Origin of the sequence: Nocardia sp. NPDC004568 (assembly GCF_040609955.1) — a bacterium.
Lineage (GTDB): Bacteria > Actinomycetota > Actinomycetes > Mycobacteriales > Mycobacteriaceae > Nocardia.
In genome coordinates this window covers 55862-112100 of sequence record NZ_JBEXLL010000005.1, presented here as the reverse complement: position 1 = coordinate 112100, position 56239 = coordinate 55862, and the positions used below count along the sequence as shown (strand labels likewise).

Here is a 56239-nt window from a genome sequence, read left to right as displayed (position 1 = left end):
GCCGCCTCCAGCGCCGCCCGGATACCGGATACCGTCTGCGCGAGTACCCGTTTCGACGGTGCGGCGACGAAGATCGCCTCGGCGTTCTCGGCGGCGAAGCGCACCCCGCGCGGCGAGGCACCCGCCTGGAAGATCACCGGTGTCCGCTGCGGCGACGGCTCGGACAGATGCACGCCGGGGACCGTGTAGTGCCGGCCGGAGTGACCGATATGGTGCACCTTCGCCGGGTCGACGTAGATATTGCGCACGGGGTCGCGGACGACCGCGTCGTCCTCCCAGGACCCCTCCCACAGCTTGTAGAGCACCTCCAGGTATTCATCGGCCTGGTCGTAGCGGTCGTCGTGGTCGAGCTGATCGTCGGCCCCGAAATTCCGCGCGGCCGAGGGCAGATACCCGGTGACGACATTCCACCCGATCCGGCCGCGAGTCAGATGGTCCAGCGTGGACAACCGGCGGGCGAACGGATACGGGTGCTCGAATCCGGTGCCGGTGGTGATCCCGAAGCCGAGATGTTCGGTCACCGCCGCCATCGCCGAGACCAGCAGCAGCGGGTCGGCCACCGGGATCTGCGCGCCGTTGCGCAGCGCCGCGCGATCGTCGCCGCCGTAGACGTCGTAGGTGCCGAGCACATCGGCGATGAACAGGCCGTCGAACCGCCCACGCTCCAGCAGCGCGGCCAGCTCGGTCCAGTAGCTCAGCTCCTTGTACCGGTGCGACTGGTCGTCGGGATGCCGCCACAGTCCGGGAGACTGGTGGGCGACACAGTTCATATCGAAGGCGTTGAAGCGGATCCGCCGGGCCATCACACCGCTCCTTCCGGCTTGCGCTCCCCCGCGCTCCACGCGAACGGCAGCGCAGTGCCGTTCAGCAGGTGGTCACCGATGGCCCGGGCCTTCTGGATGGCCGGGTTGTGCACCGAGATGGTGCGCGCGTTACGCCAGTGGCGGTCCAGCCGCAGCCCCTCCGAGGTGATGGACGCGCCACCCACTTCGAACAGCTGGGTCGTGGCGGCCAGCACGGTATCGATCACCCCGAGCTGCGCCTGGGCCGCCGCCAGTTCGGCATCGATCAGACCCTGCTCCTCGGTGGCGCCGGCGGCGATCACCTCGTCGAGTACATCGGCGACGGCCAGCACGCTGGCGCGGGCCCCGAAGGCCGCCGCCGACAACCGGCCGATCACCTGCTGCACCAGCGGGTCGTGGCGGGGCAGATCGGCCGCGGAATGGGTGTAACCGCGACGGCGCGCGGCCACCCATTCGCGGGTGTCGCGTTCGGCCCGCTGCGCGATACCGGCCAGTACGGCGAGCTGGAACAACTGCAAATAGGAGGTCGAATAGGTGGGGCCCGCGTCCCCGTAACCCGGGCCCAGCACACGATCCGGCGCGATCGCGACATCGGTGAACTCGGTGGTACCGCTGGCGGTCAGGCGCTGCCCGAAACCGTCCCAGTCGTCGTGCTGACGCACCCCCTCGGCCTCGGCGTCCACCAACACACCGACCCGTTCACCGTCCCGGTCGGCCGCGACCAGGATGTGGTCGGCGTACAGCGATCCGGTGCTGTAGTACTTCGTGCCGTTGAGGAGCCAGCCGTCCCCGGACGGCGTCAGCCGGGTCCGGTAGCGGTCCACCGCGCCCACGCCGGGTTCGGTGATCGCGTTCCCGACCAGCGTCCCCCGCGAGATCTTGCGCAACCACTCCGCACGCGCTGGACCCGCCTCGGCGAGCAGCTGGTCCTCGGCGAACACGAAATGCACGCGCAGCGCCTGCGGCAGATTCGATTCGGCCGCGGCCAGTTCGATCAGCTGCCGGAACAGTTGCCGCACGCTCGCGCCGTACCCGCCGTATTCGACCGGCACCCGCAGCGCGCCGAACCGCGCCGCGCGCAACCGGCGCACTTCGTCGTGAGCGAGCCGGCGGTCGATCTCGCGCTCGACCGCGCCCGCCGCGATATCGGCGAAGATCGGCGCGAACACCGCGTCCAGATCGGTATCGGAGACAGGTTGTGCCGTGGAAGTCATCAATCCACGATCACCGACCCCGCGCTGTCCCTCACCGGTTACACGCAGGCAGATCGAAACACTCGCGGCAAAAAATCCCGCCGATTCCAACGGGTGACACCGCGCCCGTGGTCGGCCAGGATCACAGATCGGCCCGGCGAGGAGCTCGGCCACCGCACTGTCCGCTCCAGAGCCCCTCGAGGAGATTTCCGGTGAGTCTGTCGTTCCACTGGTTCCTACCCACCTACGGCGATTCCCGCGGCCTGATGGCCGGTGGTCACGGCACGTCCATGTCCGGCGACCGCCCCGCCTCGCTGCGCTACCTGAACCAGATCGCCGGCGCCGCCGAGGAGAACGGCTTCGAGGCGGTACTCACCCCGACCGGCGCCTGGTGCGAGGACGCCTGGCTGGCCACCGCCATGCTGGTGGAGACCACCGAGACCCTGAAGTTCCTGGTGGCGTTCCGCCCCGGCCTGGTGAGCCCGACCCTCGCCGCGCAGATGGCCGGCACCTACCAGCGGCACTCCCGGGGCCGACTGCTGCTGAACGTGGTCACCGGCGGGGAACCGCACGAACAGCAGGCGTTCGGCGATTTCCTGGACAAGGAGCAGCGCTACGAGCGCACCGGCGAATTCCTGCACATCGTGCGCGAATTATGGGAGTCGCGGGAACCGATCAGCTTCGAGGGAAAACATCTGCAGGTCCGCAACGCCCTGCTCAACAACCACCCCGACCCGGTCCCCCCGATCTTCTTCGGCGGCTCCTCCGCCGCCGCGGGCCCCGTCGCCGCGCAATACGCCGACACCTACCTCACCTGGGGTGAACCGCTGGTCGCGGTCGGCAAGAAACTGGAATGGATTCGCGGCCTGGCCACCGAACGCCACCGCACCCTCGACTACGGCATCCGCCTGCACGTCATCACCCGCGACACCTCCGAGGCCGCCTGGGCCGAAGCCGACCGCCTGCTCCAGGGCATCGACCCGGCCGATATCGAACGCGTGCAGGCCAATCTGGCCAAGAGCGAATCCGAGGGCCAGCGCCGCATGCTCGAACTACACGGCGGCCGTACCGACCGCCTGGAGATCGCCCCCAACCTGTGGGCGGGCGTCGGCCTGGTCCGCGGCGGGGCGGGCACCGCGCTGGTCGGCTCGCACGAAGAGGTCGCCGAACGACTCGTCGAGTACTCGCGGCTGGGTCTCACCCACTTCATCCTGTCCGGCTACCCGCACGTCGAGGAGGCGTACTGGTTCGGTGAGGGGGTGCTGCCGATCCTGGAGAAGAAGGGCCTGTGGCACCGGCCGGTCGACCGGCCGGTCGCGGCCACCGGCACCCCGTTCGCGACCGCCTCCACCAGCTGAGTCACCCTGCACCAAAACGTATTCCTCCCCGTGGGCGCGGGAAGCACTCGTCAGTGCGCCAGTACCGGATGTGCGCGGTGGGCTCATCTCCGCATGTGCGAGGAGCACATCCCGCCACCGTTCGGTGCGCCGGGTAGCGCGGGTTCATCCCGGTGCTGGATGTCCCCTTTCGGAATCACAGCAATCATGGTTGCCTTCACCGGGTGACCCCGCCCGAGCCCAAAGCGCCGGGACGCGCCTGCGCTGAGCACGTGTTTCCAACTGGTGGAGTCACGGCATGCGGGGCGATCGGACATTTCATCGAACTGTCCGGGGTCCATGCCGGGCGGCGGGGTGCGTCGGAACCTGGTCCGGAGCTGATTTCCTTCTGCGCAGGGAACACATCCTGCTCGGGTCACGACCATGAAACTGCCCCCGGAGATCACGCACCGGGCCACCAGTAGGTCTCGCGCCCCAAGAGGTGGGTGAGTTGCAGTGAAACCCTGCTCGTCGGTGTGCCGTCGTCGCCGATGATGCTGACGGCGGGGCAACGTCCCGCTGGTTTCCGTCCACGGGGCTGAAGGGGACCTGTCAAGTCCTCGTCCAGTCCCAACGCCTTGAGTGCAGTAATACGCAGCACATCCTCGTCCGGGTCGGGCTTGAAGAATTCTGTGACGAATTCACCTTGCGCATGCTGGATGCCCGCTCTGGTGAGCATCGCCCGCTCGTCCAGCGCCGGGATCGAACCTTGGAAAAGTTCCGCTTGCATCCTCGGCGGCTGGGGAAGCGAAGCGAAATGAAACAGACCTATATCGGTGGACGAGGAGATCACCTGCGAATCAACGTATTTTTGTAGAGCATCTCGCCCGGCCGAGGTTAAGTAGTCTGCGAAATTTTCAGGTGTTAATGTTGTGCCCAATCCTTTGGACATCGACCGCTTGAAGTCCTCATACCACCTTGTCAGCACATCGTCGTCCAGTTGACGAACATGCAGGTACTCGGCATAGAATGCTTCGTATTTCCCGCCGCGTCGGCATTCACGCCAGAATTCGTCGATCGGCTTGCGCAGCATCTTCGACATTGCTTCACAGAACTCGACACTCGGCCCGTACGGTGAGGAACCGCGGTAGACAGAACCGGATTCGGCCGCTATCACAGAGCGCAGCATACCCTCACGTTGTGCATGCATCCGCACTCTTTCGAGTGCTTGACGCATGGCTTTATCGGTGGGGATTCCGGTGATGGCGGTGTGCCATGCTCTGGCGGCTTCGTAGCGGGCGTCCTTCGGATCTTTGCGTTTTTTGGATGGGATCGCAAGATATCCCCGGTACATGGCTTCTTTGAAACGGATTCCGATCTCGTGTGCGGCGTCGGGGTTCACGCGGAGACGCCGGTGGGCCTCGACCTCGAGGCCGAACCGGAGCTCGGCCAGCGACCCGCTGCGTGCACCGGCCTCGAACCGCTGGTGAGAGTGATCGAGGGTGCGCTGGTGTCGGAGTGCGGAATGGGGCCTGTCGAAGTTCGCGAGTTTCGCGCCGGCGCCCTCGATCGTGCGTTTGCCTGCCGAATCGGCACCGGTGAGGGTGAGGGACGCATGGTGGGCACCGCCCCTCGCGGCAGACCTGTAGCTTTCGGCGACCAGCTCCGCCGCTCGTGTCAGTTTGTCGCGCAGGATGTCGCAGGGTTCCAACAGAGCCAACGCCAGATCGGATCGAAGCACCAGGCTTCCACACCTCCATCGAAGGACGTGACCGGGCCCCGAGGCCCGCGATATGCGTCATGCCATGGCAACCCGCCGTGACGACCGATCATCACATACCTGGATCGCACCGACCATGCGGCCGCGCTGACCGGTGACTTGCCGACCTCGGCATGACAAGCGACACCAAGCCAAGCCCTCCAGCCACTACACCTGTGGCGGCCGCCCACTCGACTTATCACGAGTGTACGTTGCAGCGTTAATCCTTGCCTTTCTTGGCATGTCGCCCGTACGCAACCAGACGAGCACAAGGCGGGAGGCGGTGCGATCCGGGAAGCGCCGTCCAGACTACAGAGGGCGGGTTCGTCATGCCGGTCACCACCGGGGCACGATGACCACGACGCCGGATTTCTCGAATTCCCCACAACGGTGTCGTCCCGATCTGTACCGACCGGTCGCCGTGACCTGCACTCCCCGACCTCGATCTCGCTTATCGTCGAACCGCAGGAAATAGCGATGTAGTGCGTCAGGCCAGGACTCCCCTTCGCGTCCTACAGCACGCCGACCCGAGCCCTCCGATTACCCTCACCACCGTGACCGCCTCCCAGCCCACCCCTCGGACCGCCCCCGGTACCGCCGTCGCGGACGCCGTCCGCGAGGACATCCTCGGCGGCCGGCTCTCCCCCGGCGACCGGTTGCGCGAAGTGGACCTGGCCGAGCGTTTCGGGGTTTCCCGGGTCCCCGTCCGCGAGGCGCTGTCGCAGTTGCAGAGCGAGGGGTTCGTCACGCTGGTGCGGTATCGCGGGGCGACCGTATCGGCGCCGTCGGGGTCGGCGGCACGGGAGTTGGTGCAGATCAGACGGGGCCTCGAGGTACTGGCCGCCCAATTGGCCGCGCGCGCGAAGGGCGGGCCGGTAGCCGAGGAACTGGCGCGGGTGGTGGAGCTGGGCCGGTCGGCGGATCCGATCCAGGCGCACGAGGAATTGCCGCCGCTGATCCTGCGGTTCCACACCCTCGTTGCCGAGGCGTCGGGTAATCAGCAGTTGCGGGCCATGCTGGAGCAGATTCTCGAGCGGGTGTCCTGGATCTTCGGGCAGCGCTTGGAGAGCCGCACACATATCTCGTGGAGGGACCACGTGGCCATCGCGCAGGCGATTCTCAACGGGTCGCCGGTGCAGGCGGGGTATCTGATGGACGAGCACATCGCGCGGGACGAGGAGCTGCTCGCCGATATGGACGCCGCGGCGACACCGGGCTGAGGCCCGAACCGTTCCGCGCATCTCGCGTACGTTCGGCCCACCGCGGACGGCCCGTCCGACCCCGCTCACCGGGTCGCCGCCGACGACGATCGAGGTCGCCCTTCGGCCCGTGCACTATCGGAAACCGGGGGCGCACGGCGGTGCAGAGAACGCCGGATGATCCGGCACCGTTCGCGCTTGTCGACGAGGCGCAAGCCGTGGCGATGATCGTGCATACGGTCGGCAGGTGGCCCGATCCGGCGAGTAGGCCGACCCCGCGTTGCCGAGCGCTCGGTCCGGACCACCGCGCCCGCGCGGGTGGCGCTTCCGTCCCGGAGGCCGCCGGCTCGGGTCTCACGCCCGAGCAGGCCGAAACACAAGACCGATCGGTACGAATAAGCAATATTTGTATACAAGAAAACGATCCCACCGCCCGATCTTGCATAACTCACAACTCTGGAACGCCGAGCAACCTCACCGAAACAGTATTTGTATACAAATTCTGTGTTGCTCATTTCTTCTGCCCGAGGCCAGGTCCCATGTCCACAGACGCTGCCCCGACCCAGTCGCCGCGGCTGGCTCCCCCCCCGCTCGCCTTCCCTTCTGGCGCACAACACTGTTCGGCATCCAGCACGTGCTGGTCATGTACACCGGCTGCGTCGCGGTCCCGCTGGTCTTCGGCGCCGCCCTGGGGCTGGACACCTCCACCATCGCCACCCTGGTGAACGCCGACCTGCTGGTCGCCGGGGTCATCACGCTCGTCCAGGCGCTCGGTATCGGGAAGCTGCTCGGGGCCCGGATGCCGGTGGTGGCGGGGGCCTCGTTCACCGCGGTGACGCCGATGATCCTGATCGGCGAGGAGTACGGGCTGTCCGCCGTGTACGGCGCCATGATCGCGGCGGGCATCTTCGGCATGCTGGTCGCGATCCCGTTCTCCAAGCTGGTCCGTTTCTTCCCGCCGATGGTGCGGGGCGCGGCGGTCACCATGATCGGGCTGTCGCTGATCGGCAAGGCCGTATCCATGACCTTCGGTGACGAACCGGCGGGTGGCGCGCCGCTGGCGCTGGCGCTCGGGGTGGTCGTGCTGATCGTCGTGCTGATGCGGTACGGCCGGGGTCTCGTCGCGCAATCCGCGGTCCTTATCGCCCTGGTGCTGGGCACGATCGCAGCCGCCGCGCTCTCGCTCACCGATTTCAGCGCGGTCGGCGGCGCCGCCTGGTTCGGGCTGCCCGATCCGTTCCTGTTCGGCACCCCCACCTTCCCGATCGCCGGAATCATCTCGATGTGCCTGGTGATGCTGGTGATCTTCACCGAATCCACCGCCTACCTCATGGCCACCGCCGACCATCTCGGCCGCCCGCTGGAACCGGACCGGCTCGCCCGCGCCCTGGGCGCCGACGGCGCTTCGGCGGTGCTGGGCGGCTTCCTGACCTCGTTCCCGGACACGATCTTCGCGCAGAACGTGAGCCTGGTGCGGATGACCGGGGTGTCGAGCCGCCGAGCGGTCGCCGTGGCGGGCGGTCTGCTGGTGGCGCTCGGGCTGGTGCCGAAGATGGGCGAGGTCGTCGCCAATCTGCCGGGCGCGGTGATCGGTTCGGTGAGCCTGGTCATGTTCGCGACCGTCGCCGGGGTCGGCATCGCCACGCTGGCGCGGGTCGACTATTCGCGCAACGACAACCTGCTCGTGGTGTCGCTGGCCATGGGTATCGGCATGATCCCGGTGGTCGCGCCGGAGGTCTACGAGGGGCTCCCCTCCTCGGTCCGGATCATCGCCGGCGGCGCGATCACCAGCACGGTCATCGTGGCGTTCGTCCTGAACCTCGTCTTCGACCACCTCACCCCCGCCCGCACCCCGAAGGAGACCGCCGCATGACCGGCATCGCCCTGCTGACCGTGCCCACTACAGATCCCGGCGACACCCGGCCCTTCGAGGTACTGACCGAGAGCGGCTTCCACACCCGCGATCTCGTCTCGGTGATCGGCAAAACCGAGGGCAACGGCTGCGTCAACGATTTCAGCCGCACCCTGGCCACCGCCGTCTGGGAGCCACGGCTACCGGAGGCCGCGGTCACCGTGTTCTCCGGCGGTACCGAGGGGGTGCTCAGCCCGCACGTGAACATGTTCGTCCGCGACGAGCGCCGCCACGCCGGGTTCGATCGCGGCCTGGTCGCGGCGGCCCGCCGCAGCCGGGTGCTGGATCCCGGGGAGATCGGCCGGGCCGAGCAGGTCGATACGGTCACAGATACCGTGGGCAAACTGCTCGCCGAACTCGGTGTCACCCCCGCCGATGTGCATCTCGTGCTGGTGAAATGCCCGCTGCTCACCTCCGACAAGATCACCGCGCTGCACGCCGCGGGGCGGACTCCGGTCGCCACCGACACCTACGCGTCGATGGGCTGGTCGCGGGCGGCGAGTTCGCTGGGTATCGCGGTGGCGCTGGGGGAATGCGATCGGGAGACCGCGCTGCGGGCGCTGGCCGGCGCGGCCGATGTCTGGTCGGCCCGGGCCTCGGCCAGCGCGGGCGCCGAACTCGACGACTGCCATGTGCTGGTGGTCGCCGAGAGCCCCACCGCGGCCAACCCGTTGCGCGCGCTGCACGGTCATATGGCCGACGCGATCGATCTGGACTCGGTGCAGCGGCTGCTCGCGCAGGTCACGGCGGCCGGGGGCACGGTGCGGCAGATCTTCGCCAAGGCCGAGGCCGATCCGAGCGGTGCGATCCGCGGGCTGCGCCACACCATGCTCACCGATTCCGATATCAACGCCACCCGGCATGCCCGCGGTGCCGTCGGCGGCCTGCTGTCGGCACTCAAAGGCGACGGCGCGGTGTATGTCTCGGGTGGCGCCGAGCACCAGGGTCCGCCGGGCGGCGGCAGCGTCACCGTGATCTACGAACTCCCCACCCCCGAAGGGACCGAGGCGCCATGACCACCGCGACGCTGACCGAACCCGAGAAGACCTGGGAGATCGAGGAGTTCGAGAACGTCCCGGTGCCGGCCGACCGGCGGCGCGGCCTGGGCTCGGTCTCGGCGGTCTGGTTCGGCTTCCCGATGGTGCTGACCTGTGCCGTCTTCGGCGGACTGATCGTCTACTCACTGGGCTTCTGGCTCGGGTTGCTCGCCATCGCGGTGGGCAATATCTGCATGATGCTCTACGTCGGCGCGCTGAGCGTGCTCGCCGGGCGCACCGGTAAGAACTTCGCCCTGTCCGCCGCCGAAACCTTCGGCAAAGCGGGTGCTTTCCTTCCCTCGGCCTTCCTGGCGACCGTGGTGATCGGCTGGTTCGCCTTCCAGACCGGTATGGCCGGTGCGATTCTGCACGACACCCTGGGCTGGCACGAACAGTTCACCGCGCTCGCCGCCGGGCTCGGTTTCATCGCGGTGACCCTGCTCGGTATCCGGGCGCTGTCGGCGATCGGCATGATCGCGGCGCCGGTGTACATCGTGCTGGGGTTGGTCGCGATCGGGCTCGCGGTCGCCGACGGCGGCTCCTCGCCCACCTCCTATCAGGGGCAGGCCGGCGCGGCGGCGATGAGTTTCGGGGCGGCGGTCACCCTCGTCATCGCCTCCTTCATCGATTCCGGCACCATGACCGCCGATTTCACCCGCTGGTCCCGTAACGGCCGCGAGGCCTTCCTCGCCGCGGCCTCGGCCTTCCCGGTGGGTAATTCGATCGCCCTGGTGATCGGCGGACTCGTGGTCGCCCTCGGCGGCGGCGCCGATCCCGCCGCCGACGGCGGGAACTTCCTCGGCCTCCTCGTCGACCACGGCGGGTTGCTGGTTCCGCTGGCCGTGGCGTTCGTGTTCATCAACCTGGGTTCGGTCTGCGCGCACTGTCTCTACAACGGCGCGGTCGGCTGGAGCCAGCTCTCCGGCGGCCGGATGCGGCGGCTGACCCTCATCTCGGGCGCGGTCGGCGTGCTGCTGGCGGTCGCGGGTATCTGGTCGTATTTCGAACAGTGGCTGAACCTGCTGGGTGTGATCGTGCCGCCGATCGGTGCCGTGGTCATCCTCGACCAGCTGGTCCTGCCCCGGTTCGGGCTCGGCCCGCGCGACCGCCGCGCCCGCTGGCACCTGCCGGCGTTCACCGCCTGGGCCGGCGGCGCGGTCGCCGCCCTGCTCACCCATCGATTCGCCCCGTGGCTGTCGGATGCCGTCATCGGTTTCGCCGCCGCCGCCCTGATTCTCACCCTCGGCGCGGCCCTCACCGCGCGACGCGACAAGGAGCTGATCGCATGACCCCGACCACCGTGGACGCCACCCCCTACACCTGGCCGTTCGACGGCCCGATCGACCCGGCGCGCACCGCGCTGCTGCTGATCGACTGGCAGACCGATTTCTGCGGCCCCGGCGGCTACGTCGACCAGATGGGCTACGACCTGTCCCTCACCCGGGCCGGCCTGGAACCCACCGCCCGGGTCCTGGCCGTCGCCCGCGAACTCGGTCTCACCGTGATCCATACCCGCGAAGGCCACCGCCCCGACCTCTCCGACCTGCCCGCCAACAAACGCTGGCGTTCCGCGCGGGTCGGCGCGGAAATCGGCAGTGTGGGCCCGTGCGGACGGATCCTGGTGCGCGGTGAGCCGGGGTGGGAGATCGTGCCCGAGGTCGCGCCGATCCCCGGCGAACCGATCGTCGACAAGCCCGGCAAAGGTGCCTTCTACGCCACCGATCTCGACCTGCTGCTGCGCGGCGCCGGAATCACCCACATCGTCCTCACCGGTATCACCACCGATGTCTGCGTGCACACCACCATGCGCGAGGCCAACGATCGCGGCTATGAATGCCTGATCCTCTCCGACTGCACCGGGGCCACCGAACGCGCACACCACGAGGCGGCGTTGAGCATGGTGACCATGCAGGGCGGTATCTTCGGCGCGGTCGCCACCTCCGACCAGTTGCTGGCCGCGCTCGGGAAGCACTCCGTCACCGCATGAGAGTCGTCCTGATCCACGGCGTGGCCACCGACAGCCGGGTGTGGGCGGGCACCGTCGCCGCCCTCGGCCCGGCCGTCGAGATCCACGCCCCCGACCGGCCGCAATCGGGTGATATGGACACCGAGATCGCCGCCCTCGCGCCGTTGTGCGAGGGGGCGCTCGTGGTCGGAGTGAGCGGTGGCGCGACACTCGGCCTGGAGCTGGCCGCCCGCGGTGTCGAATTCGCCGCAGCGCTGCTGCACGAACCGGCGGCGGGGTCGCTGGCACCGGGTCTGCTCGACGAGGTGGCCCGGGCATTTCGGCAGCAGGGGGTGGCCGGATTCGGCGGCGCTCTCTACGGGCCGAGCTGGCACCCCGGACTCACCACGGCCTCGCGCGAGACGGTCGCCGCGGAACTCGCGATGTTCCGCGCGTTCGAACCCGGACCGCCGGTCCGGTCGGCGGAGCGGATCACGCTGACCGTGGGTCGGTATTCGTCGCCGGCCCGGCACCGATCCGTCCAGGCCCTGGGCGCGGCCTTCGGTGTCGAGTGGCGGGTCCTGGCCGGCACCGGGCACGCCGCGCACCTGGAAACCCCCACGCAGTTGGCGCACTGGGTCCGGCGGCGCTGCGGCGCCGACCTCGGCGCGTACTGCCTACCCCCTTTTCCGTGAACGGCGCCCGATGAAACGAATGCTCATACACTGTTTTCACGCCACAGGACCGCCGGATCCGGCGCAACCGGGAAGGGGGGCCCTGCCGTTTTGTGCGCACAGCACGAGAGGGCGCCGATGTTTCATGACGCCGGCCCATAGGCGACGCCGCCGGGCCACCTTACGATGACAAAGCCAGGTCCGATCGGGCACACCACGCACTTCCTCGTTCGTGCGATGCCACCGGATTCCGGCACCGATCGGAGTTCGAGAAGTTGTGCGGCGGAGAAACGCGATGCCGGTGCGAGCCCAATGGGTCGGCCGCTGATTCTCCCTCGGGCCCCCGCCGGTTCATTGCACACCGAATCCATCGCGAAAGTACGACTCACGCATGCACCTTCAGCTGTATCGCGCGCCCGGAAATGGATGCTCGTCGGTCCACGGCCGCGCAGAAGGTTCCCGGACCGCGGTGCAGTGCTCGCCGAGCATCGTCCCGAGGGCGGTGTGACCGTGCGGCTGCCACAGCCCGGTTCGGGCACATCCTGCCTGCCCACGGCCACCGAGTTGCTGTACGCGGTCGGCGGCCGCCGCGCCGAGGGTACGGTGTGCGGCCTCGCGTCGGCGCTGTCGGAGTCCTATCGGCTCGAAGCGGGCCTCGCCGGTATCCGGCTGCAATCGCGTCGGCGGACACTCATCGCCGAGATCGACGCCTGGAGCGCGCGGCATCTACCCGCCCCCTCCCCCGGTAGCCGCGTCTACGAGTGCACCCTCGGCGAGCTCATCGATGTGATCGCCGCCGGCGCCGCCCGCGCGTTCCATCTGCTGCGCCACGGGGACCCGTCCGGTGAGCTCATGCACTTCGAATGGACGCGCCTCGCGGAGTTGCAGCTCATCTACCGCGATCTGGTGCACGATGTCGAGAGCGGCCGCTGCTGCCTCCCGAGCGGACAGCATCTCCGGATGGTCGGCGAGCGGATGCCGTACCAGCTGCCGACGGCGACGGGAGAATCGAATTGAGCGGGGTGGACCGGGATGTCCCCACCGGGTTGGGCACACTCCGGGTCCGGGTCACCGGCACGGGCCCGGCAATGCTGCTGTGGCCGAGCCTCCTGATGGACCACGCGCTCTGGGCCGGTCAGATCACGCACTTCTCCGGGCGGTTCACCACCGTCGCCGTCGACCCGCCGGGCCACGGCGCGAGCACCCCGTTGGACCGGCCGTTCACCTTCGGTGAATGCGCGCAGGCAATGCTCCGCATCCTCGACACGCTCGAGATCGACCGCGCGCACATCGTGGGAAATTCCTGGGGCGCCATGATCGGCACCACCTTCGGCGCGCTCTATCCCGAGCGGGTCCTGACCGCCGTGCTGATGAACGGCACCGCCTCGCCGGCCGGAACGCGGCAGCGCCTCGAATACGGCGCCCTACTCGCACTGGCGCACGTCCTGGGGGGATTCCGGGGGCCGCTCGTGCCCGCCGCGCTCTCCGCGTTCCTGGGTCCGGAGACGATGCGGACCCGGCCGGAGGTGGTCGAGCAGGTGCGGCGCACCGTGCGCGCCAACGATATCGGGTCGGCGGCGCATGCGGTGCGCAGCGTGGTCGTCCGCCGTCCGGACCAGCGCGAACTCGCCGCCTCCATCCGCAGGCCCACACTGGTCGTCGGGGGCCGGCAGGATGCGACCTTCCCGCCCGCCGAGGTCGAAGGGATGGCGCGCGCCATCCCCGGTGCCGAGCTGGCGTTCCTGGAGGACGCCGCCCATCTGGTCGCTCTCGAAGTACCGGACGCGGTGAACGCCCTGATCGACGACTTCCTCCGGCGCCACACACCACACAGCTGAACCCGGGCACCCCGCCAACTCGGACGGGACGAGCGGCAGACTGTCCTGGTATCGACGGTGCGCCCGTACACATTGCTGCCCCGGTGCCTGCCACCGCAACGGGAACCGCTGTCCAGCTGTATGCGTGATCGGATTCGCGGGTGTCCGGAGTGATCATGGTTCGGACGCATCGAACACCCGGGAACCGCCCAGCAGGATTTCTCGTAACCGGGGTGACCACCAGGTGGCACTGCATGGAGTTCTCGAGAGGAGATAAGCGGCGTCCGCTGATGAGCTGGGAACCCTAGGTCATCGGGACAATTCGAATGGAAGATCCTGACGTAGACACCGCTTCGGGTCTGCAGCAATTCGGCCGGAAACCGATCCGTCCCGCTGCAGTATCCTCCGGCTCTACCGGCAGCCGGTGTCCAGGCCGAGGGAGCTCACTCGTCATCTAACCCGGAACGAGAAAATCGGAGGCGCGCCTGACGACACATAGTGCGCAGGCGCGGGTCGGGCTGCCGAACTCTGCCACTAATTACCGCGTCTTCTGCCCCGGCCCGACATCCAGCAGATCAGTGCCGGACTCTAAGATCGATAGTGGCCCACTGTCGGCGGAGAGGCGGTCCGAGTGGCTGACGAAATGCAGCAACAGGCTCTAACACTACCTTTGCGGACAGTTGTCCAACTCGGACAGTCGGGCCGTCTCCGGGTCGGCGCCCACTCGCGGGCAGTCGTCTGGGGTTCGGAACAGGCAACGAAGCTATTCGATTCGATATACAGGGGGTACCCGATCGGCATGCTCGTAGTTGCCGAGCATGCCGCGCCCGCCGAAGACTTCGAACTGGGCGGCCTGGATGTCCACGCCCCGGAAGATCCTGCAGCGTGGACGATCATCGATGGGCTACAACGATTATCCATCGTTATCGGGGGCTGGAATGCCGAGGAGGACTCGCGGTACCAAGTTTGCTTCGACCTGGAGCAGCGCGAGTTCGTAGTAGGTCCATCGCATCGGGCGAACATGCTTCCAGTGTCCATTGCAGTGAAGGACGAACGCCTCCGGCTGTGGCTCCGTGATCGCCCGTTCATCCCAGATGAATACCGGAGTTCGGCGTTTGCATTGGGGTCGCGTCTCGCGAATTATCAAGTCTCGATATTCGTCACCAAGAAACATTCCCCGGACAGCATCGAAGCCGACATTTTCGTGCGCCTCAATCAGAGCGGATCCAAGCTGACCCGCGAAGACATAGTCAGGGCCGAGGATTCCCGCAAAGATCGATACTCCTCCGAGAGAATTTCCATCAGCAGCGAACGAATGGGATTCGGAAAACTTCCACAGGCAGTCATAGCACAATGCACCTTGGCAACACTCGACCCACTGGAATCCGTACCCGGAGAAGCGCACGCGCTGCTTTTGTACAACAACCTTTCAGAAGATACGATTGTCTCGACAGAAAGGGAAATGCGGCAGACACTGCGACTCACAATCGACTTTATACAGCACCACGTCCACATACCACACCTACGACTTCTTCCCGAACCGCTCAGCTTCCCAGTTCTAATGAGGTTCACCCGACTCTTCGGTAAGCCGGAATACCGCACACGCGAATTACTACGGCGCTGGATCTGGCGCATGGAAGGCCGGCCCAGCGAGAAAATGGCGATGAGCGAGCCGGCCCGAGAGTCACCCACAGCAGAAGCACAGAGACTGTTGGGAACAATTGCCGTATCATCAATTCAATTTTCGCCCGATCTGAAATCGGTCGACACGAACACAACCCCCGGCCGAGTAAATGCTCTGGCACTCTTGGGTGCAGAGCCTCCGATGCTCTCGCCGCTGGAAATTTCATATAATCTTCCTGCCACACCACTGACCGATAGCAACGTATTGATTCCATGGCTCGACAGCCATTCGGATGTGTTTCTTCCCTTAATACCCGTCGACTCGATCGGGCTTCCGCAATTAGGGGCCTACATTCTGCATCCACCCGCGCCCACCGAAGTAATACTAGAGACAATCTTTGCGTTGGACGAGGGGAGTCCCGGCCTGCGAAGCCACTATCTGTCACCCGAAAGCGTCGAACTCTTACGTCGAGGAGATCTGTCAGAATTCGTTTCCGTCCGCAACTCGGCTCTCACTTCCGGCATAAAGAGGCGTGTCCAGCAGTATGCGCGACGAGGCTTTCGCGATAAAGGTCAATTACCGCACATAGATTTCGACAAGGATTGAAATGGCTGCGCGTAGTTCGAGAGCAAACATCTTCCTCGGCGAAAGGCCGGCAGGCACGCTTCACTACAGCCGAGGACGCTCGTCATTCGAATATGAGGACCTGGACCCCGGACATCCTGTCCTAGGGCTACCTTTCGAATACGACCCCGATATTGCATCTCATCCTGTCACAGGGGTACCGAGCTGGTTCGCGAACCTACTCCCCGAACGGGAGTCCGCTCTTCGACGAATCTATAATCGTCAGCTGGGCCGCCGCGATGTACCCGATTTCTTGCTACTCATCCACCTTGGCAACGACTTACCGGGGGCCGTTCGGGTTCAGGCAGAGGGCAACCTTCCCGGATTCATGACCGAAGCATTGATGGAGGCCCATGAAACCGGTTCCAAAGAACTGATCGGCTTCTCTCTATCCGGATTGCAGCTGAAGTTTTCGATGAAGCTCCGGGGTGAGGCCCTCACCCTGCCGGCACCCGGTGAACTCGGTGATTGGATTGTCAAGCTTCCCAGCAACATATATGAGCATCTTCCGCTCAATGAATTCTTCACGATGTCATGGGCAGCGGCGGTGGGAATCGACGTGCCCGAACACCGACTTACCCCAATGCACAAAGTCGAAGACCTGCCCGACGAGTACCGCAACACCATCGGGCATGCGTTTGCAGTTCGCCGATTCGATAGAATAGGCGAACTGCGTGTACACCAGGAGGATTTTGCGCAGATATTCAACCTCCCTCCTGCCGATAAAGATCGGGGAAGCCACGAAGCAATTGCCAGGGTAATCCTCGAGAACTGTCCAGAGGATTTCGAAGAGTATATAAGGCGACTAGTTTTCTGCATCGGATCCGGAAATAATGACGAACATCTGAAGAACTGGTCGCTCCGCTACGCAGATGAGCGCAGGCCTCGTCTGTCACCAGCGTACGATCTTGTTTCCGTGACTTCCTACCAAACATTTCGCAACAAGGGGCTGACACTGCCAATTTCACATGAGAGAGACATGCGTCTAATTACGCGAGAACACTTCCGGAAGTTCGCGGAAAGCCTCGCCGATCTCGGAGCAGAGCCCTCACAGGTCCTGCGAGTTCTGGATACCACGCTGGAAAGAATGCGCGATACCATACCAAGGATATCCGACCTTCCGGATTCGCCGGATTTCGTTACTGCACACTCGAGAGAACGCTTCGAACATATTCCGCTACTCTTGGGTAGATAACAGAATAATTCGGCAGCGATCATACGCTCGCGCCGACCGGCACTCCGCAACCCGGAGTCATCGATTTCTCGCGCCCAGAGCCGCCTGGATCAACCCCCGCGCCCCTTCCCCGGTCACCGATTGCCCGGCAAGCGCGTCGAACGCTCGCCCGTACACATCGATCTCGCGCGGCTGGGTGATGGTGAGTTCGGCGGCGGTCCCCTCGACCATGACCAGCCGATTGTCGAACATGGCGAAATTCGTCGATACCACCAGCGCTTCGGCGGTGAACGGAACGATCCCGATGGTCACCCGGGGCATACCGATCAGAGAGGACAGCCGGTCGAGCTGGCCGGTCATCACCGCATCGTCACCGACCGTGGTGTAGAGGGCCTGCTCGGCGAGGAGGAAGTGGAACAGATGGCCGCGCTGGTAGAGGATGCGTTGCCGTTCCATCCGTTTCGATACGGCGGTCTCGACATCGTCGGGGATGCGGTGGAATTCGATACCGCGGCGCAGTTTGGCGGCCGCGTACTCCGCTGTCTGGAGCAGCCCGGGCACGATCTGTGGCTGGAAATCGCGGATATGAGCGGCCGCTGCCTCCAGTTTCAGCGATTTCTGCTGCCGGCGGCCGAGGCCGGTGCCGAGGATCTTGCGCCATTCGAGGTAGGCGACCTCGATGGTGTTCGAGGTCGCCAGCAGATCCGGGAGCTGGTCCTCGGCGCCGCAGTGGCGGCAGTAGGCCCGGATATCGTCGTCGGAGGGTCTGATCCGGGCGAACTCGATCTTGCTCACCTTGGATTCGTGCCAGCCGCAGAGTTGCGCGAGTCTGCGGTTGGTGAGGCCGGCCTGGCGCCGCAGCTCCCGCAGCCGTGCCCCGAGAGCTTCGCGCGCGTCGTGCACTTCGTTCATCTGTCGACATATTCCGTGTAGGGCGTTGCCATGTCCCAGAGCCGGTGCTTCACGCAGCGGGCGTACTGGATGATCCCCCGATCGGTCGTCACCGCGAGACCTGCGGGTCTGCCGTGCTCGTCGACCAGGTTGTAGACGACGCGATCGTCATCGATCAACCACCAGTCGTCCGAGGGCACGTCGCCGGCCAGATGCCGCGGGATGTACCGGATATCCTCGCCTGCGTCGGTGTTGGTGCCGGTCACCGAGAGCAACCAGCGGTGGTAGTCGCTGTGCGGCACCGACACCACGCGGACCCGTCGTACCGTGACACCCCGGCCGGTCGTCTCCCGGATCAGCGTGTTCCATCGATTCTTCTGATCGTCCGGTAGCGCGGGCCGGCCATCCAGGAAGCGACCGAGCCGGCCGGTTTCGGCCGGGACGGTATAGACGTCGCGGACCTCGAGATGGAAGGCCTCGGAGACGCATTCGCGGAAGAGCGCGGCCCAGTCCGGCGGCTCATGCGGAAGATAGCGCACCGTAGAACGTCCTTTTGGTCTTCGGGACTTCGATCGCGGCCTCGTCGGGCGCCAGATCGAGCTGCTCCAAGATCTCACGCTCGGCGACCGGGCGGCCGGCGAGGGTGAACGTTCCCCGGCCGGTATCCTGCATGGGCGCACCGATGAAGGTGTCGGGTTCGGCGTAACCGAGCAGTAGATGCGGGATCTCGACGGTGGCCGGTCGGTCCGTCTCCCATCCCTGCACCAGATAGCTTCCCTGATCGGTCGTGTACAGACTGGGGCATCCACCGAGATCCGAGCCCCCTCTACCGAGAAACCGCAGACGCATACTTCAACCCCTGTTCGATGGTTAGCACGAGTTTTCCCGTACTTCGTACATCATGCACTTTTCCGCCGAGAGCGGGAAAACAGCACAGCGTAGTTGTGCAAACTTGTGCTCACTGCTCGCAGTGATCGGTCTGCACTCCTTAACGTCGATTCAACCGTCGCGCCCGATCACCGTGCCGGGAACCAGTTGTGCGGGCGGGCCATACGACCAAGGGGTGAGCATGCGATTCGAGGTGAAGGTGAGCAGATACGGGGACCGGTGGCTCATCTCCGCACCTGCGTTCGGCGTCCGGAAGATCGTGGACGAGGAGTCCGCCATCCGAAGCGAGGCGTACCGGCTGATCGCCCGGTGTGGCACCGCACCAGGGGATTTCGAAGTCGAACTCGTATTGGACGCGAGCCCCGATATCGCGGTGGTGGGCGGCGGAACATCCGAACCCGGAGAAGTGCACGGCCCGCGCCGTTTTCCTCGCGGTGCGGCGGTACACGAACTCCGGGCCGGTCTCCGGCGCGCGGACGAGCCACTGGTCGACGACGGCTTCTGACACAGGCGCAGGGGTTCTAGAGTCGTGGCATGGTTTTTCGGGACGGCGAGAGTGCCGTAGACGTCCGCGAAATCGTGACCGGGCAGCTGCCCGGCTATCGGATCGATTCGGTGGCGCTGCTCGGGGAAGGGCAGGACAATCTCGCCTATACGGTCAACGGCGAGTTGATCGTGCGTTTCGCCAAGGAGCCCGATCCCGAGAGCCGTGCCGCGCGGGTGATCGGCGAATCCGGCCTCCTGGCCGCTGTCGCGGATATATTGCCGCTGCCGGTTCCCGAGCCGTGTTTCTCTGTGCCCGAGCAGGGTTGCCTGGCGTACTTCGCACTTCCCGGCCGACCGCTGATCGATCTCCCCCCAGCACGGCGATCGGCGGCGCATACCCGGCCGATCGCCGCGGTACTCGGGAAATTCCTCGCCGCCCTGCACGGCGCTCCTGTCGACCGGGTGGTCGCCCTGGTGGATGCCGACGACCAGCCGAATCGCCTGTGGCTGGACGAGGCCGGGCAGACCTACGACACACTCGCCGGTGAAGTTCCCCCGGCACATCGCCCGGCGGTGGAGGCATTCCTCGGCGCAGAGCCTCCCGGAGATAGCTACGACCCGGTGTTCTCCCACAACGACCTGGGGATAGAACACGTTCTGGTGGACTCGGTTTCGGGAACCGTTACGGGCGTCATCGATTGGAGCGATGCCGCGATCGTCGATCCGGCCTACGATTTCGGCCTTCTCTACCGCGACCTCGGCCCGGCCGCCCTGGACACAGCGTTGGACCACTACCGGACCGTCCCCGACGCGCAGGCGATCCGGACACGGGCCGCCTTCTATGCCCGGTGCAGCGTGCTGGAGGATATGGCCTACGGGCTCGAGCACGGACTCGAGAAGTATCTCGACAAAAGCCTCGCGGCACTCACGTGGCTGTATCCGTCCCCCGCCGACCCATCCCGCCCCTCCGGCAAGGCAGGCGCCCGAAGACCCTGGGCGCCATGAGCCCGTCGCAGGTCACGTCACCGGGGCGACCCCAGCCGAGCGCCACCGTCCACCCGAACCACGATGCCCGTGGTGAAGCTGTTGCCGATCAGGAATTCGATCGCCTGCGCGATATCGTCGGCCGCACCCACCCGGCCGACCGGCGTGCCCGCGGCAATATCGGCGAAGACTTCGGCCCGGGCGTCGTCCCCGCGGAGGCCGCGGAGACCAGCGTGATCGACGCGCCGGGCGTGAGATGCGGTAGTGCCGCCTGCACGACCGCGATATGGGGTAGCAGTTTTCCCGACACATGCGATTGCAGATGCTCGCGGGTCAGCTCGCGAAACGGCGTGGTCCCCGACGGCCCGGTAACCGTGACGACGAGATGATCGACCGGCCCGATCTCGCCGAACAGGCCGGCCAGATCCGCATCGTCGCGGGCGTCGACGACGAATCCCTCCGCCTGCGCGCCGAGTTCGCCGAGCGCTGCGCCCAGGCGCACCTTGTCTCGGCCTGCGATGACGACCGCGGCACCCGCGGCGGCCCGCGCCGAGCGGCCTTGCGCACACTGCTGCAACGCGGCGTGGACACCGGTGAGCTCGCGGCCACCACCTCCTTGGATCTCGTGGTCGACTTCGCCTTCGGCGCCATGTGGTACCGGCTCCTCAGCCGTCACGCAGTGGTGGACGCCGCACTCGCCCGGGAGGTCACCGCAGCTGTCGCGGCCACACTCACACCCCGAGCGGGCGGGAAAGCACACATCCCCCGGTAGCCACCGCCACGGGCAGCCACCGGAGGACGCGTTCGAACATTCCCGGGCCGCCGCCCGGGACAACAGATTCAGGGTTTCGGCACCGCCGGCAGCGCGATGGCCGGATCGATGAATTCGTTGGTCACCAGGTCCGCGGCAGTGAGTCCATCGGCGATGGTGTCGCCGCGTGTGCGCAGGATCGGGGTCACCGCGTCGATCACCCGGTTCACCCGCGCCTCGTCGAAATTCCCGAGCGTGCTGTCCGGGCCGTTGCCGACGATCTTCTCCGCCACCTGGACCTTCACCGAATCGGTATTACCGGCGGCGGTCATCGGCGGCCCGTCGGGGATGGTGTCGGCGATCCGCAACAGCGCCTGGTTCACCGGTTCGGGATTCGCGATGTAGTCGACCTGGGCCTGCTGCAACATGGGGACCAGCTTGGTCAGGCAGGGCCGCAGGGCATCGAGTTCACCGGCCCGCACCGACCAGGCGTGCGGATAGATCTCGTAGCCGGATTCGTGGACGAGCAGATAGTCGGTGGGTTTGCGCCAGCCCTCGACATCGTGTTCCCAGCGGAAGGGCTCATTGGACACATAGCCCTGCTGCATCACGCGACCGTGCTCGGCGACAAAACGGCTCGGCGTGCCGTCGAACGAGGCATCTGCCTGTTCCGGGCGCACATAGCCGTTGGTGGTCAGATAGTCCATGAAGATCTTGCCCTCGCTGTACACCACGGGGGCACCGGTGCCGGGTACGTCGCGCCACGATTCGACCCGATAGGTCGCCGGATCCCACATGATGATCTGCGGGTTCACATCGAGTGAGGCGAAGACGCCGGTCACCGGGAATTCGGCCTGCGCGCGGACGGCATCGTCGGTGGGGACGAAACCCAGGGTGATCGACGTGTCCTGGTACATCTGCGCGGGTACCGGCTGGCCACCCAGGAACGGGCCGCCGAGCCGGACCTCGACATTGATTCCGGTATCGCCCAACGGCCCGACGTAGGAGCCCTTGTCGACGTCCACGGTGCCGTCCGGACCGACGAGCTGGAAGGCGGCGGCGCGTTCCGGGGTGGCGTACCAGTCCGTCTGGATCACGACGGTCGACGGGCAGACCCCCGCCAAGGGGCCCTCGCCGGTGGGTTCCGGCACCGAGCTCGCACCTCCGCAAGCGGTGAGCAGAGCAGTCCCCGCGAGAGCGGTGAACGCGGACAGTGATTTCTTCATGGCGATTCCTGAGGTGAGCGGTGGTCGGGCAGAGGTCGGAAGGTCAGTGGCCGCGGCGGCGACCGTGTGCCCGCTCCACGCGGACGGCCAGGAAATCGAAAAGCCAGAACAGGGTCAGGCCGGCCAGCGAGGAGAGCAGCAGCGCGGTGAGCAGTTCCTCGGTGGCCAGCCGCTGCCGGTACACATCGATCATCCGGCCGATACCGGGTTCGCCCTGGCGGAAGAAGAAATCGGCCACGATCGAACCGATGATCGCCATCCCGCCGGAGATCTTGAACCCGGAGATCATCGCGGGCAGCGCGGTGGGCAGCTGGAGTTTGCGCAACCGCTGCCAGCGGCTCGCGCCGTGCAGTGTGAACAGATCGTGTTCGGCCGGCGCGACGGCTTTCAGTCCGAACAGCGTGTTGGTGACGACCGGGAACAGCGACACCATCACGCAGACGATCACCCGGCTGCCGAATTCGTAGCCGAACCAGAAACCGAACAGCGGCACCACGGCCAGGATCGGAATGGTCTGCAGGATCACCGCGTACGGGTACAGCGAGTACTCGGCCCACCGCGCCTGACTCATCGCGACGGCGAATCCGACCCCGAGCACCATGGCGACGATCAGCCCGCTCAGCGCGACCAGCACCGTGGACCCCAGGGCGGACAGGATCTGCGACCGCACCGCCGCGTCGAGCAGCCCTTCGCTGATCACCTCGTCGGGGCCGGGGAGCAGGAAGCGCGATTCCGGCGCGATCAGGTAGTGGCTCGCGAAGTACCAGAGCCCCGTGACGAGTACGAAGACCACAACGGGAGCGATGATCCGCACAGGGGCGGCGCGGCGCCGGGGGGTGCCCGCGGCCCGCTCCGGCCGAACCTGCGGGGCCACGGTGTGGGCGGCGGTCTCCGCCGCGACCGTGGTCATGCCGCGACACCCTGTTCGGCGGTGTGCAGGGCGGCCGAGACCGCGCCGGCGATCTCGGCGAACTCCGGGGTGTAGCGCAGTCCCGGTTCCCGCGGGAAGTCCAGGGGGACGGGGATATCGGCGGCCACCCGGCCCGGTCGCCCGGTCAGCACGACGACGCGGGTCGACATGAACACCGCCTCCGGGACCGAATGGGTGACGAATACGCCCGCGAAGGCGTCCCGGCGGAAGAGACTGCCGACTTCCTCGTTGAGCCGCTGCCGGGTGATCTCGTCGAGTGCGCCGAAGGGTTCGTCGAAAAGGAACAGTTCCGGCCGCAGGGTGAGCGCGCGGGCGATGGAGGCCCGCATCCGCATACCGCCGGAGAGCTGGGCGGGTTTGTGTTTCTCGAACCCGCCCAGACCCACCCGCTCGATGGCGTCCAGGGCCGCCGCGCGCCGTTCGGCGCGGTTCACCCCGGCCAGTTCGGCGGGCAGTTCCACATTGCGCAGCACGGTCCGCCACGGCAGCAGCGTCGCCTCCTGGAAGACGTACCCGAGTTGCCCGGTGGCCACGTCGACCGCGCCGGAACTCGCTGCCTCGAACCCGGCCGCCAGCCGCAGCAGGGTCGATTTCCCGCAGCCGGACGGTCCGACGAGAGAGACGAATTCCCCCGGGCGGACGGTGATGTCGATATCACGCAGTGCGGCGGTCCCGTTCTCGAAGACCATCGACACATTCCGGAACGCGAGCGCCGGATCCGGCTCGGTCGTATACATTGCCGGGCCCATCGGGGCCGGCGCCGAGATAGCCTGTGTGCTCATGGAACAGTTCTATCGGCTACTCGTTGCCGATCGCGGTCGCCCGGATTACACCCCTGTTTCGTATACGATCACTCGATCAGTCGGCCGTCGCGAGCCACCACCCGGCCGCGCTTGACGACCAGTTTCCGGGTCGGCACGCCGACCACCGCCGCGGCGGGTGTCGCGGCGTCGACCGTGACGAGATCGGCCCGGCACCCCACGCCGATACCGTGGTCGGCCAGCCCGAGCACCTGCGCGCCGCCGAGAGTTCCGGCGGCGAGCGCCAATTCGATCTCCTCGTCGGCGAGCAACCGGTCACGGAAGGCGACCGTACCGATCCGCCGCAACATATCGCCGTCACCGTAGGGCGTCCACAGATCCCGGATCCCGTCGTTGCCGAGCGCGAGAGTCGCCCCGGCGGCGTGCATCACGCGCAGCGGAACCACCGGCGCGTCGCCGACCGCGCAGGTCACCATGGCCACGCCCGCTTCGGCGAGGCGGTCGGCGATCCGCCGCTGCTCGTCGGCCGGGAGGGCACCCATCGCGTAGGCATGGCTGATGGTGACGCGCCCATCCAGCCCCGTGGCCTTCGTCCGTGCGATGATCAGCTCGAATTCCCAGGCGCCGAGGTTGCCGCTGTCGTGCAGATGGATATCGACCTTCGCGCCGTGACGTTCGGCCAGCCCGAAGATGATGTCCAACTGACCGATCGGGTCGCCGTCGAATCCGGCGGGGTCGATCCCGCCGACCACTTCGACGCCGCCCGCCAGCGCCTCGTCCAGCAGCTCCGCGGTTCCGGGCCGGCTGATCAGGCCACCCTGCGGAAAGGCGACCAGTTCGACATCCACCCGGCCGCGATGCCGGTCGGCGGCGTCCCGCACCGCCGCGACCCCCGCCAGCCCGACCGAGGGGTCGATATCGATATGGCTGCGTACGTGCGCGGTGCCGTTGGCGATCATCGTCGCGAGCAGTGCGGCGGAGTAGTCGGCGCGCGGGATACCCAGTTCGGCGCGGCGGTTCTCGCCGTTGGCGATCCGGCCGGCCAGCGAACGTCCGCCGGTATTGGGCACCCAGGGACCGCTCCACAGGGTCTTGTCCAGATGACAGTGGGTATCGACGAACCCGGGCAATACCAGCGCGCCCTCCAGGTCGAGCGTTTCGACACCGGTCGTCCCCAGGTCTGCGCCGAGTTGCGCGATCCGGCCCTCGCGCAGCAGCAGATCGGCGGTTTCCAGCGGTTGCCCGGGTATCCAGGGGCGCCCGTTGCGCAGCAGCAGATCGGTCATGATTCCTTCTTTCACCCGAGTCATGTAAACAACATCGCGATGCCCGCACCGGCACCGAAGACGATCACCACGGCACGGAACGCGCCGGGGCGTAGACGGTCGGCGATCTTGGCGCCCATCATGCCGCCGAGCAGGCAGGCCGGCGCGAGGATCGCCACCGACCACCAGTCGACCGGCCCGAACACCGCGACCGCGACGGTGGCGGTGGTGGAGACGGTCAGGGTGAGCACGCTCTTCAGGCCGTTGAGCAGGTTGACCGACGCGTCGATACCGAGGGCGAGCGCGGTGAGCAGCACGATCCCCATCCCGCCGTTGAAATACGCGCCGTAGACCCCGCCCAGGAACACACCGGCGAAGAGCGTGAACCGGGAATCGCTGCCCTTTTCGGCGAGCCGCCGGGAGATCAGCGGCTGGGCGGCGAACAGGGCGGTCGCCGCCAGGACGAGGTAGGGCACCAGGGCGGTGAACACCTCGGGCGGTGCCGCGAGCAGCGCGATCACCCCGCCCACGGCACCGGCCGCGCCGACCACGATCAGCCGGGGGAGCAGGCTGCGATGTTCGGTCAGCCGGGAGCGCAACGCGGCAGCGCCCCCGAGGTAGCCGGGCCAGACGGCGACGGCATTGGTCACGGTCGCGGTCACCGGCGGCAGGCCGGCGGCCACCAGGGCGGGAAACGACAGCAGGCTGCCGCCGCCGGCGATGGTGTTGCACACGCCGGCGCCGAAACCGGCCGCGAGCAGCAGAACCGCGTACACGGGGTCCATGGCGTCCCTTCCGATCGAAATCGAGACTGGATCGTATACGAAAATCAGCACGCTCGCCGGACGTGTGCCCCCGATCACCGCACGAACACGCCGCTCCCGACGCCCCGCGACGGCGGTCGGAACGCTTTCCTGGTATCCAGGTGAGGTACCGAGCAGCGGATCGTATGCGACCGCTTGCCGAGAGATCCCGAGCCGAGGACGATGTGGACAGCAAGAACCCGCGGATGACCAAACAGCAGGTGTGCCGCGCCATTCGCGACGACATCATCCGCGGTGTGTTCGCACCGGGTCAGCGGCTGACCGAGGACACCCTCGCCGAGAGCTACGGGGTCTCCCGGGTGCCGGTGCGGGAGGCGCTGCGCACGCTGGAGGCCGAGGGTTTCGCCTACTCGCGGCCCTACGCCGGAACCTTCGTCGCCGAACTGACCGAGGACGAGGCGGCCGATCTGCTCGAGATCCGCGCCCGGCTGGAACCGCTGTGCGCGAGCCGCGCCGCGTACCGGCGTACCCCGGAACAGCTCGGCCGGCTCAAAGAACTCACCGCGCTGGGGCAGGAATCGGTCCGTTCCGGCCGTCTCGACGATCTCACCAGGCTGAACAGCCGTTTCCACGAGGTACTGGCCGAGGCGTCGGGCAGCAGCCTGCTGGCCGGACTGATCACCCAGCTCGGCTGGAAGATCGCCTGGGTCTACGCGGTCGAACTACCCCGCCGGGCCACCGACTCCTGGGATGAGCACGAGCGCATCTGCGCGGCGCTCGAGGCCCGCGACGCGGAGTCCGCGGAGCGACTGGTCACCGAGCACATCGCCCACGCGACCACCGCCTACCGGTTGCGGCACAGCCGCCCGGCATCCTCGGGCACCGGTTCGTAACGTTCCCGAAGCATTACACGAGGGCCCCGGAAACACCCGGGTCGTATACAACCGATGTGACTGTTTCGGATACCGAGGTGGCCAGGGCACCCGCCGCGCCATTCGACCGTACGGATCTGCTGGTGCGTAACGCGCGGATCGACGACGAGACCGACCCCGTGGACATCGCCGTCGCCGACGGGGTGATCACGGCGATCGGCCCGGCCCTCCCACACACCGCCGCGGCGGAGATCGACTGCGCGGGCCGGGTGGTCATACCCGGCCTGGTGGAATCGCATGTGCACCTGGACAAGGCGCTGCTCGACGCTGAACGCGCGAACCCCGACGGCACCCTGGCCGGGGCGATAGCGATCACCGCGGAACTGAAGCGCGACTTCACGGCGGCCTCGATCCGGGACCGCGCCCGGCGCGTACTCGAACAGGCGATCACCCACGGCACCACAGCCCTCCGGGCGCATCCCGATGTCGACCCCATCGTCGGTCTGCTGGGCGTGCACACGCTGCTCGAGCTACGGGAGGAGTTCCGTGGCCGGATCGATCTCCAGATCGTGGCGTTTCCGCAGGAGGGGATCTTCCGGGCGCCCGGCACCCTCGCTCTGCTGCGTGCAGGCCTGCGCGACGGCGCCGATGTGATCGGTGGCTGTACCTACAACGAGGAGTCGGTGACCGAATGCCGGCGCCATATCGATCTCGTCTTCGAACTGGCCGCCGAGTTCGGAGTCCCGGTGGACCTGCACGCCGATTTCGCCGACGACACCGCCGACCCCCGGTTCGCGCTGGCCGATTACATCGCCGAGGTCACCGATCGCACCGGTATGGCGGGCAGGGTGACGATCGGCCACGCGACCTCCCTGGCCGCCCGCTCCCCCGCGGATCGGCGCCGGGTCCTGTTCCGGCTCGCCGACGCGGGCGTGGCCGTGGTGCCGCTCCCGGCCACCGATATGTTCCTCGGCGGGCGCGGCGATACCGCCAATATCCGTCGCGGTATCGCACCGGTGCGGGAGTTGTGGGACGCCGGAGTACGGACCGCGTACTCCTCCAACAACATCCGCAATGCCTTCACCCCGTACGGTAACGCCGATCTGCTCGATATCGGCCTGTTCCTGGCCCAGACCTCGCATCTGGCCGGGCCCGCCGACCTGACCCGGGTCCTCGGAATGGCCACCTACGAGGCGGCCGCGGTGATCGGTATCGCCGATGATTACGGGTTGCGGGTGGGCGCGGCGGCCGATCTGGTGGTCCTGTCGACACGGCGTGTGGCCGACGCGCTGCTGGACCGCCCCGACCGCTGCTATGTCGTGAAAGCGGGCCGGGTCGTCGCGCGGACGACCCGGACCCGGGAACTGCTGCCGGCAACCCCGGCACGATGACGGTTCAGGCGGCGGCGCGGTCGCCCTGGTGGATCAGCGCGTCTATCCGCCGTTTGTAGTCGTTGAACTCCGGTGCGGTCGCCTCGCGTTCGCGCGGGAGGTCGATGGTGACGACCTCCCGCACATGCCCGGCCGTACCGTGCGCCGTGCCGCCCGCCATGACCACCACCCGGTCCGACAGATACACCGCCTCCTCGACGCTGTGGGTGACGAAGACGACCGTCACGCCGGAATCGCGGTGGATACGGGCGAGTTCGGTCTGCATATCGCCGCGGGTGAGGGCGTCGAGCGCGCCGAAGGGTTCGTCCATCAGCAGGACCGCGGGCCGGTTGGCCAGTACCCGGGCGATGGCGACCCGCTGTTGCATACCCCCGGAGAGCTGGTGCGGGGACGAATCGCGGACCCGGGTGAGACCTACGGTCGCCAGCGAACGGTCGGTGGTCTCGCGGATATCGTCGCGGGTCATTCTGGCCTGTTTCGGCCCGTAGGCGATGTTCTCGGCGACGGTGAGCCACGGGAACAGCCCGTAGTCCTGGAATACGACACCGCGGTCCGGGCCGGGGCCGGTGACCGGTTCCTCGCCCACCGAAACGTCTCCGTGGGTGGCTTTCTCGAAGCCCGCGAGAATGCGCAGCAGCGTCGACTTACCGCAACCGCTGGCGCCGACCACACAGACGAACTCCCCGGCGGCGATATCGAGACTCACTCCGTCGACCGCGAACCCGGAGGCGGCGGAATACCGCTTCCCCAGGTTCTCGAGCACGATCCGGGCGGGCCGGTGCGGACGGCGGCGGGTGGAGTAGACCTTCATGTCATCACCTGATCCGAGAAGGGGTCATGGGAGCAGCGGTCGCCGTCCGGCGACCAGCCGTACGGCGAGCATCATGATCCGGTCGGCCGCGAACCCGGCCAGTCCGATCACGATCATGACGGCGACGATGAGGTCGGTACGCGACTGCTCGCGCGCCTGGGTGATCAGCGCACCCAGACCGACCCGGATACCGACTGTCTCGCCGACCACCAGGATCACCCAGGACAGTCCGAGCGCGATCCGCAGCCCGGAGAGGATGGTGGGTATCGCGGCCGGGAGCACCACCTTGTACAACGTCTGCGCGGGCGGTGTGCCGAGCATGGCGGCGGCCTCGAACAATCGGGCCGGGACCGCGCGGACACCGGCGATCGTATTGATCAGGATCGAGAACACCGCGGCCAGGAACACCAGGAAAATGGTGGCCCGGTCACCGAATCCGATGATCAGCAACGACAGCGGCGCCCAGGCCGTCACCGGGATCGGGCGGACCAGGTTCAGCGTCGGTTCGAGCATGCGGTGGACGAGCGGCGAGCGGCCCATCACGATTCCCAGTGGTACCGCCACCGCGGCGGCGATGGCGAAACCCTGCAGTACGCGCACCGTACTCGCGTAGAGGTGCAGCCACAGGGTGCCGCTGTAGGAGTCGTCGACGATCCCGCCCACGGCCAGATCCACGAGTCGCCGGGCGACTTCCACCGGGGTGGGCAGGAACTGCATCTGGATCCCGAACGGCAGGGTCCAGCCGCCGCCGACCCCGCGATCCCACAGCAGCAGCACCAGCAACGGCACCGGCAGCGCCCAGCAGATCGCGACGATCCGGGACCGGAGGCGGCCGCGCGACGTCGTGTTCGCCGCGATATCCGGATTCCGCGGTTCGGTGCTCTCTCCGGCGCGCACGCCCAGCGTGGTCGTCATTGCGCGGCCACCGTGTCGAGGAACTCGGTGCGGAAGACCTTCCGCATATCCGGTGCGGCCGGCAGCTGGTCGAAGTCCACCATCTGCCGGGCCAGCTCGGTCACCCGCCCGCGGAACTCGTCGTCGAGTTTCCAGCGCAACCACACATTGCCGATGGCGATATCGGTGACCGTCCGGTCCAGGCCGAAGGTTTCCACCAGTCCGGCCGCCCAGGCCGCGCGGTCGCTCTTCATGAAATCGATGGCGCGCGCGAAGGACTGTACGGCGGCGCGGGCCCGGTCGGGGTGTTGGTCGAGGAACCGGCCGTTACCGGCGACGACGATATTGGTGGCCCCGATCGGGGTCTCGTAGGGCGAGACGATCTCGTGTGCCCCGGCCTGCCGGGCCAGCGAGACGCCCATCTCCGCACTCAGGAAGGCGTCGACGCGCCCGGAGCTGTAGGCGCTCGCCATATCGGAGTAGGCCAGGTTGATCAGCTGTACGTCGGTGTCGGGGTCCAGGCCGTGCGCCCGCAGGGTGAGTTTCAGCGCGATCTCCTGCGAGGACCCCGCCGGGAATCCGATCCGTTTACCGCGCAGATCCTGCGGGGTGCGCAGCTGCGGCAACCCCACGAACCCGGACCCGCCGTCGGCCGCCGAGGCGATGATGTGCACATCCTGTTCCGCCGCGACACCGGCGAGCACGGCGGGCGCGCCGAGCACCCCGATATCGATGGCGCCCGAGACGAGCGCGTTCTTGATATCCGGCGAGTTCTCGAACAGGACGATCTCGTAGGTGGTCTGCTCCGGGGCGAAGCGCTGCATGAAATAGGGCGCGTAGAGATGCGGCTGGCCGCGCAGGGTGCCGATCCGGATCGCCCCCGGGGCGCCGCCGGCGCTGTCGGGAGTGGCGATACAGCCGGTCAGCCCCGCGACCGCAAGCAGCATGACCGCGAGGAACGCGATGAGGTGTCGGAGTCGTCGTTTCATGGTCGGTCCTCACTGTGGGTCGAGCCCCCGGCGGGTACAGCGACACTGCTGAGCGCGAGGTGGATCAAAGAGCGGTCGGTACCCGGTGCGCCGAGCAGGCACAGGCCGGACGGGGCGTCGGCACCGGACCGCAGCGGCACCGTCAGCGCGGGCAGGCCGGCGATGGATGCCAGACAGGTCAGCCGCAGGGTGCGGGCGCGGGCCTCTTCCCATACCGCCTGCCCGCCCGCGCGCCGCGGCGGCCGGGTCGCGGCGGCCGGTAGCAGCAGTACGCGAGCGCCGATCGTGGACCGCAGGGTCTGCGCGGCCGCGCGCAGGACCTCCCGGGCGACGGCCGCCTGTGCCGCGGTGACCGTCGCGGCGAAGGCGAACCGCTGGGCCACCGCGGGTTCCAGCACCCCCGGGTGCGCGCCCACCCACTTTCCGTGGTTGGCCCATGCCTCGAATGCCTGGACCGTGCGAAAGGCGGCGGGCCAACTGTCGGCCACGGGTATCTCGACCGGCTCGGCGCCCAACGACTCCGCCACCGTACCGACCGCGGCCGCGATCGCCGGGTCCGCGCACGCGCACAGAGCGGGATCGACGAGGAAGCCGGCGGGCGCGGAGGTATCGGCGTCCAGGAGACTGTCGGCGACGGCCGCCAGCGTCGTTCCCTCGCGGGTGATCCAGCCGACGGTGTCGAAGGACTGCGCCAGCGGCAGCAGGCCGGAGGTGTCCATCCGGCCGTGCGTGGTCCGGAGTCCCCACAGCCCCTGATAAGCCGCCGGGACCCGGATCGAGCCCGCGGTGTCGGTACCCAGGCCGATATCGGCCTCCCCGCGCGCCACGGCGACGGCCGGACCACTGGTGGAACCGCCGGGGATCCGGTCGGGCGCGGCCGGGTTCACCGGCATACCGGAACCACCGTTGCCGCCGGTGAGGCTGTAGGCGAACTCGTCGGTCTGCGCGATCCCGCGGATCTGCGCACCGGCGGCCAGCAGGCGTGCCACCGCGTCCGCGTGCCGGGGCGCGGCGACCTGCTCCCGCCGATACGCGGGCACTCCGGCGCCGACGCGGAATCCGGCCACCGCGTACAGGTCCTTCACCGCCACGGCCGCCCCGGACAGCGGCCCGGGCGCGGTGGCCGCCACCAGCGGCGCACCCGTCACCCGCCAGACGCTGGTGTCGAGCGCGGGTTGCGCCGCGAGTCCGGTCATCGCGCCCGCTCCAGGATCCGGCGCGCGAACGCCGACCCGGCGGGCCGGCCGAAATCGGCGCACCGCACCGCGGCGTGCACACCGCGTACCTGATCGACGGCCTGCGAGATCGTGAAATCGGCGGCGGCGCTGAGATACAGGTAGGCCTGCCGCGGGTCGGCTTCGAACAGTCCGGTCACCATCTCCACCGCGTGCGACACACACAGCTCGAGCGCGGTGTTCAGATCCGGGTGCAATCCGGTCGGGATCAGCAGTCCGTGGGCCGCGGCGAAAGGGCCGATCCGGCCGCCGAATCCCCCGGCGATCTCCGCCGCCGGCACGAGATCCAGGGTGAGCCGCGCCCGCAGCGGGGCCTCCAGTGCCGTCAGCGCCACCTCGCCGTCGCCCTGCGCGAAATGTGGGTCGCCGATGTAGAGGAGGGCTTCGGGCACCTGGACCGGGAGGAACAGAGTGGCGCCCGCGGTGAGCAGTTTGACGTCGATATTGCCGCCGTGCGCACCGGGCGGCACCGAGTTCACCCGGGTACCGGTATCGGTGGCCACGCCGATGATGCCCAGGAAGGGCGCCAGCGGAAAGGTCGCGTGCCCGGCCTTTCCGGCCGCGTCCAACGGCATCGTGGCGAACCAGCGGTCGTCGCCGGGAAGTACCCGGCAGAACTGTCCGTAGTCGCCGTCGAATCCGGCTCGCCCGCTGAGCACTCCGCGGCCGTGCCGGGTCGACACCACTCCGTAGGGCGCGCGCATGGTGAGCGCGTCGATCCGCACGGCCAGCAGATCGCCGGGTCGCGCACCGGCGACCGCGATCGGCCCGGTCACGATATGCGGCCCGGCTCCCGGGTCGCGGCCGCGGCGCGCGGCCACGGCCACGGCGTCCGCCAGCACGTCGGCGCGCTCCACGCCGTGCGCGCCGAAGTACCGCAGCGGATCCGAACCCTGGTCCTCGAGAATGCCCTCGTGACTGACGGTGTCGATCACCACCGTGCTCCCCGGTGCGACCGTGGCGACCGCGGTGTCGGTCCGGCAGGGCAGCCGGCCCCAGAAAACCCTGTCGGGTTCGGCCGGTACGTACACCGTTCCCGGGTCGATTCCGGTGTCCTGCTGCAGGACCGGAAACGCCGGGGCCGCTTCCTTCGATGCCAGCGTCGTCACGGCGCTCCTTATTGGTCCGACCACCTGATGCACCGACCATAGGAGCCGGGGCAGCCCGCTCGCGACCACCGCCGCGGAACGTAACGACCGATTTACCGGAGCGCAACAGTGCCCCTGAATACCCTGCATATTGGTAACTTTCCCGAATCACTGCGGGTACGCGGAAGGTTTCGCCGACAACTCGGTCGCGCCCCTCGTAGACTTCCGGCGAAGCAACCGAGCAAGAATTGGTCGGACCGAGTGACGTCGCACGCGCCGGCCCGGCGTCCGTGGCCGAATGCGGCCGGTGATCAGGAGGGGCCATGACCAACGCAGCGATTCCGCCGATGCGCCGCCACTCACGCAGTGTCGGCGCCGAGGTCGCCGCCCATCTGGAGAAGCTGATCATCAGCGGGGAACTGCGTGCCGGGGACCGACTTCCACCGGAACGGGAACTCGCGGCGAGTTTGCACGTCTCCCGGTCCTCGCTGCGCGAGGCGATGTTCGAACTGGAATCGAAGAAGCTGGTGCGCCGGCGGCAGGGCCGGGGCAGCACGGTGGCCGATATCTCGCCTGGGGCCTCCCGGTTGTACGGCGATCTGGCCGACCTCGATGTCGAACTCGGCTACGCCACCGAACTGCGCGATCTGGTGGAGCCGCGGATCGCCGAACTCGCCGCGCTGCGGGCCGTGGAATCCAATCTGCTCTCCCTCGACGACGTCCTGGCCCGTTCGCGGGAAACGCTGCCGCCCGACGAGTCGATGGCGCTGGATATCGAGTTCCACACCCTGCTCGCCCACGCGGCGCAGAACCCGCTGTTGGTCACGCTGTGCACGATGACCACCGAATGGACCCAGCGCACCCGGGCGCTCTCCCACCGCACCGCGCTCGGCCGCCGGATCTCGGTCCAGGGCCACGAGCTGATCTACCGGGCGGTGTCCGATCACGACGGGGCCGCGGCGGCGGCCGCCATGGAACAGCATCTGCGCGAGGTCCGCGAGATCAGCGCTTCCTGACCGAGCCGGAGCGCCCCGAGCAGGACCCGGACCGAAACACCGGCCGGGCTCACCAGTTCCGGAAAACCGACGAATCGCTGTTCACTTTCCGCTATCGTCGCCGTCGCCGGGCGATTGCCCGGCGGGGCCGGTGACGGCACGCGTCGCGGGTCCCGGCTCGGCTCGGAGGTCGGCCCCCGACCGCTTCGTTCCGTAGAGGAGCAGTATGTATCCCGGCGCGCATGTCGACGATTCCCCGGATAAACCAGCCATTATCGTTGCCGAGACCGGCGAGACGCTGACCTATCGGGAGCTCGAGGACAACTCCGTCCGGCTCGCCCGGCATCTGCACGCCGCGGGTTTGCGCCGCGGTGATCATATCGCGTTGCTCTCCGGTAACGACCCGAAGGTCTACGAGGCCTACTGGGCAGCGCTGCGATCGGGGCTTTACATCACCGCCGTGAACCGGCATCTGTCGCCGGCCGAGATCAGCTATATCGTCGACGACTGCGGCGCGAAGGCGCTGATCGCGTCCGCCGGTCTGCGCGAGGCGGCCGAGGCGATCGTCGAGCAGACGCCCGAGGTGGAGATCCGGCTGGCCTTCGGCGGCCCGGTCGAAGGCTACGAGTCTTACGAGGACGCACTCGCCGCCCAGCCTCCGCAACCACTGCCCGACCAGCCGCGCGGTGCCGATATGCTCTACTCCTCCGGCACCACCGGGCGGCCCAAGGGCATCGAACAGCCGCTCTCGGACCAGCAGGTCGGCGATCCACCCGGGGACCCCTACACCGCCGTCTTCGGCCCGCTCTACGGTTTCGACGCCGAATCGGTGTACCTGTCGCCCGCCCCGCTCTACCATGCCGCACCGCTGCGGTTCGGCGGTGTCGTCCAGGCCCTCGGCGGCACCCTGGTCGTGATGGAGCGGTTCGACGCCGAGCAGGCCCTGGCCGCGATCGAGCGCTACCGCGTCACGCACAGCCAGTGGGTTCCCACGATGTTCGTCCGGATGCTGAAACTGGACGAGGAGGTCCGTTCCCGTTACGACCTCTCCAGCCTGAGGGTCGCCGTGCACGCCGCGGCGCCCTGCGCTGTCGAGGTGAAGCGGGCGATGATCGAATGGTGGGGTCCGGTGCTCTACGAGTACTACGCCTCGACCGAGGCCAACGGCGCCACCTTCATCGACAGCGCGCAGTGGCTGCGCAAACCGGGTTCGGTCGGCCCGGCCGGTATGGGAACCATCCGGATCTGCGGCGACGACGGCGCGGAACTGCCCATCGGCGAGATCGGCACGATCTACTTCGAGCGCGAGGAACTGCCCTTCGCCTACCACAACGACCCCGCGAAGACCGAGGCGGCGATCCACCCGGACCACCCGACCTGGACCACCACCGGCGATATCGGCTACGTCGACGCGGAGGGCTTCCTGTTCCTCACCGACCGCAAGGCGTTCATGATCATCTCCGGCGGGGTGAACATCTACCCGCAGGAGATCGAGGACGCGCTCGCCCTACATCCCGCGGTGCTCGACGTCGCGGTGATCGGAATCCCCGACGAGGAGATGGGCGAATCGGTGCAGGCCGTGGTCCAACCGGCGCCGGGGGTGACCCCCGGCCCGGAACTCGCCGCGGAACTGCGCGACTACCTGCGTGAGCGCATCGCCCACTACAAGGTGCCGCGTGGTATCGACTTCGCCGACGAACTGCCGCGTACGCCGACGGGCAAGCTGGTCAAGGGCACACTCCGCGCCCAGTACAGTGTTTGATCTGCCCCGCCTCCGGCGGGGCGGGTCGGGGCCCGGCGTGCGCCTGGACCAGCCTGGGTCGGTTCACGACTCTGTCGGTGCTCAATGGCCGCCGGTCTCTGGACGGTCGGCCGCACACGCTCCAGAACCGGGGCAGGCCCGACCACGAATGCCGGCCCTCTGTAGGTGACGCGAAGTAGGTTCCCCGGCAGGCTCACGGCAAGTACCGGCCGGTGAGCACCCGGGCTTCGACGCCGTTTCGGGCCGGCACAGTGGAGCGCTCGCCGGTCCTCGGGCGGTGGCCCGCCCGCACTGACCGGGGATGTTTGTCCTGCCGCCGCCGGGAAACACGGCCGGTAGGAGGCTGTGCGATGACCAACGATGCGGAGAAACGCTGGTCCGACGACGGGAACTTCCGGCGGGCGGTGCGCTACGCGCTCATCGTGCTCGGGGTCGCGGCGCTGGTCTGCGCGGTCGCCGCCGTCTGGGCGGCGACCGGACGGTGCCGCGACGCCGACGCACTGATGTGCGACACCGCCGCCCAGACCGCCGTCCTCTTCGGGCCCGGGGTCGTCCTGCTCGCGGGCGGTATCGGGGCCTTCGTGGAAACCATCCGGGTCTGGCGACGCGGTGGGGCCTGGCCCATCTGGCAGGGTGCGGGCTGGTTCCTCTTCCTGATCACGCTGTTCTACCTGGGAATCGGCGCGAGCACCGTCCCGGCGGATTGACCGGCGACCCGCACCGCCGGGCACGTCTCCAGCCCTGGTGAGGGCAACCGCCCGGTAGCCCTGCTATCTCTACCGCACCTGTGGCAGACTTTCCACGACTGCTCGGACTACGGCCGCTCGACGACCGTGCGCGGAAGGTGATGCGGGAATTGAGATCGCGATGGACCTGATCGCCATCGAGGGCCGGGTGGCCGCGGACCGGCTCGCGGCGCGGGACCGAACTCCGGAGGCAGAACTCCAGCTGGCGACCACGCTGTGTGAGCTCGCCGCGGCCTATCTGGCCACCCAGACCGACGGTTCGGTGCGCAACCGGGTGGCCGGCGCCCTGGAGCCCGCGCAGGAAGCGGTGATGATCCGGCTGCGCTGGTTCACCTCCGGTCATGTGTCGGCGGTCTTCGCCAACGAGGTCCAGGACACGCTGCGGCTGCTGGAACAGGCCGCCCGCGCCATCGGCCACCGTGAGCTGGCGACCGCCACCATTCGCGACGCCTGCAACGCCTATACCCGGGTGGCGCACGAGTACCCGAATGCCGCGGGAGTGTGCGCGGACGGCCTGTCGAAATGCGGTGTGTGGCTGTGCCGGCTCGATCCGGGTGCGGCCGTGGTGGCCACCGACGAGGCGGTCCGGATCCGGGCCACCCTGTTCGAGGCCGACCCGGAGCAGTCCCGGAAATACCTCGCCACCCTGAACACCCTGCTGCGCACCCTGATGGTGGGCCGGCAGCGCAAACAGGCGGTGGCCATGTACCGCGAACGCTATACCGCGCTCACCACCGCGGCCATGGCGTCGCAGCTGCGGAACCTGAAGATCGAGGAAATCGGCTTCACCACGAAGACCCAGGCCGCCCTGCGGAAGCTGGAATGCCGAACCCTCGAACGCGCCGGTTACCTCACCCAACAGCAGATCCTGTACCAAAGCGCGGGGGATCTGGCCACGATCGAGGAGATCAACTGGCAGCTCGCGCTGGTCGGGCTGAAACCGCTGGTGGCCGGGGCGATGCCGGACCAGCCGGCCAAACCGGTGGAGATCGGCTCCTCGTTCGGCGCCTTGAGCGTGCTGTGCTCGGCCCCGGACGCACTGGAACAGGTACGCGACGCGCTCGTCGCCGCGTTCACGGCGGCCGGCGCCGAACCGGTGGATATCAATACCGCCTACGGTGTGGACAAAGCGCATTGGGGCACCCGGGATCCGCAGCTCAACGCCGCCACCGAACTCGGCGAGGACATCGTGCTGATCGAGCGGATGTCGGGCAGCTGGATCGCGGTGAAGAGCCTCAAATGGGAGCTGACACCGGTGGCGAAGAACCCGCTGGCGCTTGCCCTCTCGCAGCAGTGGCCGGTGATGAGTGTGACGAGCACCGAGAACCTGGCCTACGAGTTGTGCTGGTACGAGCAGGGATCGGCCACCCAGTACGCGGCGCTGGGGCGGCCCGCCGAACCGGTCGCCCTCGACACCCCGCTGGCACCGCTGGATTTCGGCAAACTCGCCGATTACGGCGCGGATTACGCCTCGGAGACCCAGATCCGTTCCGCCTTCGGTAATGCCACCATGTTCGCCAAACTCACCGAACTTCCCGCCAGTGGTATCCGGCAGGCCGCCGAGGCACAGCCGCTGGCCGGATACGGCGAACGGGTGCTGTGTTTCCGGGTCGCGGGCGCGAAACGCGCGACCGCGGCGGGCGGTGGCCCCGGGTCGCGCTCGATTCCGGAATAAGCCGTAACGCGCGGGCTCCGGTACCCGAAAAGAATGCCTGGTGAGAGTAGTAGTTTTCGAGACTGAAACGTATTGCTTTCGCTAATGTCTGGTACCGGAGTACGACGCATTGCCGGGAGACCGCAGTGCCGGGATAGTTGGGCGGTGAGCCGGCGGTGATGATGCTGTTCGCGCGCATCCCCGGGAACGAGTTGATCTACTGTGTCCAAGCGGCTGCCTCTCCCCGAATTCGCATCGGCTTCCCGTTCCGGACCGGGCCGAACGCGCGGCCGCGTCGGTATTCGGACCCGCCTGCTCGCCATTGTGCTCATCACCAGCATCACGCTGCTCACGGTCGCTGTCGCCGCCGCGGGGTATCTGGTGAAATCCGGTCGGCAGGCGCAGGACTGGGCCGATCTGGCCAGTAGCACCACCACCCCCGCCATTCTCATGGTGCAAGGTCTCGAGGAAGAGCGGCGCCTCTCGCTGTTGTATCTGGCGGGTGATCCCGGGGCCACGACCGCACTCGCGGACGCGCGGAAACGCTCCGATATCGCGCTGGCCGAGGTCACTGCCAAGGGCGACGCCGCCCAGCGACTCGACCCCGACGGATCGGCAGGCCAGATCGAGGGCTACCGCAAACTTTTCGAGGCGGTACCGAATCTGCGCGCGGCCATCGACGCGCGTGCGATTCCGAGGGAAGAGGCGTTCGGGTTCTTCAGCTCGGTGATCGACACCATCATCGGGGCCTCGGTGCTGGCGGCCCGGGTCGCGCCCGACGCCGGGGTCGGTATCGCGCTCAACTACGGTGTCGAACCCTTACGGGCGGCCGAGGCGTTGTCGAAGGCCGACACCCTCGGCGCGGTCGCGGTGACTCTCGGCGAGCTCACCGACGCGCAACTGGTCGAATTCAACCGGCAGGTCGGCGAATTCCGCGGCGAGGTGGCGTATTCCGCCACCGTGCTCAAAGGCGACCGACTGGCCCAGTTGCAGGCCCTCACCGCCTCACCCGCTTGGCAGCAGCTGATCGCCGTACAGGACGCCGTCATGCTGCGCGGCGCGGTCGCGGCCGACGAGACGGAAACCGAGGACTCCGCGACCGGGCGCACGAGTACCCGTACCGGTTCCGGCTACAGCACTGCCGACGAGTCCACCGAATCCGATACGCCGGCTCTGCCGTTGACCGTGGCGGACTGGCAGCGGGTTTCCGGTGAGGTCGTGGCCGCCCTGCTGAAGCTCTGGGAGGGCCAGAGCGCCGACGCGCACGCCATCGGTCGCGCCCAGGGGGCCGACACCGCCAACCGGTCGCTGGCCGGCGGTGCCGCGGTCCTGGGGATCACCGCGCTGGCCTTCCTGGCCGCGCTCGTACTGGCCAACCGGTTCATCGCGCGGATGCGCCGCCTGCGTGACGACACACTGGAACTCGCCGACCAGCGGCTGCCCGACATCATGCGGCGGCTCGACCGCGGCGAGAACATCGATTCGGCCGCCGAGGTCGCGCGCCTGGATTTCGGTTCCGACGAACTCGGCGAAGTGGCCGCCGCGTTCAACCGGGCGCAGGTCGCGGCGGTTTCCGCGGCGGTGGCCGAATCCAAGACCCGCGCGGGCTTCCATACCGTGTTCCTCAATATCGCCCACCGCAACCAGTTGGCCGTGCACCGCCAGCTCGCCCTGCTGGACAAGGCCGAACGCCAGGAGGAGAACGCCGACCAGCTCGAACTGCTGTTCCAGCTGGATCACCTGGCCACCCGCGCGCGCCGGCACGCCGAGAACCTCATCGTGCTCGGCGGGGAACAGTCGGGCCGTCGCTGGCGCAATCCGGTACCGCTGTGGGAACTCGTCCGCGGTGCGGTCGCGGAGAGCCTGGACTACACCAGGATCCACACCGGCCGCTTACCCGATGTGCTGATCGCCGGTAAAGCCGTCGCCGACCTGATCCATCTGCTCGCGGAACTGATGGACAATGCCACGGCGTTCTCGCCACCGGAGTCCCAGGTCGAGGTCTCGGCATCGGTCGTCGGCCGCGGAGTCGCGGTCGAGGTCGCCGATCAGGGGCTCGGGATGACCGCGGCGGAGATCGCCGAACGCAACGAACTGCTCGCCGAACCGCCGGATTTCGGCGTGGCGGCGCTCACCGGCGATACCCGTCTCGGTCTCTTCGTGGTGGCCACCCTGGCGGCCCGCCACGGTGTGACGGTACGTCTGACGGATTCGGTGTACGGCGGTATCAAAGCGATCGCGCTGATCCCCACCGCGCTCACCGAGTCCGGTGGCCCGGCCCGAGCCGCGCGTCCGGCCCTCGAGCCCGTGGCCGCGGCCCACGTGACCTCCGCCGACGTGCCCGCCGCGCCCACCGCCGCCGCCCCGCACGGGCGCGCCGATTCGCCTCCGGTGACCGTGATCTCACAGCCCCGCCCGGACGAGGGTCCCCGCCCGGTCCTGCCACGTCGGCAGCGGCAGTCCGCCGAGGCGGATACCGGAGTCATCCCGGTCGTCGACCTGCCGCGCACCCGGACCCCCGAGCAGGCCCGGAACCTGATGTCCGCCATCGAGAGCGGCTCCCGGTCCGGCCGTCGGCCCGATACCGACCCGACCACAACCGATCACACTCCAGAAGAAGGCGACGATGACCACTCCCCCGCGCACTGACCTGAGCTGGCTGCTGGAAGAGCTGGTGAGCGGGTTGCCGGACGCCGAATCGGCGGTCCTGCTGTCCACCGACGGCCTGTTGATGGGCCATTCGGCGGGGCTGGAGCGCACCGAGGCGGAACGGTTCGCCGCGATGGCGTCGGCGTTCCACAGCCTGGCCCGCAGCGCCGGAAGCCATTTCGAGGCCGGCGGCGTGTGCCAGACCGTGGTCGAGCTCGACCGGGCCGTCCTGTTCATCACCGCTGCGGGCAGCAACGCCTGCCTCGCACTGCTGGCCGGCGATTCTGCCAATATGGGCATGGTCGCGTTCGAGATGAACCGAACCGTCCAGCGGGTCGGCAGCCACCTGGCCGTCGACTCGCGCCCGCGGCACAGCGGTGCGAGACAGCCGTGACCGGGCCGCGCGAACCCTGGGAGGAAGAGGAAGCCGGTCCGGTCGCACGGCTGTACGCGATGACCGGCGGCCGGGGACGCACCGCGCGCACCGAACTCACCCTCGACACCATGGTGGTCGACGTCGGCGCCGGCTTCGCGCCACGACGGACCGATCCCGAATACGTCGATATCGTCCGGTTCTGCCGGGTTCCGCAATCGGTGGCGGAGGTCTCGGCACAGTTGCGGATCCCGCTGGCCATGACCAAAGTGCTCGTCGGCGATCTGATCGACGACGGCCGGCTGGCGGTGCGGGCTCCGGCCGAGAGCACCGACAGCGCGCCCGATCTCGGTCTCCTGCGGACCATCGCGAACAGTCTGCGGGGTGGTTGAGACCGGATCCTGCGAGCACCGCGGCCCGGACCTGCGCACCCGGGTTCCGAACGATCGGCCGCCAACTTCTCGGCGGCTTCTGTAGCCACGCTCACACCGATACCCCGAGCCCCGCTCGGTGAGACCGGTCTCCGAAACGCGCCCGGCTTTCGCTATGGTCTGGACGAGACTGTTGCATTGCCGGAGAACGGCAATGCCGAGAACATTGGGTGACGCGCCGGTCACCGCGGTGTCGCACTGGCGCACGCCCGGAACGGGTTGATCTATCGTGGCTGTCCGGCGGCATCTACCCGAATCACTGGTGCGGGCGTTCCGTTCCGGCGCAGACGCGACTCGCGGCCGGCTGGGCATCCGTGCCCGCCTGTTGTCGATCGTGCTGATCACCAGCGTCACCCTGGTCGTCGTCGGCGTCGGCGCCGCCGCGTATCTGGTGAAATCCAGTGTCGCCTCGACGATCTGGGCAAATCTGATCAGCGGTACGACCACACCGGTGATCTCGATGGTGCAGACCTTCGAAGAGGAACGCCGGCTGTCGCTGCTGTATCTGGCCGGCGATCCGACTGCCGCCGAGCGTCTGGTCGACGCGCGGAAGCGTTCCGATATCGCCCTCGCCGCGGTGATCGCCAAGGGCGAGGCGGCCCAGCGCCTGAACCCGGACGGATCGGCCGCCGATCTCGAGACCTTCCGCCCGCTCTACAACCGGGTACCCGGCGTGCGCACCGCGATCGACTCCCGCGCGATGCCGCACGCCGAAGCGTTCGAATTCTTCAGCACCGTGATCGGCACGATCCCCAAGGCCGCGTTGGTCGCGGCCCGGGTGGCGCCCGATGCCGAACTAGGTATCGCCCTCGGCTACGGCGTCGAACCGCTGCGTGCCGCCGAGGCACTCTCCCAGGCCGACACCCTCGGTGGCGTCGCCCTCGCCCGCGGGGAACTCACCGCCGCGGAGTTGCTCGAATTCACCCGCTACACCGGCGCAGTCCGCTCGCAGGTGGCCTATTCGGCCACGGTCCTGACCGGTCCGCGCCTCGCACAGCTGCGAGCCATCACCGATTCACCCGAGTGGCAGCAGGTGACCGCTATGCAGGACGCGGTCATCCTGCGCGGTCCCGTCCCCGCCGGGGACGCCACCGCGGACGGCTCCGATTCCGGCTACGATACCGAGCGGCCCGTAGCCACCGAGACCGTTCCGCTGCCGATGTCCGTGCCCGAGTGGCAGGATGCCTCGGTGCGGGTGAGTGCGGCCCTGTTGAGCCTGTGGGAGAACCAGAGTCGCGACGCCCACGCCATCGCCCGGTCCGAGGGCACCGACACCGCGGGGCTCTCGCTGGCCGGCGGTATCGCGGTGCTGGTCGTGACCGCGGTCGCGCTGCTGGCCGCGCTCATCGGCGCGAACCGGTTCATCGCCCGGATGCGCCGCCTGCGCGACGATACCCTGGAACTGGCGGATGTCCGTCTGCCCGATCTCATGCGCCGCCTCGACGACGGGGCGGAGATCGATACCGCCGCGGAGGTGGCACACCTGGACTTCGGCACCGACGAGCTCGGCGAAGTGGCCGACGCGTTCAACCGGGCGCAGGTGGCGGCGGTTTCCGCCGCCGTGGCCGAGGCCCAGACCCGAGCGGGTTTCCGCACGGTCTTCCTCAATATCGCCCACCGCAACCAGTTGGCCGTACACCGTCAGCTCGCCCTGCTGGACAAGGCCGAACGGCAAGAGGAGAACGCCGACCAGCTCGAGCTCCTCTTCGAACTCGACCACCTGGCCACCCGCGCGCGCCGGCACGCCGAGAACCTCATCGTGCTCGGGGGTGAGCAGCCGGGCCGCCGCTGGCGCAAACCGGTTCCGCTGTGGGACCTGATCCGGGGCGCCGCGGCCGAGAGCCAGGACTACACCCGTATCCACACCGGCCAGATACCCGATCTGAAGATCACCGGACCGGCCACCGCCGACCTCATCCATCTGCTCGCGGAGCTGATGGAAAACGCCACGACCTTCTCACCGCCGGAATCCCGCGTCGAGGTGTCGGCCGCCGTCGTCGGCCGCGGCGTAGCGGTCGAGGTGGCCGACCGCGGTCTGGGAATGTCTGCGGAGGAGATCACCGAGCGCAACGGACTGCTGGCCGAACCACCGGATTTCGGGGTGGCGGCGCTCACCGGGGAGACCCGGCTGGGCCTGTTCGTGGTGGCCACCCTGGCGACCCGACACGGTGTCTCGGTGCGGCTGGCGGATTCGGTCTACGGCGGGATCAAGGCCGTGGTGGTGATCCCGGCCGCGCTCATCGAAACCGGGGGCTCCACCGAACCACCCGCCGAGCCCGCCTACGCCGCGGCGACCACCGCCGCTCCGCACGCCACCGCGCCCGCCGACAACGCCGCCCCGCGACCGCAGACCGGCTCCGCGCCGCCGGTCGCCCCCGCACCCGGCGCCCGTCCCGCGCTCCCGCGCCGACGTCGGCAACAGGCCGAACCGGAGGCCACGGAAACGCCGGTCGCCGAGGAGGCCCCCCGGGCGCGCACACCGGAACAGGCTCGCAATCTGATGGCCGCCATCGAAGGCGGCACCCGGTCCGGACGCCATCCGCGTCCCGATCCGACCGCAGCCGATCGGCCCCGACAGGAAGGCGACGATGACAACACCTCCGCGCACTGACCTGAGCTGGCTGCTGGAAGAGCTGGTGAGCGGGTTGCCGGACGCCGAGTCCGCGGTCCTGCTGTCCACCGACGGCCTGTTGATGGGACGCTCGGCGGGGCTGGAGCGCACCGAGGCGGAACGGTTCGCCGCGATGGCGTCGGCGTTCCACAGCCTGGCCCGCAGCGCCGGAAGCCATTTCGAGGCCGGCGGCGTGTGCCAGACCGTGGTCGAGCTCGACCGGGCCGTCCTGTTCATCACCGCCGCGGGCAGCAACGCCTGCCTCGCACTGCTGGCCGGCGATTCCGCCAATATGGGCATGGTCGCGTTCGAGATGAACCGAACCGTCCAGCGGGTCGGCAGCCACCTGGCCGTCGACTCGCGCCCGCACCCGAACGGCGCGCCGCAGCCGTGAGCGGCCCGCACGAAGACGACTGGGACGCGGAGGACGCCGGTCCCGTCGTACGCCTCTACGCGGTGACCCGGGGACGCGGCCGCACTTCGCGCGGCGATCTCACCCTGGACACCATGGTGGTCGACGCCTCGCCCGGGCTGGCCTCACGGCGGACCGAACCGGAATACGTCGATATCGTCCGGCTGTGCCGGGTCCCGCAATCGGTCGCGGAGGTATCGGCGCAACTGCACGTTCCGCTCGCACTGACCAAGGTCCTCATAGGCGACCTCGTCGACGACGGCCGCCTGCGGGTCCGTGCCCCGGCCGAGACCGGCGACACCGCCGATCTCGGCCTCCTACGGACCATCGCGAACAGTCTGCGCGGCGGCTGAGCCGAGACGATCAGGTCAGCCGGGCGGCCAGCCGTTTCGCGTTCATATGGGCGATCGCCTCGATCGACACCATCGGGTTGACCCCGGAGGACGTCGGGAAGCAGGACGCGTCGGCGACCACGATGTTCTTCACATCCCAGGTGGCGCCGTCCGGGTCGGTCGCCGAGAGCTCCGGCGAACCGCCCATCCGCGCCGACCCCATGATGTGCAGGGCGCCGAGCGCGCAGTGCCCGGGCCCGTAGCCCGCGGCCCGGCAGGCGGCGGAGAACTCCGCGTGCGATCCCCGGACACCGGGTTCGTAGGAGATCCCGGCCTGGTGCCCGGAGAAGATGCGCCGGGCCCCGGCGGCTTCGAGGATGCTCGCCGCGCCCTCGATCCCGGTGTGCAGATGTCCGGCGTCGTAGCCGGAGATGCGGTAGTCGACGGTGGGGTGTCCGTCGCGGTCCACCTTCACCACTCCGGAATCACGATCGCGGGTGATGATGCCGATCGCGTTCGAGCGGCCGAAATCCAGCATATTCGTCCGGTGGTTCGCGGCGCCGCGCCAGCTCATGAACCCGGTCGACAACCCGGGATGCAGCGGCCCGGTCTCGTAGATGACGCCGTACCCGTTGCCGTCGAGGTCCGCGTGCCGGCGGCAGATACGGGTCTGCAATCCCCCTTCCCAGGGCCGGATCTCCTCGTCGAACACCCCGAACACCGCCGCGGCCGGATGCAGCCGCAGATAACGGCCGATGTTCTTGTTCGCCAGGCCCGAGCGCTGCAGCAGCGCCGGGGTCTGGATCGCGCCGGCCGCGACGACCACGGCCCGGGCCCGGATCTCGAAGTCGATACCCGTCGTGGTGCGCACCGATACCGATTCGGCCTGACCGGCGCGGACCGCGATCCGTCGCACATCGGCGTCCACGATCAACCGCGCACCCCGCGCGGCGGCATCGGCCAGCCATGTCTTGGTGACCGACTGTTTGGCTCCCACCCGGCAGCCGTTGCCGCACCGGCCGCATTCCACTCCGGCGTCGCAGGCGTCGGTCACATTGCGCGGCAGCGGGTCCACTGCCCAGCCCAGCGCCCCGGCCCCGCGTTCCAGCACTCCGTCGCGCGCCGAGAGGATCGAGCGGCGCTCGTTCACCCCGAGCCGGCGCACCACCGCGTCCAGTGATTCGCTGAACTCCGCCTCGCCGAACTGCTTCGCGCCGATCTCGGCCCACTCCTCGCGCACCCCGTCCGGGGTGGGCAGCGAGGTACTCCAGTTGACGACGGTCCCACCGCCCAGACACGTCCCCGCGACCAGTGTGATCTGCCCTTCGGCCGAGGCCGACGGGCCCGGGGCGTACAGCTGCTGCAACCCCGCGAGTTCCCCCGCGCCGAAATCCTTGTCGTCGTAGTAACCGCCGCGTTCGACGACGATCACATCGAGTCCCGCTTCGGCGAGCACGGCGGCCGCCGTACCACCGCCCGCGCCCGAGCCCACGATCACCACATCACAGGTGAGCGTGCCGGGTTCGGTGATCCGCTGCGGCGCCAGCGCGGGCCGTGGGGCGGTCGGCAGCGGGCCGGGCGGCCCGGGGTAGCCGATCTCCTTCCACAGCGGGTGGAACCCGGTGGGTCCCGGCGTCACGTTGTAGGCGAGCAGCGACGCCTGTTTCAAGGCCTGGAAAACAGCCCGGACCGCGCCGATCCGGGAGTCACCGAGCCGCAGCAGTGCCCGCTCGCGCTGCTCCTGTGACAGCTTCGAGAATCGCCGCGGCCCCCGCCCGGTGAGCAGACCGGTCACCGGGGAATCCCATACGTCCAGCAGCGTCGCCAGCTGCTTGCCCTCGGCCTCCCGAGGATTGCGCCCCAGCAATTCGAATACGGTGTCCACGGCACCGATTTCGGTCGCCGAGGGCAATGTGAGACCGTCCCCGGGTACGAACGTGTCGCAGATCGTCCCGAGCGCGGCACGCTGCTTGGCAGTCGCCTTCATACCTATCCGCCTTTCAGATTGCCGAAGTTCTATCACGGAGCGTGAATCACCGCTCACAAAAGCCAATAGAATCCGGCGTGAATACGGCAAATATCCCAGAACTCGGATTCACTTCGACCGGTGGAGCGGCCACGGCCGATCGCTCCCGAGGAACGTACGGCCGGCCGGGCGACGAGCAGGTCCACCCGGCCGGTCCAGACCCCCGCTCGTCAGTGCGGGTCGGCGAGCCGGGCGAGCACGATACCGGCGACGATCATCGACAGTGCCAGCGCCCGGCCCACGCTCAGCGGATCGTTGTGCACGATCACGCCGAGACCGATGGCACCGAGTGCGCCGATACCGGTGAATACGGCGTAGGCGGTGCCGACGGGCAGGGTGCGCATCGCATACGAGAGCAGGTACACCGCGACAGCGGCGAGCACGAAGCACAGCAGTGTGGGCAGCGGCCGGGTGAAGTTCTGCGTCGGTTTGATGCTCTGCGACCAGGCGATCTCGACCACTCCCGCGAACACGAGTACCAGCCAGCTCATCTCAGTACCCCTTACCGAGCCTACGGGCGGTGTCGAGGGCGCGCGCGTACGACGCATCGTGCTCACCGCGCAACCGAGACAGCGCCGGGATGTTCGAGACGCCAGGAGTCGGCGAACGCCGCGCTCAGCTCCCGGCTGATCGAACGGGTGCGTGGGCTCGCGTCCAGGTGCAGAAGAGTGGACATGATGAAACCTCCAGATAAGTGGACACTGCATCCACTTAGTGGATCATAGAACCAACTGGACACAATGTCCACTTACTGCGTTAGGGTGCTGGCATGGATATCCGCGTCGACCTGCTCACGGCACCGGCAGCCGGTGGCGGCGAACGAGCGGACGCAGCGCGCAATCGGGCCAAGATCCTCGCCGCGGCGGCCGAACTGTTCACCCTCCGCGATCCACGCGCGGTGACCATGGACGACATCGCGAAGGCGGCAGGCGTGGGGCGCGGCACGCTCTATCGCCGCTATCCGGATATCGGCGCCATCGCGACAGCCCTGCTGGACGACCATGAACGAGAGCTCCAGGAGCAGTTGCTCGGCGGAGCGCCACCATTGGGTCCCGGCGCACCTCCGGCGGAGCGATTGGCCGCCTTCTACGCGGCCATGATCCGACTGCTCGACGCGCACGCCGATCTCGTACTGGGTGCGGAGGCCGGTGGCGCACGGTTCGCCACCGGCGCGTACGGGTTCTGGTCGGCCCATGTCCGGGCGCTGCTGGTGGCGGCGGGGGTGGCGCGACCCGATCCGCTCGTCGACGTCCTACTCGCCCCGGTGGCCGTGGAGGTCTATCGGCATCAACGGGAGCGAGGCATCGATTCCGAGCAGATCACAAGCGCGCTCGCCGAACTCGCCCACGCCGTCGTCGCGACCGCGGCCGACTGATCCGCGTGCCCGTCGGCCGCACAGGATCTCACCGTCCAGACTCACGAGTGCCGTGCGCCGAGGACGGGCGGCACCGGTCGACGGTGGCGGCCGGAAGGGCCCGCTCCTCAGAACAGCGTCATGGGTTCGGCGTCCGCCGGGTCCGGCAAGAGCTCGAGTTCGGGCACCAGCGCACGGACCTCGTCGTGGAACCGGCGCGCGAGATCTCGGGACGAAGCGTTGTCCGGCGTGTGCAGGAACACCGTCGGCGACCGACCCTCGCGTAGCCATTCCGCGGTCCGCTCGACCCAGGGCCGCCAGCCCGCGACCGTGACCGCGTGGTCGTCGCGACCGTGGTATCGGACGATCGGCGCGTCCGTCAGCGCCGTCATCCGGCGGGGCAGCCGGGGTTTCTTGGATCGGGCCTCGAATTCGGCCGGACTCGCGGCGGGCGCGGCGAACAGCACGGTGGTGTCGAACGGCACCCATTCGGCGCCGACCCGGCCCAGAACTCGCTCGAGTTGCGCGGCGGCGCTCTCGTCGGTGAAGAACTCCGGATGCCGCACCTCCACCGCGAGCAGCAGCTCCGCGGGCAGCCCACGGAAGAACATCGCCAGCGCACCCAGGTCCGCCGGCCCGAACGAGGACGGCAGCTGCACCCACAGCGCATGCAGCCGGGTCCCGAGCGGCTCCATCGTGTCCAGGAACTGCCGCAGTTCGGCGTCCACCCCGGACAGCCGGCGCTCATGGGTGAGGGTTTTCGGCAGTTTGATCACGAACCGGAAATCGGGATCGGTCTGGTTCGCCCAGTTCTCCACCGTCCGCCGCGCCGGGACCGCGTAGAACGTCGTATTGCCCTCCACCGCGTTGCACCACCGCGCGTATCCGCGCAGTTTGTCACCGCGCACCGGCCACGCGGTATGCGTCCACATGGCACAGCCGACGTGCAGCTTCAACGCTTCAGCCCGTGCATCCCCGCGACGATCTTCTCGATCACCGGCGCGGGCGCCAACCGCCGCAACAGGAAGACGATCGGCGCGCGGCTCCCCCGGGCGTACAGCGGTTTCGGCCGGTCCGCCTCGATCGCCCGCAGAATCGTCTCGGCCACCTGCTCCGGCGATATCCCGGCCCGCTCGTTGCGATCCAGATGGGTGATCATCGTGTCGAAATCGCCCGCGTACACCGAGTCCGGCGCAATGTACTTCGTGCGCCGCTCCCCGATCCCGGTCGCGATGGAGCCCGGCTCCACGGTGGTTATCCACACCCCGAACGGCGCCGTCTCCAGTCGCGCCGCATCCGCGAACCCTTTGATCGCCGCCTTGGCCGCCACATACGACGACCGATACGCCAGCGGGAAGCTGGCCAGCATCGACCCCACCATGACGATTCGCCCGTAACCCCGCTCCCGCATCCCCGGAAGTACCAGTTGCGCCAGCCGGACGGCCCCGAAAACATTCAGCTGGAACAGCCGCTCGATCGCCTCGATCGGCAGCTCCTCGAGCGGCCCCGACTGACTCTCCCCCGCATTGTTGACCAGCACATCCACCGGCCCGAGGTCGGCGCCGAACCCCTCGATCCCGGCCTGATCGGTCAGATCGAGCGCGCGATAGTCCACCCCCGCCACCCGCGCCGAGTCGGCGATCGTCTCCGGATTCCGGCTGGTACCGATCACCCGGTACCCCCGCCGTACCAGCAGCGCGGCAGTCGCCCGGCCGATTCCCGAGGACGCTCCGGTCACCAGCGCGGTCTTGGTCATACGACACCTATCCTCGACGGTTCGTGGTCACCCGGGCGGCACCACCCGATCCGCCAATCTAACGGACACGCGCGCAGCGTGGGAGGGTGCCGCCGACGCCCGGAACCAGCCCGGCGCCGGAGCGGGCGGGCTCTGGTACGCGACCGCAGCTGATCGACCGCAAGCCCGCGGAAGGTGTTCACCGGCGCTCGGGCAACGGTGAATCGCGCGTGACGCCGCCGGTACGACAGGCCGTGTCCAATAGGCTGGCGACTGTCCGTGGGTGCCAGGAGAGGATCGCATCGTGCAGAGTGAATTGTTCGCCGCCGAGAACACGGCGCAGCCCGCGACCGCCCCCGGCCTGACCGCGCAGAGCGCCAAATCCCTGAAATACGCGGTGAACGGTGAATGCCTCGCCCGGCAGGGCTCCATGATCGCCTTCCGCGGCGACCTGCGGTTCGAGAAGAAGGGCCAGGGTGTCGGCAAGTTCCTGCAGCGCGCACTGACCGGAGAAGGCGTGCCGCTGATGACGGTCCGCGGGCACGGCGAGGCCTGGTTCGCGCATTTCGACCGCAACTGTTTCACCGTCGACCTCGCCCCGGGCGACGCCCTGACCCTCAACGGCCGCAATGTCCTGGTGTTCGATGCGAGCCTGCACTACGACATCCGCATGGTGCAGGGCGTCGGGATGGCCGGCGGCGGGCTGTTCAACTGTGTGTTCTCCGGGCAGGGGCGCCTCGGTCTGGTCTGCGCGGGAACGCCGATCATCATCCCGGTGCACCCGCAGGCCCCTGTTTTCGTCGATACCGACGCCGTGGTCGGTTGGAGCGCGAACCTGCAGACCTCGCTGAACCGGTCCCAGTCTTTCGGGTCGATGGTGCGCGGCGGGTCCGGGGAAGCGTTCCAGCTGCGGCTCGACGGTGAGGGTTTCGTCATCGTCCAGCCCAGCGAAGCCTGACCGCTGCCCGGCCGCCTCCACGGTCACGGCTCCGACGCGGACCGCAGTCGCAACAGGTGTGGATGGTTGGCATCGTCGAGTGCCAACGCCGCCGTCCACAGCGAGACATCCAGACCGGTGGTGATGCGCCAACGATCCGGCGTGGTCGCGGGCAGGTGGATACGCACCGGGCCCAGTTCCCTCAGGTGCCGCCCGACCACGGCCCACCACTGCCGGCCCCGCGCGTCGGCGATCGCGGCCACGATCAGGTCGTCGACGCCGGGTAGTTGTCCGGCCGCGGCACGGACCTGCTCGGGAATGTGCCGGTTCTCCGGTCGATCGGTGAGCTGATCGGCGCAGACGACGAACACCAGACCGAATCCGAACATGCCCGGCCCGAGCAGCCGGCGCAGATCCGCCGCGCGCAGATGGATGGGATTGGCCTCGCCCGCACCACGCTCACCGGCAAGATCCACAGCGGCGCATTCCGCGTCGATGGCGTGGCCGTCGAAACGGAACCCGTACAGCATCGGCATCAACGCGGTGGGCAGCGACAGCAGGTAGCGGGCGGTGATCTCGTCGACCGACTCCGGGTCGGGATAGCGGATCAGGGTCATCCGTGGACCGCCGCGGCGAGCCGGGACCACAGATCATGCCGGACGGCGTCCCACAGCGACCCCAGCTCGGGGCAACGCTCGCGCATCTCCGCCAGATCCGGCGCCCCCGCGACCGGTATCCGGCTACCGCGAGCATCACGCACCTCGATGATCCGGACACAATCACGGTCGAGCCACCACACCACACGCCGGCCGCCGGACTCGGTACAGCGCACTGCCCGCGGCACACCGATCAGCGCCGGGCGCCGCTCGGCACCCACCTCGGAGAGCCCCCGCGCTCGTACCGCGCGGTGCGCGGACTCCTCGTGATCCTGTCGTCCCGCGCTGGTCAGCGGGCTTCCGTGTTGCTCGGCCATGTGGTTATGTTGCTGCCCGCACGCCGCGACCGTACGGCTAGAGGACACAGCAGAATTCAGCTCATCCGTACAGCCAGACAACAGTCCGGTCGACCGAGCGGCGTTGTCCGGAACGGACCGCCACCTGGGCCGTTCCGGACCGATCTGGGGAAGGGGAACAATGCCGACACACGATCAACCCGGTTCGACACTCCCGCGCCGGCAACTCGGTCGAGCCCTGCGGGAAGCGCGTGAGGGGGTGGGGTTCACTCTCGAACAAGCGGCCCGGGAGATGGAGATGAGCAAAACGGCGCTCATCCGATTGGAGAAGGGACACAACGAGAAGGTCCGGGTTCGGGATGTGGAGGGGTTCGGGAGGTTGTACGAACTCGACGAAAATCGGATCGACGCGCTGAAAGCACTCGCCGAACAGACGTCGACCAGGTCTTGGTGGCAACACACGCGGCTCCTGATCAGGCCGGGGTTCGATACGTACCTCGGCCTGGAGGCGGGAGCCGATCAGCTGCGTATCTATCAGCCGCTGATGGTCCCGGGACTTCTACAGATCGCCGAATACGCCAGAGCTGTCGAGCGAACGCATCCGAACACACCGGCCGATAAGCTCGAGGATCCTGAGCGACGTGTGGAACTGCGGTTGCGGCGCACTGCAATGCTGACGAGGCAGCGCAACCCGACAACAGCCGAATTCATCGTCCACGAAGGGGCGCTCCACACTGCGGTGGGCTCGCCTACGGTAATGGCCGCGCAATGCCGTCACATGGCCGATATGGGCACCCGCGCGAACATCACGGTACGGATCCTTCCGTTCATCGCCGGGTTCCCCGGAGACTGGAACCCCGTGCTGCCCTACATCATCCTCGACTTCCCGGCCGGCAGCCGAGAATTCGGCGCCGAGCCGCCCGTCGTTCATACCGAAACTACGATAGGGACAATGTTTTTCGAGGAGCCTGCAGATGTGGAACTCTACCGCCACATCCATCAGTCCCTCCAGAACGCCGCACTACCTGCACAGGCGTCCAGAGACCTGCTCCGGCAGGTAGCAAGGAGATACGAACGGTGAGTGGTGACGACTTATCCGGCACCGAATGGTTCAAGTCGTCCCACAGCGGTACGCATGGAGAATGCGTAGAGGTGGCTTGGCTCGATAGCGGGCGCGTCGGGGTCCGAGACTCCAAAAGCGCCGACGGGCCGACGCTGACCTTTGCGCCGCGGGCATGGGCGGCGTTCTTGTCCGGCCTGCGGGGATGAGGGCACGTGCGCACATAGTCAGCATCGCGCGGAACGGTGGGCTCGGCCGCTCACCATCGTGACGGGGTGGGACTACACGGCTATCGAATAATGGCGCGCCACCCCGCCACTCGGCGTCATCGCAGGCCAAGTGCCCACCATGTTTGCGGTGTCGGGTGAGAGAGCGACCCGGTATGGTGAGTTCGGGTCCGTGTGGAAGGTTCACACGTCGTCGCAGGAGGGGCATGCACACCGCCGATATGCGCAGGGCAGGGATTGTGGGTCACGCAGCACTTACGGTGGCAGTGACGTGCTTGGCAGCCGGGTGCGGTATGACCGTTGAGGGCGAGCCCGCACAGGGGCAGCCCGCCAGCGGCGGGCAGGCTTCCGTCGAATGGAATCCGTGCTCACAACTGTCGGAAGAGGCATTGCGAGCCGCCGGAGCCGATCCTTCGGAGAAGACCACAGCTTACGATGCACCAGGTGACCAAGCGCTGTTCCGGGTCTGCGCCTGGGATTCACTCAACGGTCTCTATCATGTTGGTGTCGGTTCGACCACTCTCACCCAAGACGAGTGGTATGACAATTCCGAAGTAACCGGCGTCAACCCGCGACAGATCAACAGTAGATCTGGGTTGACCTTCTATCCCGATGACGGCGATCATCCTATCCGCCAGTGCTACGTCGCCTTGCCGACGGCAGGCGGGTCCCTTTTCATCAACGTCGACTGGCAATACAGCCAGCGCAGTTCGCTGCCGGAGTCTCCACCATGTGGGTTGGCGGTTGAGACTGCGCAAAAACTCGAGCCCTTCCTTCCGAAGTAAGAACTCCACGAGGGACAGACTCGGTCATATCGGCATCCAGGAAACGGGGGAGAGGACACCGTGGCACAGCAGGAGCAAGACATCGCGCAGGTCGCAATCCTGCAGCAGTGGCAAAACTTGAAAACCCAGGCCGAGAGTGGTCAGTTGCACATGGATACAGCGATCGTGGACAAACTCAAAGTGCGTTGTGACACCTTCATCGGCGACCTGGAGGACATGCTGAGCCAGGCCGGCTTCCTCTCCACGCTTTCTGGCTTTGGCACATTGAAATCTGCGGAATCCCTGCAAAAAAAGTTCGTCGCCAAGGCTGTACAAGACACTGATTCGGCTTCCAACCGGCTGAAGACCGCAATAGACATAGTGACACTGATGAAGGAGACCTTCGAGCTCTCCGCAGGTCGGGTCCTGGAATCCGACACCTCCACATCGAATGCGCTGGGTAATACAGGATCCGGAGCCTAGCAATGTCCAGTCTCTCGCAATGGCTCGATTCGATTCTCGATGGGTCGAACCAAGCAACGAAGAACAAGTCTGACGACACGAGCCGGGCCGAGGCCCAGGACGCTACGTGGAGTCAAGACCGCACAGCCTTCGGCGGGGAATGGTCCGGCCTGGTCAGTGAGTTCGGCGGTCAGTTCGCACCGCCCGCCATCCTGGAGAAAGATGGCTTCCCGGCCATGACCCATCAGCAGATTTGGGATGCGCTGGAATCCGTCAGTCCTACCACCATCAACGACTTCGCCACTGCCTGGCGCAACCTGACCGACAAAGCCCGCACCGCGAACAAAGAATTCCTCGACGGTGTCAACGCCGACCTGGAAGCCGGCTGGAACGGCCAGTCCGGCACGGCCGCCGTGAACGGCGTACGCGAGTTCAGCACCTCGTTCAATTCCTTGGCCGCGAGCTTCCAGATGGTGGCCCACGGTCTGGACCTGATGGAAGGCCATCTCGCCCAGGCCAAAGCTTCCGTCGGCAAACCCGACGATGTCACCCTCGGCGACAAGCTGATCAACTCCCTACCGTTCGGCGACACCTTCAAAAGCCCTCAGTACCGCGCCGATGAAGCCCAGGAAACCGCCCGTTGGGTGATGACCACCTATTACGAGCCCGGCGCCACCGATGTGGACAGCAAAACCCCCGTGCTGCCCGAGCCGAAGAAGACCGTCGACGACGGTAGCGACCCGCCGCAGCAGCCCGTGCCGCCGACCGGCGGGCCGTCGCAGACGGCGGGGCCGACCACGCAGCCGCAGGACACCACCATCACCGACGACGGCACGCAGACCGAGGACGGCACCCAGGATCCGTCGACCGGGCCGGAGGATCCGCAGGACACCGAGCCGCAGAGCACGATCCCGCAGTCGACCACGCCGGAGACGCCGACCTCCCCCGCGCTCACCACCGGCGCCCCGGCAGGCACCACACCGGGCAGCCCGTCGGGGACGCCGTCCGGCTCTCCGTCCGGTGCGCCGCAGACCACCACCCCGTTCGTACCGGGGCAGACTGTGCAGGGCGCGCCGAAGACCACCACCGGGGGGCCGGCCGCGGCCTCGACCGCTGCCTCCACTCGTGCCGGGCGCGGGGGTATGCCGGGCATGATGTCGCCGGGGGCGCGCGGCGCCAAGGGTGACGAGGACGATGAGCACAAGACACCGGACTACCTGGTGTACGACCGGGGCAGTGAACTGCTCGGCACCCAGCCGCCGGCGCTGCCGCCGGGTGGAGTGATCGGCGGGTGAACGATCCACAGTGGCGCCTGGACGGGGAGATGTTCTCGCAGGCCGTCCGGGCGTTCGGCCGGGACCGGCTGCCCTACCCGATCCGGGTGCTGCCGCTCGGGCCCACCGAGCCGCCACCGACACTCGACGAATACGAGCGGTTCCGCTCGGCCGCGGCG

General features: G+C 67.9%; 58 protein-coding genes (2 of these 58 cut by a window edge). 34 read left to right on the top strand and 24 right to left on the bottom strand.

Annotated elements, in window-relative coordinates; genetic code table 11:
* A protein-coding gene (locus tag ABZV91_RS04405) for an LLM class flavin-dependent oxidoreductase (protein ID WP_355235257.1) crosses the window boundary here: on the bottom strand, positions 1-803 show its 5' portion. 628 nt of this gene lie to the left of the window's left edge; only the first 803 of its 1431 coding nucleotides appear in the window; its start codon is at positions 801-803; the stop codon falls past the left edge of the window.
* On the bottom strand, positions 803-2017 hold the full coding sequence (locus tag ABZV91_RS04400; protein WP_355235254.1) for an acyl-CoA dehydrogenase family protein: 1215 nt from the start codon (positions 2015-2017) through the stop codon (positions 803-805). The genes ABZV91_RS04405 and ABZV91_RS04400 overlap by 1 nt, the downstream gene beginning before the upstream one ends.
* A gap of 191 nt (positions 2018-2208) precedes the next feature.
* On the opposite strand from ABZV91_RS04400, the gene ABZV91_RS04395 reads away from it, so the two are divergent.
* Positions 2209-3354, top strand: a complete 1146-nt coding sequence (locus ABZV91_RS04395; RefSeq protein ID WP_355235251.1) for an LLM class flavin-dependent oxidoreductase — start codon at positions 2209-2211, stop codon at positions 3352-3354.
* 421 nt (positions 3355-3775) lie between these two features.
* Here the strand turns inward: ABZV91_RS04395 and ABZV91_RS04390 are convergent, their stop codons facing one another.
* Positions 3776-5032, bottom strand: coding sequence for a hypothetical protein (locus tag ABZV91_RS04390; RefSeq protein ID WP_355235248.1), 1257 nt, complete (start codon positions 5030-5032; stop codon positions 3776-3778).
* A 593-nt stretch (positions 5033-5625) separates the two neighbouring features.
* Between ABZV91_RS04390 and ABZV91_RS04385 the strand changes: the two genes are divergently transcribed.
* From ABZV91_RS04385 to ABZV91_RS04340, 10 genes are all read left to right on the top strand, one after another.
* Entirely contained in the window at positions 5626-6291 is a 666-nt protein-coding gene (locus ABZV91_RS04385) for a GntR family transcriptional regulator (protein WP_355235245.1), read from the top strand.
* A gap of 259 nt (positions 6292-6550) precedes the next feature.
* Positions 6551-8143 carry a nucleobase:cation symporter-2 family protein gene (locus tag ABZV91_RS04380; protein ID WP_355235242.1) on the top strand — a complete coding sequence of 531 codons (1593 nt, stop codon included), beginning with the start codon at positions 6551-6553 and terminating at the stop codon, positions 8141-8143.
* Entirely contained in the window at positions 8140-9198 is a 1059-nt protein-coding gene (locus ABZV91_RS04375; protein WP_355235239.1) for a ring-opening amidohydrolase, read from the top strand. The genes ABZV91_RS04380 and ABZV91_RS04375 overlap by 4 nt, the downstream gene beginning before the upstream one ends.
* The gene (locus tag ABZV91_RS04370; protein WP_355235236.1) at positions 9195-10508 is read left to right on the top strand and encodes a cytosine permease; all 1314 of its coding nucleotides are present in this window, start codon (positions 9195-9197) and stop codon (positions 10506-10508) included. Before ABZV91_RS04375 ends, ABZV91_RS04370 begins: the two co-directional genes overlap by 4 nt.
* Complete coding sequence (locus tag ABZV91_RS04365; RefSeq protein ID WP_355235233.1) at positions 10505-11206, top strand: isochorismatase family cysteine hydrolase; 702 nt, start codon at positions 10505-10507, stop codon at positions 11204-11206. Before ABZV91_RS04370 ends, ABZV91_RS04365 begins: the two co-directional genes overlap by 4 nt.
* Positions 11203-11859 (top strand): alpha/beta hydrolase, encoded by a 657-nt coding sequence (locus tag ABZV91_RS04360; protein ID WP_355235230.1) that lies wholly within the window; start codon positions 11203-11205, stop codon positions 11857-11859. Before ABZV91_RS04365 ends, ABZV91_RS04360 begins: the two co-directional genes overlap by 4 nt.
* A gap of 453 nt (positions 11860-12312) precedes the next feature.
* Complete coding sequence (locus tag ABZV91_RS04355) at positions 12313-12855, top strand: hypothetical protein (RefSeq protein WP_355235227.1); 543 nt, start codon at positions 12313-12315, stop codon at positions 12853-12855.
* Positions 12852-13676: an alpha/beta fold hydrolase gene (locus ABZV91_RS04350; RefSeq protein WP_355235224.1), complete on the top strand. Its 825-nt coding sequence runs from the start codon at positions 12852-12854 to the stop codon at positions 13674-13676. Before ABZV91_RS04355 ends, ABZV91_RS04350 begins: the two co-directional genes overlap by 4 nt.
* A 622-nt stretch (positions 13677-14298) precedes the next feature.
* A complete protein-coding gene (locus tag ABZV91_RS04345) occupies positions 14299-15885 on the top strand; it encodes a DUF262 domain-containing protein (protein ID WP_355235414.1) in 1587 nt (528 codons plus the stop codon).
* A gap of 1 nt (position 15886) precedes the next feature.
* Positions 15887-17098, top strand: coding sequence for a HipA domain-containing protein (locus tag ABZV91_RS04340; RefSeq protein ID WP_355235221.1), 1212 nt, complete (start codon positions 15887-15889; stop codon positions 17096-17098).
* Between the two features lie 57 nt (positions 17099-17155).
* Here the strand turns inward: ABZV91_RS04340 and ABZV91_RS04335 are convergent, their stop codons facing one another.
* From ABZV91_RS04335 to ABZV91_RS04325, 3 genes are read right to left on the bottom strand one after another with little or no spacing between them, the layout of a single operon-like run.
* Positions 17156-17989 (bottom strand): helix-turn-helix transcriptional regulator, encoded by an 834-nt coding sequence (locus ABZV91_RS04335; RefSeq protein ID WP_355235218.1) that lies wholly within the window; start codon positions 17987-17989, stop codon positions 17156-17158.
* Entirely contained in the window at positions 17986-18507 is a 522-nt protein-coding gene (locus tag ABZV91_RS04330; RefSeq protein ID WP_355235215.1) for a DUF6879 family protein, read from the bottom strand. The genes ABZV91_RS04335 and ABZV91_RS04330 overlap by 4 nt, the downstream gene beginning before the upstream one ends.
* Complete coding sequence (locus ABZV91_RS04325) at positions 18488-18817, bottom strand: hypothetical protein (protein WP_355235212.1); 330 nt, start codon at positions 18815-18817, stop codon at positions 18488-18490. The genes ABZV91_RS04330 and ABZV91_RS04325 overlap by 20 nt, the downstream gene beginning before the upstream one ends.
* 214 nt (positions 18818-19031) lie before the next feature.
* Here ABZV91_RS04325 and ABZV91_RS04320 point away from each other — a divergent pair, with 214 nt between their 5' ends.
* Both ABZV91_RS04320 and ABZV91_RS04315 read left to right on the top strand, forming a co-directional pair.
* Positions 19032-19361: a hypothetical protein gene (locus ABZV91_RS04320; RefSeq protein WP_355235209.1), complete on the top strand. Its 330-nt coding sequence runs from the start codon at positions 19032-19034 to the stop codon at positions 19359-19361.
* 29 nt (positions 19362-19390) lie between these two features.
* Complete coding sequence (locus ABZV91_RS04315; RefSeq protein WP_355235206.1) at positions 19391-20347, top strand: phosphotransferase; 957 nt, start codon at positions 19391-19393, stop codon at positions 20345-20347.
* Positions 20348-20435: 88 nt separating this feature from the next.
* On the opposite strand, the gene ABZV91_RS04310 is transcribed toward ABZV91_RS04315, so the two are convergent.
* A complete protein-coding gene (locus tag ABZV91_RS04310) occupies positions 20436-20828 on the bottom strand; it encodes a hypothetical protein (RefSeq protein ID WP_355235203.1) in 393 nt (130 codons plus the stop codon).
* Here ABZV91_RS04310 and ABZV91_RS04305 point away from each other — a divergent pair.
* Positions 20712-21098 (top strand): TetR-like C-terminal domain-containing protein, encoded by a 387-nt coding sequence (locus ABZV91_RS04305; RefSeq protein WP_355235199.1) that lies wholly within the window; start codon positions 20712-20714, stop codon positions 21096-21098. The two genes, ABZV91_RS04310 and ABZV91_RS04305, sit on opposite strands and share 117 nt — an antisense overlap.
* 68 nt (positions 21099-21166) lie before the next feature.
* Here ABZV91_RS04305 and ABZV91_RS04300 read toward each other — a convergent pair whose 3' ends face one another.
* The 5 genes from ABZV91_RS04300 to ABZV91_RS04280 form a co-directional block, all read right to left on the bottom strand.
* Positions 21167-22303 (bottom strand): ABC transporter substrate-binding protein, encoded by a 1137-nt coding sequence (locus tag ABZV91_RS04300; RefSeq protein WP_355235196.1) that lies wholly within the window; start codon positions 22301-22303, stop codon positions 21167-21169.
* Between the two features lie 43 nt (positions 22304-22346).
* The gene (locus ABZV91_RS04295; RefSeq protein ID WP_355235193.1) at positions 22347-23213 is read right to left on the bottom strand and encodes an ABC transporter permease subunit; all 867 of its coding nucleotides are present in this window, start codon (positions 23211-23213) and stop codon (positions 22347-22349) included.
* Complete coding sequence (locus ABZV91_RS04290) at positions 23210-23971, bottom strand: ABC transporter ATP-binding protein (RefSeq protein ID WP_355235411.1); 762 nt, start codon at positions 23969-23971, stop codon at positions 23210-23212. Before ABZV91_RS04290 ends, ABZV91_RS04295 begins: the two co-directional genes overlap by 4 nt.
* Before the next feature lie 113 nt (positions 23972-24084).
* Positions 24085-25281: an amidohydrolase gene (locus ABZV91_RS04285; RefSeq protein WP_355235190.1), complete on the bottom strand. Its 1197-nt coding sequence runs from the start codon at positions 25279-25281 to the stop codon at positions 24085-24087.
* 20 nt (positions 25282-25301) lie between these two features.
* A complete protein-coding gene (locus ABZV91_RS04280; RefSeq protein ID WP_355235187.1) occupies positions 25302-26045 on the bottom strand; it encodes a sulfite exporter TauE/SafE family protein in 744 nt (247 codons plus the stop codon).
* 203 nt (positions 26046-26248) lie between these two features.
* On the opposite strand from ABZV91_RS04280, the gene ABZV91_RS04275 reads away from it, so the two are divergent.
* Positions 26249-26917 carry a GntR family transcriptional regulator gene (locus ABZV91_RS04275; RefSeq protein WP_355235184.1) on the top strand — a complete coding sequence of 223 codons (669 nt, stop codon included), beginning with the start codon at positions 26249-26251 and terminating at the stop codon, positions 26915-26917.
* 56 nt (positions 26918-26973) lie between these two features.
* A complete protein-coding gene (locus ABZV91_RS04270) occupies positions 26974-28287 on the top strand; it encodes an amidohydrolase family protein (RefSeq protein ID WP_355235181.1) in 1314 nt (437 codons plus the stop codon).
* 4 nt (positions 28288-28291) lie between these two features.
* Here the strand turns inward: ABZV91_RS04270 and ABZV91_RS04265 are convergent, their stop codons facing one another.
* The 5 genes from ABZV91_RS04265 to ABZV91_RS04245 are packed head-to-tail and all read right to left on the bottom strand — an operon-like array spanning position 28292 to position 33325.
* The gene (locus tag ABZV91_RS04265) at positions 28292-29098 is read right to left on the bottom strand and encodes an ABC transporter ATP-binding protein (RefSeq protein WP_355235179.1); all 807 of its coding nucleotides are present in this window, start codon (positions 29096-29098) and stop codon (positions 28292-28294) included.
* A gap of 24 nt (positions 29099-29122) precedes the next feature.
* Positions 29123-30013, bottom strand: coding sequence for an ABC transporter permease (locus tag ABZV91_RS04260; protein WP_355235177.1), 891 nt, complete (start codon positions 30011-30013; stop codon positions 29123-29125).
* On the bottom strand, positions 30010-30981 hold the full coding sequence (locus ABZV91_RS04255) for an ABC transporter substrate-binding protein (protein WP_355235175.1): 972 nt from the start codon (positions 30979-30981) through the stop codon (positions 30010-30012). The genes ABZV91_RS04260 and ABZV91_RS04255 overlap by 4 nt, the downstream gene beginning before the upstream one ends.
* Entirely contained in the window at positions 30978-32177 is a 1200-nt protein-coding gene (locus tag ABZV91_RS04250; protein WP_355235172.1) for an amidase family protein, read from the bottom strand. The genes ABZV91_RS04255 and ABZV91_RS04250 overlap by 4 nt, the downstream gene beginning before the upstream one ends.
* The gene (locus tag ABZV91_RS04245; RefSeq protein ID WP_355235169.1) at positions 32174-33325 is read right to left on the bottom strand and encodes an acetamidase/formamidase family protein; all 1152 of its coding nucleotides are present in this window, start codon (positions 33323-33325) and stop codon (positions 32174-32176) included. Before ABZV91_RS04245 ends, ABZV91_RS04250 begins: the two co-directional genes overlap by 4 nt.
* A 302-nt stretch (positions 33326-33627) precedes the next feature.
* On the opposite strand from ABZV91_RS04245, the gene ABZV91_RS04240 reads away from it, so the two are divergent.
* The 10 genes from ABZV91_RS04240 (at position 33628) to ABZV91_RS04195 (ending at position 45290) form a co-directional block, all read left to right on the top strand.
* The gene (locus tag ABZV91_RS04240; RefSeq protein ID WP_355235166.1) at positions 33628-34320 is read left to right on the top strand and encodes a GntR family transcriptional regulator; all 693 of its coding nucleotides are present in this window, start codon (positions 33628-33630) and stop codon (positions 34318-34320) included.
* A 205-nt stretch (positions 34321-34525) separates the two neighbouring features.
* Positions 34526-36061 carry an acyl-CoA synthetase gene (locus ABZV91_RS04235; protein ID WP_355235163.1) on the top strand — a complete coding sequence of 512 codons (1536 nt, stop codon included), beginning with the start codon at positions 34526-34528 and terminating at the stop codon, positions 36059-36061.
* A 350-nt stretch (positions 36062-36411) separates the two neighbouring features.
* Positions 36412-36768, top strand: coding sequence for a hypothetical protein (locus ABZV91_RS04230; RefSeq protein ID WP_355235160.1), 357 nt, complete (start codon positions 36412-36414; stop codon positions 36766-36768).
* Positions 36769-36928: 160 nt separating this feature from the next.
* Positions 36929-38482: a hypothetical protein gene (locus ABZV91_RS04225; RefSeq protein WP_355235157.1), complete on the top strand. Its 1554-nt coding sequence runs from the start codon at positions 36929-36931 to the stop codon at positions 38480-38482.
* 303 nt (positions 38483-38785) lie between these two features.
* Entirely contained in the window at positions 38786-41110 is a 2325-nt protein-coding gene (locus ABZV91_RS04220) for a nitrate- and nitrite sensing domain-containing protein (protein WP_355235154.1), read from the top strand.
* Complete coding sequence (locus ABZV91_RS04215) at positions 41088-41504, top strand: roadblock/LC7 domain-containing protein (protein WP_355235145.1); 417 nt, start codon at positions 41088-41090, stop codon at positions 41502-41504. The genes ABZV91_RS04220 and ABZV91_RS04215 overlap by 23 nt, the downstream gene beginning before the upstream one ends.
* On the top strand, positions 41501-41875 hold the full coding sequence (locus tag ABZV91_RS04210; protein ID WP_355235142.1) for a DUF742 domain-containing protein: 375 nt from the start codon (positions 41501-41503) through the stop codon (positions 41873-41875). The genes ABZV91_RS04215 and ABZV91_RS04210 overlap by 4 nt, the downstream gene beginning before the upstream one ends.
* Positions 41876-42143: 268 nt before the next feature.
* The gene (locus ABZV91_RS04205) at positions 42144-44525 is read left to right on the top strand and encodes a nitrate- and nitrite sensing domain-containing protein (protein ID WP_355235139.1); all 2382 of its coding nucleotides are present in this window, start codon (positions 42144-42146) and stop codon (positions 44523-44525) included.
* Positions 44503-44919 (top strand): roadblock/LC7 domain-containing protein, encoded by a 417-nt coding sequence (locus tag ABZV91_RS04200; RefSeq protein ID WP_355235136.1) that lies wholly within the window; start codon positions 44503-44505, stop codon positions 44917-44919. The genes ABZV91_RS04205 and ABZV91_RS04200 overlap by 23 nt, the downstream gene beginning before the upstream one ends.
* Entirely contained in the window at positions 44916-45290 is a 375-nt protein-coding gene (locus ABZV91_RS04195) for a DUF742 domain-containing protein (RefSeq protein WP_355235133.1), read from the top strand. The genes ABZV91_RS04200 and ABZV91_RS04195 overlap by 4 nt, the downstream gene beginning before the upstream one ends.
* Positions 45291-45300: 10 nt before the next feature.
* Here ABZV91_RS04195 and ABZV91_RS04190 read toward each other — a convergent pair whose 3' ends face one another.
* From ABZV91_RS04190 to ABZV91_RS04180, 3 genes are all read right to left on the bottom strand, one after another.
* Complete coding sequence (locus ABZV91_RS04190) at positions 45301-47256, bottom strand: GMC family oxidoreductase N-terminal domain-containing protein (RefSeq protein WP_355235131.1); 1956 nt, start codon at positions 47254-47256, stop codon at positions 45301-45303.
* Between the two features lie 209 nt (positions 47257-47465).
* Positions 47466-47786, bottom strand: coding sequence for a multidrug efflux SMR transporter (locus tag ABZV91_RS04185; protein ID WP_355235128.1), 321 nt, complete (start codon positions 47784-47786; stop codon positions 47466-47468).
* Between the two features lie 62 nt (positions 47787-47848).
* Positions 47849-47971 (bottom strand): hypothetical protein, encoded by a 123-nt coding sequence (locus ABZV91_RS04180; RefSeq protein WP_355235125.1) that lies wholly within the window; start codon positions 47969-47971, stop codon positions 47849-47851.
* A gap of 93 nt (positions 47972-48064) precedes the next feature.
* On the opposite strand from ABZV91_RS04180, the gene ABZV91_RS04175 reads away from it, so the two are divergent.
* Positions 48065-48670 (top strand): helix-turn-helix domain-containing protein, encoded by a 606-nt coding sequence (locus tag ABZV91_RS04175; protein WP_355235122.1) that lies wholly within the window; start codon positions 48065-48067, stop codon positions 48668-48670.
* Positions 48671-48777: 107 nt separating this feature from the next.
* On the opposite strand, the gene ABZV91_RS04170 is transcribed toward ABZV91_RS04175, so the two are convergent.
* Positions 48778-49605: a DUF72 domain-containing protein gene (locus ABZV91_RS04170; protein ID WP_355235120.1), complete on the bottom strand. Its 828-nt coding sequence runs from the start codon at positions 49603-49605 to the stop codon at positions 48778-48780.
* A complete protein-coding gene (locus tag ABZV91_RS04165) occupies positions 49602-50405 on the bottom strand; it encodes an SDR family oxidoreductase (RefSeq protein WP_355235117.1) in 804 nt (267 codons plus the stop codon). Before ABZV91_RS04165 ends, ABZV91_RS04170 begins: the two co-directional genes overlap by 4 nt.
* A gap of 283 nt (positions 50406-50688) precedes the next feature.
* Here ABZV91_RS04165 and ABZV91_RS04160 point away from each other — a divergent pair, with 283 nt between their 5' ends.
* Positions 50689-51342: an AIM24 family protein gene (locus ABZV91_RS04160; protein WP_355235114.1), complete on the top strand. Its 654-nt coding sequence runs from the start codon at positions 50689-50691 to the stop codon at positions 51340-51342.
* A 23-nt stretch (positions 51343-51365) separates the two neighbouring features.
* Here the strand turns inward: ABZV91_RS04160 and ABZV91_RS04155 are convergent, their stop codons facing one another.
* Both ABZV91_RS04155 and ABZV91_RS04150 read right to left on the bottom strand, forming a co-directional pair.
* Positions 51366-51938 carry a hypothetical protein gene (locus ABZV91_RS04155; RefSeq protein WP_355235111.1) on the bottom strand — a complete coding sequence of 191 codons (573 nt, stop codon included), beginning with the start codon at positions 51936-51938 and terminating at the stop codon, positions 51366-51368.
* Positions 51935-52294 carry a hypothetical protein gene (locus ABZV91_RS04150; RefSeq protein WP_355235109.1) on the bottom strand — a complete coding sequence of 120 codons (360 nt, stop codon included), beginning with the start codon at positions 52292-52294 and terminating at the stop codon, positions 51935-51937. The genes ABZV91_RS04155 and ABZV91_RS04150 overlap by 4 nt, the downstream gene beginning before the upstream one ends.
* Between ABZV91_RS04150 and ABZV91_RS04145 the strand changes: the two genes are divergently transcribed.
* From ABZV91_RS04145 to ABZV91_RS04120, 6 genes are all read left to right on the top strand, one after another.
* A complete protein-coding gene (locus ABZV91_RS04145; protein WP_355235106.1) occupies positions 52293-53354 on the top strand; it encodes a helix-turn-helix transcriptional regulator in 1062 nt (353 codons plus the stop codon). The two genes, ABZV91_RS04150 and ABZV91_RS04145, sit on opposite strands and share 2 nt — an antisense overlap.
* Positions 53351-53542, top strand: coding sequence for a DUF397 domain-containing protein (locus tag ABZV91_RS04140; RefSeq protein ID WP_355235103.1), 192 nt, complete (start codon positions 53351-53353; stop codon positions 53540-53542). The genes ABZV91_RS04145 and ABZV91_RS04140 overlap by 4 nt, the downstream gene beginning before the upstream one ends.
* Before the next feature lie 173 nt (positions 53543-53715).
* Positions 53716-54345 carry a DUF3558 domain-containing protein gene (locus tag ABZV91_RS04135; protein WP_355235101.1) on the top strand — a complete coding sequence of 210 codons (630 nt, stop codon included), beginning with the start codon at positions 53716-53718 and terminating at the stop codon, positions 54343-54345.
* Between the two features lie 60 nt (positions 54346-54405).
* Positions 54406-54807 carry a hypothetical protein gene (locus ABZV91_RS04130; RefSeq protein WP_355235098.1) on the top strand — a complete coding sequence of 134 codons (402 nt, stop codon included), beginning with the start codon at positions 54406-54408 and terminating at the stop codon, positions 54805-54807.
* A 2-nt stretch (positions 54808-54809) separates the two neighbouring features.
* On the top strand, positions 54810-56081 hold the full coding sequence (locus tag ABZV91_RS04125; RefSeq protein WP_355235095.1) for a hypothetical protein: 1272 nt from the start codon (positions 54810-54812) through the stop codon (positions 56079-56081).
* On the top strand, positions 56078-56239 hold the 5' end (the start) of the coding sequence (locus tag ABZV91_RS04120) for an ESX secretion-associated protein EspG (protein WP_355235092.1). 696 nt of this gene lie beyond the right edge of the window; 162 of the gene's 858 nt are visible here — the first part of the coding sequence; the start codon lies at positions 56078-56080; the stop codon falls past the right edge of the window. Before ABZV91_RS04125 ends, ABZV91_RS04120 begins: the two co-directional genes overlap by 4 nt.

Excerpts from the sequence above, each read along its gene's own strand:
- ABZV91_RS04400 (WP_355235254.1), bottom strand. The coding sequence starts at position 2,017 with ATGACTTCCACGGCACAACCTGTCTCCGATACCGATCTGGACGCGGTG.
- ABZV91_RS04375 (WP_355235239.1), top strand. The coding sequence starts at position 8,140 with ATGACCGGCATCGCCCTGCTGACCGTGCCCACTACAGATCCCGGCGAC.
- ABZV91_RS04370 (WP_355235236.1), top strand. The coding sequence starts at position 9,195 with ATGACCACCGCGACGCTGACCGAACCCGAGAAGACCTGGGAGATCGAG.
- ABZV91_RS04365 (WP_355235233.1), top strand. The coding sequence starts at position 10,505 with ATGACCCCGACCACCGTGGACGCCACCCCCTACACCTGGCCGTTCGAC.
- ABZV91_RS04360 (WP_355235230.1), top strand. The coding sequence starts at position 11,203 with ATGAGAGTCGTCCTGATCCACGGCGTGGCCACCGACAGCCGGGTGTGG.
- ABZV91_RS04345 (WP_355235414.1), top strand. The coding sequence starts at position 14,299 with ATGCAGCAACAGGCTCTAACACTACCTTTGCGGACAGTTGTCCAACTC.
- ABZV91_RS04340 (WP_355235221.1), top strand. The coding sequence starts at position 15,887 with ATGGCTGCGCGTAGTTCGAGAGCAAACATCTTCCTCGGCGAAAGGCCG.
- ABZV91_RS04335 (WP_355235218.1), bottom strand. The coding sequence starts at position 17,989 with ATGAACGAAGTGCACGACGCGCGCGAAGCTCTCGGGGCACGGCTGCGG.
- ABZV91_RS04325 (WP_355235212.1), bottom strand. The coding sequence starts at position 18,817 with ATGCGTCTGCGGTTTCTCGGTAGAGGGGGCTCGGATCTCGGTGGATGC.
- ABZV91_RS04315 (WP_355235206.1), top strand. The coding sequence starts at position 19,391 with ATGGTTTTTCGGGACGGCGAGAGTGCCGTAGACGTCCGCGAAATCGTG.
- ABZV91_RS04305 (WP_355235199.1), top strand. The coding sequence starts at position 20,712 with ATGATCGACCGGCCCGATCTCGCCGAACAGGCCGGCCAGATCCGCATC.
- ABZV91_RS04300 (WP_355235196.1), bottom strand. The coding sequence starts at position 22,303 with ATGAAGAAATCACTGTCCGCGTTCACCGCTCTCGCGGGGACTGCTCTG.
- ABZV91_RS04295 (WP_355235193.1), bottom strand. The coding sequence starts at position 23,213 with ATGACCACGGTCGCGGCGGAGACCGCCGCCCACACCGTGGCCCCGCAG.
- ABZV91_RS04290 (WP_355235411.1), bottom strand. The coding sequence starts at position 23,971 with ATGTATACGACCGAGCCGGATCCGGCGCTCGCGTTCCGGAATGTGTCG.
- ABZV91_RS04285 (WP_355235190.1), bottom strand. The coding sequence starts at position 25,281 with ATGACCGATCTGCTGCTGCGCAACGGGCGCCCCTGGATACCCGGGCAA.
- ABZV91_RS04280 (WP_355235187.1), bottom strand. The coding sequence starts at position 26,045 with ATGGACCCCGTGTACGCGGTTCTGCTGCTCGCGGCCGGTTTCGGCGCC.
- ABZV91_RS04265 (WP_355235179.1), bottom strand. The coding sequence starts at position 29,098 with ATGAAGGTCTACTCCACCCGCCGCCGTCCGCACCGGCCCGCCCGGATC.
- ABZV91_RS04260 (WP_355235177.1), bottom strand. The coding sequence starts at position 30,013 with ATGACGACCACGCTGGGCGTGCGCGCCGGAGAGAGCACCGAACCGCGG.
- ABZV91_RS04255 (WP_355235175.1), bottom strand. The coding sequence starts at position 30,981 with ATGAAACGACGACTCCGACACCTCATCGCGTTCCTCGCGGTCATGCTG.
- ABZV91_RS04250 (WP_355235172.1), bottom strand. The coding sequence starts at position 32,177 with ATGACCGGACTCGCGGCGCAACCCGCGCTCGACACCAGCGTCTGGCGG.
- ABZV91_RS04240 (WP_355235166.1), top strand. The coding sequence starts at position 33,628 with ATGACCAACGCAGCGATTCCGCCGATGCGCCGCCACTCACGCAGTGTC.
- ABZV91_RS04235 (WP_355235163.1), top strand. The coding sequence starts at position 34,526 with ATGTATCCCGGCGCGCATGTCGACGATTCCCCGGATAAACCAGCCATT.
- ABZV91_RS04230 (WP_355235160.1), top strand. The coding sequence starts at position 36,412 with ATGACCAACGATGCGGAGAAACGCTGGTCCGACGACGGGAACTTCCGG.
- ABZV91_RS04225 (WP_355235157.1), top strand. The coding sequence starts at position 36,929 with ATGGACCTGATCGCCATCGAGGGCCGGGTGGCCGCGGACCGGCTCGCG.
- ABZV91_RS04215 (WP_355235145.1), top strand. The coding sequence starts at position 41,088 with ATGACCACTCCCCCGCGCACTGACCTGAGCTGGCTGCTGGAAGAGCTG.
- ABZV91_RS04200 (WP_355235136.1), top strand. The coding sequence starts at position 44,503 with ATGACAACACCTCCGCGCACTGACCTGAGCTGGCTGCTGGAAGAGCTG.
- ABZV91_RS04190 (WP_355235131.1), bottom strand. The coding sequence starts at position 47,256 with ATGAAGGCGACTGCCAAGCAGCGTGCCGCGCTCGGGACGATCTGCGAC.
- ABZV91_RS04185 (WP_355235128.1), bottom strand. The coding sequence starts at position 47,786 with ATGAGCTGGCTGGTACTCGTGTTCGCGGGAGTGGTCGAGATCGCCTGG.
- ABZV91_RS04180 (WP_355235125.1), bottom strand. The coding sequence starts at position 47,971 with ATGTCCACTCTTCTGCACCTGGACGCGAGCCCACGCACCCGTTCGATC.
- ABZV91_RS04175 (WP_355235122.1), top strand. The coding sequence starts at position 48,065 with ATGGATATCCGCGTCGACCTGCTCACGGCACCGGCAGCCGGTGGCGGC.
- ABZV91_RS04165 (WP_355235117.1), bottom strand. The coding sequence starts at position 50,405 with ATGACCAAGACCGCGCTGGTGACCGGAGCGTCCTCGGGAATCGGCCGG.
- ABZV91_RS04155 (WP_355235111.1), bottom strand. The coding sequence starts at position 51,938 with ATGACCCTGATCCGCTATCCCGACCCGGAGTCGGTCGACGAGATCACC.
- ABZV91_RS04145 (WP_355235106.1), top strand. The coding sequence starts at position 52,293 with ATGTGGTTATGTTGCTGCCCGCACGCCGCGACCGTACGGCTAGAGGAC.
- ABZV91_RS04150 (WP_355235109.1), bottom strand. The coding sequence starts at position 52,294 with ATGGCCGAGCAACACGGAAGCCCGCTGACCAGCGCGGGACGACAGGAT.
- ABZV91_RS04135 (WP_355235101.1), top strand. The coding sequence starts at position 53,716 with ATGGTGAGTTCGGGTCCGTGTGGAAGGTTCACACGTCGTCGCAGGAGG.
- ABZV91_RS04125 (WP_355235095.1), top strand. The coding sequence starts at position 54,810 with ATGTCCAGTCTCTCGCAATGGCTCGATTCGATTCTCGATGGGTCGAAC.